This is a genomic window from Microbacterium sp. NPDC080220 (assembly GCF_040686395.1).
Classification (GTDB): Bacteria; Actinomycetota; Actinomycetes; order Actinomycetales; family Microbacteriaceae; genus Microbacterium; species Microbacterium gawkjiense.
Genome location: NZ_JBFBOP010000003.1, coordinates 56,902 through 113,666 on the forward strand (window position 1 = coordinate 56,902; position 56,765 = coordinate 113,666).

Sequence of the window (56,765 nt, forward strand, 5' to 3'; positions counted from 1 at the left end):
CTGCCGCGCCCCCGTCGTCCCTGGCTCGACGACCTGTCGGCGCTGGTCGACCTCGCGAACCTCGCGAACGAGGGCGACACCCGCATCCCCATCGCCCTCATGGACGTGCCCGAGAAGCAGCAGCAGGAGCCCGCGTTCTTCGTCCCCGATCGCGACGGATCGCTCGTCGTGTACGGCACGTCCGGGTCGGGCAAGTCGACTGTCCTCAAGACGATCGGCACGGCGGCGGGCATGCGACCGGACCGCGGCCGGGTCAACGTCTACTGCCTCGACTTCGCGACCGGCGCGCTCGGCGCGCTGTCGGCCCTCCCGCACGTCGGGTCGGTCGTCGACGGCTCGGACGTCGAGCGCATCCAGCGCCTGCTGCGCACCCTCGACGGCGAGATGGACCGCCGCGCGTCGGCATTCTCGGCGGCCAGCGCCGCGACGCTGCAGGAGTATCGCGAGATCGCGGACCCGAACCTCCCGCGCATCATCCTGCTGATCGACAACTTCCCCGAGTTCAAGAAGGACTGGGAGGTGGCGCCCGGTCGCGGCCCGTTCTACCGCACCTTCATGCGTATCCTCGGCGAGGGTCGCACGCTCGGGGTGCACACGGTCCTCACGGCCGACCGCGGCAACGCGGTCCCGAGCGCCGTCGCCTCGAACATCTCGCGCAAGGTCGTCCTGCGGATGGGCGACCCGTCGCAGTACATGCTGCTCGGCACTCCGCGCGACGTGCTCGACGAGCAGTCCGTCCCCGGCCGCGCCGTCATCGACGGTCACGAGGCGCAGATCGCCGTCCTCGGCGGGACCTCCAACGCCGTCGAGCAGACGAAGGCGCTCGGGGTCCTCGGCGACAAGCTCCGCGCGGAGGGCGTGCGCGATCTCCCCGAGATCGGTGCCCTTCCGACGGCGGTGCCGGCCACGGACATGCCGGCCCGGGTCGACGGGATGCCGGTGTTCGGCGTCGCCGACGACACCCTCTCGGCGCACGGTTTCGAGCCGATCGGTTCGTTCGTGATCTCGGGGCCGCCGGCATCCGGTCGCACCAACGCTCTCAAGTCGCTCGTCATCGCGATGGAACGCTTCGACCCGGGCGTCCAGCTCTACCACTTCGGCAGCCGGCGCGCCGAGCTCAAGGACTTCCGTCCGTGGGTGAAGAGCGCCACCCGTCCCGACGACGAGAAGGAGCTGGCCACCGAGCTGGCCGAGCTCATCACGCGGGATGTGTCGGAAGGCCGCATCCTCATCGTGATCGAGGACATGCCGCACCTGTCGGACGGCCCCGCCGACCGCCCGATGCGCACCCTGCTGCAGGCGATGAACGACAGTGAGCACATGCTGATCGGCGACGCCGAGATCTCGCGGGCGAGCGGCAGCATCGGTGTGCTGGGGGAGTGGAAGGCGGGCCGTCAGGGCATCGTCCTCAAGCCGGACACCTACGACGGCGAGGCGATCTTCAAGACGCCGTTCGGTCGGGTCAAGCGGTCGGACTTCCCCGTCGGTCGAGGCATCTTCGTGCAGGCGGGTCGCTCGGTCACCGTGCAGATGCCGCTCGTCGCCGATGTGGCACCCCCGCCGCAGCCGACGGTCGCGCCCCCGACGACACGGGCGGCCGCCCGCGAAGCGGTGACGGCGGATGCCGCGGGTACGACGTTCGGTGCCTGACCCCCGATGAGCCGGGGACTTCTCCCCATGTACCTCACGGCCGATCTTGCCTACTCTCGCTGGGGAGGTGATGCGCTGTGGGCATGATGCTGCCGAACGAACTGATCTGGGTGATGGAGAAGCTCGGATTCGAATGGCCCGACGTCGACGAGGACGAGCTCCGGCGCGGTGCGCAGATCATTTCGCATTTCCGGGACGACCTCGAGGACTCCCTGCAGGCCATCGACCGGAAGGTGAACGGCGACCTGGCCGCGGCGATGCGAGGCCAGGCGGGACCCGCGTTCGTCTCGGCGTGGAACACCAACCGTTCCCAGAATCTGCAGAAACTCGTCGACCTGCTCGGGCCCGTTCCGCCCGGGATGGACATCGCTGCCGGCGTCGTGCTGGGGCTCAAGATCAAGGTCATCGCCGATGTCACGACGACGATGATCGCGCTGGTCGGCATGCTCACGAACCCCGTCACCGCGGTCGGCGCCGGCCCTATGCTCATCATCAAGAAGAAGCTTCTGAACGCCGCCGTCGACGTCGCGATCGAGCAGGCGCTGAACCAGATCCTGCCGACGGTCATCGAGCCGCTCGCCGATGAATTGCCCGCTGTTGTCATGGCGGCGCTGAACGCTCCCGTCGTCGAGGCCGTGGCCGGCAACCCGGACGAGTTCTACGCCGACCTGCAGGCGCTCGAGCAGTCCGAGGAGGAGCTCGATCTGCGCGCTGCCGACATCGAATCGTTGATGGACCGGCTCATGACCGACCTCGCCGGACTGAACATCACGGGGGACTGACACATGGCTCGAGTCGGAGACGAACTCATCAAGCCGATGCTGCGGGCGCTGGACGACATCCCGGTCCACGGTCGGCAGCTCGGCGAGATGGTGCGAGGCTTGCGCGGCAAGCAGCGACGCAACCGCGACGGCGTCGAAGACATCGACACGTTCGATGTCACCTTGCGTCCGTTCAAGCGGAACAAGAAGCACGACCCGGTCGAGTATGACCGCCAGTACAACGAGCAGATGGACGCGCTGCAGCAAATGCCGCTGTCCGACTGGCTGCGCAACCGTGCGGAGTACCTGCAGAACGGCCGCACACCCGACTCGCTCCGGGCGCAGGAGTATGCGCGGGAGCTGTCGTTCGAAGAGAAGGTGACCGAGCTCGTGGAAGCCGGCCAGGACTACGACGATGCGTATGCCTCCGCTACCGACTGGATGCATACCCAAGCGGCGACGCACCGCCTGGATGGAATCGCCGGTGGGGACGTCACGGACATCTCCGGTGTGGGTGACTCACGGGTCAACTCGTCACTCGGATCGCAATGGCGCACGCGTGTGGGTGACATCGACCAAGCTGTCGTTCGGTATCTGGAGGCGAACCCGGGTGTCGACATCACCAGGGTCTATATGAACGTCGTCATTCGATAGGTTGTGGGAATGATCGAGATTGCTGACTTCGTCGAGCACGCGCCTGTCGCCCCCGACGTCATCGCCGCGTATCGCGATCGGGTACCCCCGGAACTGGTCGAGATCTGGGAACAGTACGGATACGGCACGTTCGGTGAGGGTTTCATCCGCGTCATCAATCCCGCCGTCTACGAGGCGGAGCTGGGGGACCGGCTCGGCAAGACCCAGGGCGACGGTATCGCGATCCCCGTCATGGTCACCGGTCTTGGCGATGTGATCACCTGGGAACCCAGTATGGGCGGCCTGATCGCGCTGATGTTCCGTAGCAATCGAGGCGCGGGTTTGGGCAAGGTGTCCAGCTTCCTGACCTTGACGCGTGCAGGCGGCGCACGTCACCTTGCGCGTGTTCTGGACTGGGGTGTATTCCCACAAGCGGTCGCGGCCCAGGGCGCGCCGGACTTCGACGAATCGTTCATCTTCGTTCCGCTGCCTTCCATGGGTGGTCCGGGCACAGTCGACACTTTGCAGAAGCGGCCGACGATCTCCGCCATCCAGGTCATGGTCGATCTCCAAGGGCCCATCGGTCACTGATCGACCACACCTGGGTTCTTCCCTAGGTTGGAAACCGTGGTAGAGATCGCAGATTTCGTCCCGCATGCTCCGGTGGAGCCGGAGGTGATCGCTGCGTACCGTGACCGGGTTCCCGCGGAGATCGTCGAGATCTGGGAGGAGTACGGTTACGGCACTTTCGGGGAAGGCTTCATCCGCGTCATCAACCCCGGCGTGTACGAGGCGGAGCTCGGCGACCGCATCGGTAAGACACAGGGTGACGGAATCGCGATCCCCGTCATGGTGACCGGGCTGGGAGATCTCATCACGTGGGAGCCGAGTCTCAACGGGCTCGTCGTACTCATGTTCAGGAGCAACCGCGGGACGGGGATGGGCAAAGCCGCTACTTTCCTCGGTCTGTTGAAGCTGGACGGCTCGGATTACTTGTCGGAGAAGTTCGGGTGGGATGTCTTCCCTGAGGCGGTCCAGCAGCAGGGGGCGCCCGCATTCGACGAGTCGTTCATCTTTGTTCCCCTTCCTTCCTTGGGTGGACCTGGCACGGTCGACACCCTGCAGAAGCGTCAGACGCTGTCGGCTATTCAGGTCATGGTCGACCTGCAGGGGCTCATCGGTCACTGATCGGCCGCACCTGGGTTTGTCCCTAGGTTGGAGACCATGGTTCAGATCGCAGATTTCGTCCCGCATGCTCCGGTGGAGCCGGAGGTGGTCGTGGGCCGCCCCCTTCATTCGGTCCGGACGGTCTGTGAGTCGTCGATTTCGATGTGATGGGTGCACTGCCGAGCGTACTCGGCCGGGGGTAGGTAGCCGAGCGATGAGTGCCGGCGGTGATGGTTGTACTCGTCCTTCCAATCGCCGATCACGACCTGTGCGTGCAGCAGCGAGTAGAAGCTGTTGATGTTGAGGCACTCGTCGCGGATCCGTCTGTTGAACGACTCGACGTATCCGTTGCGCCACGGCGAGCCTGGCGGGATGTAGGACAGGCCGGTGCGGGTGCCGGCCCAGTCGGCCATCGCGTCGCTGATGAACTCCGGCCCGTTGTCCGACCTGAGCACCGCGGGGGCGCCGCGGACAGCGACGAGGTCCTCGAGATGAGCGGTGAGCCGGTCTGCGGTGATCGACCGTTCGGTAAGCCCGCCGATGCACTCGCGGGTGTGTTCGTCGACGATCGAGCAGATCTTGATCGGCCGGCCCTGCTCATCGGCGTCGAACTGGAAGTCCACGGCCCACACCACGTTCGGCGCGTCTGCCGTGGCCGCATCGACCGTCGAGGATCCGACGCGTTTGCGGCGGCGTCGTTGCGGGACGCGCAGGCCCTCGTCACGCCAGAGGCGTTGGATCTTCTTGTGGTTCACGACCCACCCCTCGGCGCGGGCGTCGTGATACGCCCGCCGGTATCCGTAACGGGGATGGTTCTTCGCCCAGGCGCGCAGCCAGTCCCTGAGCGCCCGATCCGGGTCCGTGACCGTGTCGCCCTTGAGCGGGCGCCGGTACGCGGAGCGTGACAGCCCGACCAGGCGGCACGCCATACGTTCGCTCACCTGCAGTGCCCTGACCAGGTGAGCGACGGCGGCGCGGCGCCTGCCCGGGCCTAGAAGTTTCCCTCGGCCAGCTCCTTCAGCGCCGCCTTCTCCAGCTCCGCCTCAGCGAGCAGCCGCTTCAAAGTGGCGTTCTGCTTCTCGAGTTCCTTCAGGCGCTTCGCGTCGTCGGCCTTGAGACCGCCGAACTGGTTCCGCCACCGGTAGTACGTCTGCTCGGACACCCCGAGCTCCCGGCACACCGCCGCGACATCCTGCCCGTCGGCGAGCATCCTGTCGGCCTGACCGAGCTTGCGGACGACCTGCTCCGGGGTGTGACGCTTCCTGCTGTTCGTCATGATCTGACCAGTCTCCCTGCCCGCAGCCGCGGGCGACAGGACGACTCTCAGAACCACCGGACCTACGAAACGGGGTCAGCCCAGTCGCTGCGTACCGTGACCAGGTTCCCGCGGAGATCGTCGAGATCTGGGAGGAGTACGGTTACGGCACTTTCGGGGAAGGCTTCATCCGCGTCATCAACCCCGGCGTGTACGAGGCGGAGCTCGGCGACCGCATCGGTAAGACGCAGGGTGACGGGATCGCGATCCCCGTCATGGTCACCGGCCTCGGTGACCTGATCACCTGGGAGCCGAGCCTCAACGGGCTCGTCGCCGTCGTGTTCCGGGGGTTCCGCACCGTCGGACTCGGAAACGCCAACACATTCCTCACCCTCGCCCGGCTTGTGGGGACCAAGCACCTCACCGAACGTCTCCAGTGGGACCTCTACGACGAGGCGGTCGCGATGCACGGCGCGTTGGGCTTCGACGAGTCGTTCATCTTCGTCCCGCTGCCGTCGTTGGGTGGTCCGGGCACGGTCGACACTCTGCAGAAACGTCCCACGCTCTCGGCCATTCACGTAATGGTCGATCTGCAGGGTCCCATCGGCCACTGAAGTCGACCGCCCCCGGGGTCGAGACTGTTCGCTGGCTCGAGTCGGCGACGAAACCACCACCGTGATCGTCGATAGGTTGTGGGGATGATCGAGATCGCGGACTTCGTCGAGCATGCACCTGTCGAACCCGAAGTCGTGGCTGCCTATCGCGATCGGGTTCCCGCGGAGCTGGTCGAGGTCTGGGAGCAGTACGGATACGGCACGTTCGGTGAGGGTTTCATCCGCGTCATCAATCCCGCCGTCTACGAGGCGGAGCTGGGGGACCGGCTCGGCAAGACCCAGGGTGACGGTGTGGCGATCCCCGTCATGGTCACCGGGCTGGGAGATCTCATCACCTGGGAGCCGAGTCTGGGTGGACTTGTGGGCCTCATCTTCCGCGAGAACAGAGGCGTCGGCCTGGGGGATGTCGATTCATTCCTTCTTCTCACCGAGGCGTTGGGCGCGGACCATTTGGCCTCGGAGTTCAACTGGGGCGTCTTCCCCGAAGCGGTTGCGGCGCAGGGCGCGCCCGACTTCGATGAGTCGTTCATCTTCGTTCCGCTGCCGTCGTTGGGTGGGCCGGGCACGGTCGACACCCTGCAGAAGCGTCAGACGCTGTCGGCTATTCAGGTCATGGTCGACCTGCAGGGGCTCATCGGTCACTGATCGGCCGCACCTGGGTTTGTCCCTAGGTTGGAGACCATGGTTCAGATCGCAGATTTCGTCCCGCATGCTCCGGTGGAGCCGGAGGTGGTCGCTGCGTACCGTGACCGGGTTCCCGCGGAGATCGTCGAGATCTGGGAGGAGTACGGTTACGGCACGTTCGGTGAGGGGTTCATCCGCGTGATCAACCCTTCAGTGTTCGAGGCTGAGCTCGGTGATCGGATCGGGAAAACTCAGGGCGACGGCATCGCGATCCCCGTCATGGTGACCGCCCTGGGCGATCTCATCACCTGGGAGCCGAGCGTCGATTCACTCGTTGCGATTCTCTTCCGGAAGTTCGAAACGGTGGGTCTGGGTTCGCCCAAGACCTTCCTCGGCCTAACTCGCCTCGACGGGGCGGAGCACCTGGAAGAAGAATTCGCGTGGGACCCCTACCCGGAGGCAGTCGCCCGTCATGGGGCCGTGGAGTTCGACGAGTCATTCATCTTCGTCCCGCTGCCGTCGTTGGGCGGGCCTGGCACGGTCGACACCCTGCAGAAGCGCCCCACCCTCTCGGCGATCCAGGTCATGGTTGATCTGCAGGGCCCTGTCGGCCACTGAAGCGCCACTCGGTCATTCTCGAGGTGAGCGGTGCCCGGCGCCTGCCGGCATCCCGGTGCGCGCTGCGATCCGGGACGGCTCTCGTGCCCGCGGAATTCCGCCGCCGACACCAGCCCTTCGCCTCGGCGAGCGACCGGCCCGACGGAGGATTGTCAAGAGGGGACTTCTCCCCATGGGGCGGGGGAGACCTCTTCGCTAGCATCGTTCACGCGGGGGAGGAAAACGGTTCTCCGCACCACGACGACACGCTGGGAGGCGGGTTCATGGCTCACGATTTTGGTGCAACATACAGCGAGATGGAGAGCGCGGCGGCGCGGCTTCGCGACGGTCGCCAGACCGTCACCGACACGCTGAAGGAGCTCCAGGGCATCATCGACGACCTGGTGCAGGACGGCTTCAAGACCGAGAACGCGTCCGAGGCCTACTCGACCGCGTACTCGGAGCTCACGACGTCGCTCGACGACGCCGCTGAGGCCGTCAACGACATGGCGCAGGCGCTTGACCAGATGGCGGACCGCATCCGCGACACGGACGCGGAGATGGCCGCAAACTGATCCCCGGCTCGCTCACGGGCCGCGATGCGATCTCAGGATCCGCATCGCGGCCCGTTGCCCGTGTTCATGATGATTAGGATCAGGACGACGAACGGAGTGTCGCGACGATGACCACCTCGCAGACCTACTGGTACAACCTCTCCACCCAGTCCGTGGTGCGCGACGACGAGCGCCCGTCGGAGGACTGCCTGGGCCCGTTCGCCAGCGCAGCCGAGGCGGAGGACTCGCCCGCCGTGCTGCTCGAGTACGCGAAGAGCTGGCTCGAAAGCGAAGAGAGCGAGCCGTACCGGCAGATGGCCGAGGAGCTCGGCGACGACACCGACCGCATCTGATCAGCGGATGCGAGCTTCCCGCCGCACCGCGGTCGCTGCTGTCGCGGTCGCCGTCCTGGCGTTGAGCGCGTGCGCGCCGGCGCTCCCGCCGTCCGTCGTCCCCGACAGCACGGTCACCGTCGGCTGGGCCGGTCCGGTGACATCCTTGAACGCCCGGGTCGATCCGACGCCGGGCAACCGCGACATCGCGGCGGTGACCCGATCGTCCTTCGGTCGCGTCGTAGACGGTGAGGTCGTCCCGGACGAGTCGTTCGGCACGGTCCGCATCCTTCACGAAGACCCGTTCACGGTCCGCTACGACCTGGCGGAGCCGTCGTGGTCTGATGGCATCCCGCTCGACGCCGCCGACCTCGTCCTCGGATGGGCGGCATCTGTAGGTCTGCTGTCCGAGGACGGCCCGTCGGATGCTGCGCTGGCGGCGCCCCGTCCGAGGATCGACGAGTTCGCGCGGTCGATCGACGTCACGTTCGCAGCCCCGACCATCGCGTGGCAGACCGCGGTGTCGGCGGACGCCCCGGCGCACACGGTCGGCATGCGTGCCTTCGACCTCGACGACCCGATGGAGGCGAAGCAGGCGGTCATCCGGGCCGTCCTCGAGCGGGATGCCGGTGCCCTCGCCGCGATCGCGGAGGTCTGGAACACCGACTTCACCGTCTCGGGCGACACCGTCGACGCCGATCTCGCGCTCTCCAGCGGCCCCTACGTCGTCGCAGACATCGAGGACGAGGGCACGAGCGTCACGCTGGCGCCCAACCGGGCCTACACCGGTGCGGCCGCGCCGAAGATCGCCGACATCGAGCTCGTCCCGCGCGGCGACGATCCCGTTGCGGCGGTGGGGGAGTCGCTCGACATCGTCTCCCTGAGCCCGACCCCCGACGACCGGGAAGCCGTCCGTCAACGCGAGCGACGGGACTTCGTCGTGCAGACGACGCACGACGGCACCATCTGGACGCTGCTCCTCAGCCCCGACGGGATCTTCACGGAGCGCGCCGCGCGCGCGGCCTTCCTGCGTGTCGTCCCCGCCGACGAGATGGTCGCCGCCGGTGCGGGCGAGTGGGCGCAGGCGTACCCGAAGACCACGTCGATGGTCACGGCGCCGGGGTCCCGCGCCTTCGACGTCGTCACGGAGGATTCCGGATTCGCCGAGGCGCTCGGCACGCCGGCCGACGACGCCGCCCGGGACCGGACGGCGGCGGGTGTCCGCGACGACGCGCGCGTGTGCGTCCTCTACGACTCCCGCAACGGCTTCGCCAAGGGGGCGTTCGGTGCTCTGAAGACGGCGGCCGCCGAGGCGGGATGGGACGTCGTCGACTGCGCCACGGACGACCTCGACGCCGCCGTGAAGGCGTCCGGGTGGGATGCCGTCATCCGGCGCGTCCGCGTGCCGCAAACCCCTCGGGCCATCGCCCAGCAGTGGGGCACCGACGGACCGTCGAGCCTCGTCGGCCAGGCGGACCCCGCGCGGGACGAGCTGATCTCGACGCTCCAGCAGACCGTCGACGTCTACGCCGCGCGGGATCTGCTCGCCCGGATCGAGTCGACGATCGTGCAGGCCGCCGTCGCACGGCCGCTCGCCGCCGTCCCGCGCGTGACGATCGTCGCCCCCGATGTCACCGGGGTCACGGTGCGGGACGGTGACGACGCTCCGCTGCTTTCCGACGTCGCGGGGTGGACGCCGGCCGGCTGAACCGCGGCATCCGCTGTCGTGTCCGATTTCCGCGAGTCGGTGTCGGTGGCGCGTGTCAGGCTGGAGCCATGACGATCGCGCCGATGACCTTCGACGAGCGGTACCGCGCGATCGACGCACGGGACGCGCGGTTCGACGGACAGTTCGTCACCGCCGTCCACTCGACCGGCATCTACTGCCGACCGAGCTGCCCGGCCCGCACGCCGAAGGCCGCGAACGTCACCTTCTACCCGACGAGCGCCGCCGCGCACGAGGCCGGTTTCCGCGCGTGCAAACGCTGCCTCCCCGAGGCGACCCCGGGCTCGCCGCAGTGGAACCTCCGCGGCGACGTCGCCGGTCGCGCGATGCGCCTGATCGCCGACGGCGTCATCGACCGGGAAGGGGTGTCGGGGCTCGCACGGCGTCTCGGCTACTCGGAACGCCACCTCACGCGTCTGCTCGCCGCCGAGCTCGGGGCGGGCCCGCTCGCCCTCGCGCGGGCCCACCGGGCGCACACGGCCCGGACCCTGCTCGTCGACACCGAGCTGCCGATGGCCGACGTCGCGTTCGCGGCGGGCTTCGGCAGCATCCGTCAGTTCAACGACACGATGACCGAGGTCTTCGCGCTGTCGCCGACCGAGCTGCGCGCGAGGCGGCGGGGCGGGACCACGACCGCCGGCCGCATCGACCTCGTCCTGCCTGTCCGCGAGCCCTTCGACTCCGTCGGCCTGTTCGGGTGGATGCGCGCCCATGCGATCCCGGGTGTCGAGGTGGGTGAGACGGCCTCGTTCGCGCGCACGCTCCGGCTGGACGGCGGGCCGGCGTGGTTCGAGGTGCGGCAGGATGCCGCGGGACGAATGCGGCTGCGCGCCGACCTCGCCTCGTTGCGCGACCTCGCCCCGCTCCTGTCCCGCGTCCGTCGCCTGTTCGACCTCGACGCCGACCCCGCCGCCGTCGACGCGGCGCTCGCCGCGCACCCCGAGCTGCGGCCCCTCGTCGCGCGGGTGCCCGGCGTGCGTCTGCCCGCAGCGATCGACGCGGACGAGATGCTCATCCGCGCGATGATCGGCCAGCAGATCAGCGTCGCGTCGGCGCGGACGGTGATGGGCCGCCTCGCCGCCGCCCTCGGCGAGCCCGTCGAGACGCCGCTCGGACCCGCCGTCCTGTTCCCGACGCCGCAGGCCGTCGCCGAGCACGGTGCCGAGGTGCTGCGGGGACCGGGCGCGCGCATCCGCGCCATCGTCCACGCGGCGACGGCCCTCGCCGACGGCTCGCTCCGGCTCGGACCCGGCGACGACACCCACGAACAGCGCGCCGCCCTGCTCGCCCTCCCGGGGATCGGGCCGTGGACCGCCGACTACGTGCGCATGCGGGTGCTCGGCGACCCCGACGTCCTGCTGCCCGGCGACGTCGCGGCCCGGGCGGGAGCGGCGGCCGCCGGCATCCCGTCGGACGCGAAAGGCCTGACCGCCTGGGCGGCGCGGGTCGCGCCCTGGCGCAGCTACCTCATGGCGCACCTCTGGTGCGCCGCGCCCGTCACGCAGGCCTGGCGTGCCGTGGACCTCGATCCCTCTTCCCGGAAGGCCGCCTCATGACCGCGATCCTGCAGACCATCGACACCCCCGACGGCCCGTTCACGATCCTCGAGGACGACGGTCGGGTGCTGTCGTCCGGGTGGACGGACGACCCCGAGCGCATCCTCGGGCGCCTCCGCGCAGACCGCGTGCCGCCGCACGTCGCGCCGGGGCGGACGCAGGCGGCGGCGCGGACGCTCGCGTACTACGACGGCGACCTCACCGCGATCGACGACGTGCCCGTGATGCAGTACGGCACCGCCCTGCAGACCGCCGGGTGGGCGGCCCTGCGTCGCATCCCGGCCGGGGGGCCGCTCACGTACCGCGAGTTCGCGGCCCACCTCGGATCGCCGAACGCGGTCCGGGCCGCGGCATCCATCTGCGCGCGCAACGCGCCGGCGCTGTTCGTCCCGTGCCACCGGGTCCTCCGCACCGGGGGAGCGCTCGGCGGGTTCGCCTGGGGGCTGCACGTGAAGCAGAGCCTGCTGCAGCGCGAATCGGGGAAATGATCAATCCATCTGAGTAAGCGCTTGTTTACAGCGAATCCTCAGGGATATCCTGGAGGGCTCCCGCACGATGCGGGCGCCTCGTCCGGCCCCATCAAGGAGGAAGCCATGTCCCCGGAGATCGTCTACACGAAGTCCGCCGCCTTCCTCGTCGCCGGACGCCCCGTCCGTCGGGGATGACGACCGAGGTCTGACCTCGCGCGGAAGCTTCCCGCGCCTTTCATCGTTCTCCCTCGACGGGTCCCCGAGACCCCGATCGTCCGCGCCCCCGTGCGCTCCTCGCCGCTTCGGCATCCGCTCCTCACCTGTGCAGGATCATGACCTCCTCGACGCATCCCCGTCTGTCCACCGCCCGTTCCCTCGCCCGCCTGATCCCCTTCGCGAAGCCCGTGCTCCCGCGCCTGGGGCTCGGCGCCCTCAGCGCGCTCATCGCGAGTCTGCTGGGTCTCACCATCCCCCTCGTGCTCGAGCAGATCGTCGGCACGAACGGCCCCATCGCCTCGGGTGACCCGTGGCTGATCGCCCTCGGCGCCGGCGCCGTGCTGCTGCTCGGCCTCCTCGAGGCGCTCATGGTGTGGGCGCGCCGCTGGTTCGTGCTCGCCCCGGCCACCGCCGTCGAGTACGAGCTGCGCACCGACTTCTACGCGCGCCTGCAGCGGCTGCCGGTCGCTTTCCACGACCGCTGGCAGTCCGGCCAGCTGCTCAGCCGCATGATGCAGGACATCGGCCTCATCCGTCGATGGATGGCCTTCGGTGTCGTGCTGCTGGTCGTGAACATGATCACGATCGTTGTCGGCTCCGTCATCCTGTTCAGCTGGCACTGGCTGCTCGGCACGATCTTCGTCGTCGTCTCCGCACCGCTGTGGATCGCGGGCTTCGTGTTCGAGAACCGATACGGCATGCTCTCGCGGCAGAGCCAGGACCAGGCCGGCGACCTGGCGACCGCCGTCGAGGAGTCGGTCCACGGCATCCGTGTCCTCAAGGCCTTCGGCCGCGGCAGCCACGCCCTGCGCAAGTTCACGCGTCAGGCGGAGACGCTCCGCGAGACCGAGATCAGCAAGGCTAAGGCCGTCGGCTGGATCTGGTTCTGGCTGGTGCTGCTCCCCGACATCGCGTTCGCGCTGTGCCTGGGCGCGGGCATCTACCTCGTGTCGGTGGAGCAGATCGACACCGCGGCGCTCATCGCTTTCTTCGCGATGGCGACCATTCTGCGGTGGCCCGTCGAGTCCATCGGGTTCCTGTTCTCGTTCCTCGTCGACGCGCGCACCGCGACGGACCGCATCTTCGAGGTCTTCGACGAGCAGAACACGATCGTCGACCCCGAGAACCCCGTCTCGATCGCCGAACCCCGCGGCGAGCTGGTCTTCGAGGGGGCGCGGTTCCGCTATCAGGATGCCGCGGCCACCGAACGCGACCTGCTCGACGGCATCGACCTGTCACTGCGGCCGGGTGAGACCATGGCGCTCGTCGGTCTGACGGGCTCGGGGAAGACGACCCTCACCACGCTGCCCGGACGCCTGTACGACGTCACCGGCGGACGCGTGCTGCTCGACGGCGTCGACGTGCGCGCGCTGCCGCTGACCGAGCTGCGCCGTCACGTCGGCATGGCCTTCGAGGACGCCACGCTGTTCTCGCAGACCGTGCGCGAGAACGTCCTCCTTGGTCGTGAGGACCTCGACCCGCACAGCCCCGAGGGCGAGCGCGTGCTGCGCGAAGCCCTGCAGGTCGCGCAGGCGGCGTTCGTCGACGACCTGCCCGACGGCGTCGACACCGTCATCGGCGAGGAGGGGCTGAGCCTCTCGGGCGGTCAGCGTCAGCGTCTCGCACTGGCCCGCGCCGTCGCCGCCCGCCCGGCCGTCCTCGTACTCGACGACCCGCTGTCGGCTCTCGACGTCGACACCGAGGCGCTCGTCGAGGACGCCCTCCGCGTGGTGCTCGCCGAGACGACGGCCCTCGTGGTCGCCCACCGGCCGTCCACCGTCACGCTCGCCGACCGCGTCGCCCTCCTCGAAGAGGGGCGCATCACCGCTGTCGGCACGCACTCCGAGCTCCTGCGCACCAGCGAGCACTACCGGCACGTCATCTCGAGTCTCGAGGACGAGCAGGAACGTCAGCAGAAGAGGGAGGTGTCCCTGTGAGCACCGTCACGGGCACCAGCGGCGAAGACCGCTCCGACTACACCCGCGAGGAGAGCCGGCAGATCCGACGCCGCTCGCTGCGACTGCTCGGGTCGCTCGTCACGCCGCTGCGGATGCAGCTGGTGCTGGCGGGGATCGTGCTCGTCATCTCGACGATCCTCCGGGTCGCCGGTCCCGCCCTGGTCGGTTGGGGCATCGCGAACGCGCTGCCGGCCGTCCAGAAGGAAGCCGACTGGATGCCGACGATCGCCGTCGTGGCGGTGTTCCTCGTGTCCGCGGTCGGCGGTGCTGCCCTCATCGGCTGGTACGCCGTCGTGGTGGCCCGGCTGACGCAGGCCGTGATGCTCGACCTCCGCAAGCGGATCTTCCTGCACACGCAGAAGCTCAGCCTCGAGTTCCACGAGTCGTACACGTCCGGCCGCATCATCTCGCGTCAGACGAGCGACCTCGACACGATCCGCGAGCTGCTCGACGGAGGACTCAACGAGCTGGTCTCGGGTCTGCTCTACGGCGGGTTCACGCTCGTCGCGCTGATTCTGCTCGACTGGCAGTCCGGCCTCGTGCTCGCCTTCATGGGCATCCCGCTGTTCTTCCTCATGCGCTGGTTCTACCTGCGCTCGCAGGTCGTCTACCGCGAATCGCGCGTCGTGAGCGCGAAGGTGATCGTCAAGTTCGTCGAGACGATGACCGGCATCCGCGCCGTCAAGGCCTTCCGCAAGGAGCCGGCCAACGACGGCGAGTTCGGCGGGCTCGCGAGCGACTACCGCGACATCAACATGCGCTCGATCCGCCTGTTCGGCACGTTCGAGCCCGCCATGATGGCGCTCGCCTCGTTCGCCCTCGCCGCCGTCGTGCTGTGGGGCGGGCTGCGCGTGGTCAGCGGTGCGCTCGAGCTCGGCTTCCTGCTGTCGGCGGTGCTCTACGTGCGCAACTTCTTCGCGCCCATGCAGGAGGTCGCGTTCTTCCTGAACTCGTACCAGTCCGCCACGGCCGCGCTCGAGAAGGTGTCGGGTGTGCTCGAGGAGGACCCGACTGTCCCCGACCCCACGAAGCCGGTCGACCTGCGCCAGGCGACCGGCCACCTGCGCTTCGAGGACGTGACGTTCGGATACTCCGAGTCGAAGACGATCCTGCCGCACTTCCAGCTCGACATCCCGGCCGGGCAGACGATCGCCCTCGTCGGCACGACGGGCGCCGGCAAGTCGACGCTCGCCAAGCTCGTCGCGCGGTTCTACGACCCGACGAAGGGTGCCGTGACCCTCGACGGCGTCGACCTGCGGGAGCTCCACCCGAAGGATCTGCGTCGCGCGATCGTCATGGTCACGCAGGAGGCCTACCTGTTCAGCGGGACCGTCGCCGACAACATCGCGCTCGGCAAGCCCGATGCGACGATGGACGAGATCCGTGCGGCTGCCCGTGCGGTCGGTGCGGACGGCTTCATCGAGAAGCTGCCCGACGGGTACGACACCGACGTGAACAAGCGCGGTGGTCGGGTCTCGGCCGGTCAGCGTCAGTTGATCTCGTTCGCGCGCGCGTTCCTTGCCGACCCCGCGGTGCTGATCCTCGACGAGGCGACGGCGTCGCTCGACATCCCGAGCGAACGGCAGATCCAGGAGGCCCTCGGCACCCTGCTCGCCGACCGCACGGCGATCATCATCGCGCACCGTCTGTCGACGGTCGCGATCGCCGACCGCGTGCTCGTCATGGAGCACGGCCGGATCATCGAGGACGACACCCCCGACGCCCTCATCGCCGGCACGGGCAAGTTCGCGCAGCTGCACCGCGCCTGGCGCGAATCGCTCGTCTGAGCCGGCGCTGAGCTGCTGACGGATGCCGGGGCCCGAAGTCGGGGCCCCGGCATCCGTCGTTCGTGGTGCGGTGTGTCCCGGATTCGGATCGCGGCCTCGGATTCGGACGCGCAGGCGCGGTCCCGTCCGAATCCGAGGCGGATGTCCGAATCCGAGGCGTGCGGTGTCGGCGACGAGCGGCGCGGGGAGGGGTCTTCAGATGGAGAGGTGCGCGCCCTGGGCGATGGCGCGAGCGATCGCCCGCTCGACCACGTCCCAGCGGTGCAGGACTTCTGCGTAGGTGAACCGCAGCACGGTGAAGCCGCGGGCGATGAGTTCGCGATCATGCGCGACGTCGCGGGTGCGGTCGGCGGAGGTCGAGTGGAATGCGAAGCCGTCGAGTTGCACGACCAGTCGCTCGCCGATGAGCGCGTCCACGGGGTGGCCGGCCACGAACTGCTGGAAACGCACGGCGACTCCGGCGCTCCTCATCCTCACCGCGAAGATCGTCTCCAGACCGGAATCGTGCAGTCCGGTAATCTGTTCGCAGAGCTCCCGAGCGGATGCTGACCGCCACCGCACCCGCCGGAGATCGGCAGGCGTCAGTCTCTCGACACGGCAGGCCGACTCCCAGAGGACGGTCGCGGTTTCGCGGTCGACGCACGTGGAGATGTGGTCGAGAGCGTCGTGGACGGACTCCACGAGCGATGCGCGTCCCACGGGGGCGAGCGGCCGCGTCCAATGCGCGACGCGGTCGCCGCGCGGAGGCTCCGCGTGGGGGAGGACGTGCAGGTGCAGCCTCGCATCGACCTCGGGCGGCATCCACCACCCGCGGTGACGTGCGGCGGAGACGCAGGCGACGCGCGCGGTCGAGAGTGCTGCGGCGCGCAGATCCGCCGGCGCGGAGGGCGTGGCGAGCCAGTATCGGCGCACACGCTCGATCTCGCCACGCGCTGCCGCGCGTTGCAGCGCCCGCGGGGATGCGCAGGCAGCGAGGAGCACCGAGCGGTGCACGATGCCACCGCGAATGTCGACGAACGCGCGAAGTTCCATACGGTGAGCGTGGCGCGCTGGAGGCCGTGCACACCCGCAGGAGCCGGTTCTTGTGCGCGCGTGCCGCGCCGGCCTGTTCGTGGAGGAGACGAGGGCGTGCGTCGGATTCGGATCCCGGCCCTGGATTCGGACCTGTTCGCGCGATCACGTCCGAATCCAGGGCACATCTCCGAATCCGCGACAGAGGGTCGGATGCCGCTGGGCGGCACGCAGGCCGCCGCACGCCGGCCGCGGCGCGCCGACCGCGGGTCGGACCAGCCGGCCGCGGGTCAGATCGCGCCGGCGCGGTGGACGGCCGCACCCAGGGGGTGGGCCGTCGTGATCTCGGCCAGGGCGAGGGCGCCGTCGATCCCGACGCCCTGCGGGGCGACGAGCCGCAGCCCCGCGCCCTCGCCGAGCGCGGCCTCGAAGGCGTCGTGCAGCGTCCGCGAGGCGAACACCCCGCCGATCGCGCAGACGTCGAACACCGGCTCGTCGGTGCGCACGCGGCGGACGGCGGTCCGAGCGGACCACGCGAGCTGCTGCGCGGCACGGTGCGAGATCTCCCGCGCGACGGCGTCGCCCGCATCCGCCGCCCGCGCGACGTCCCGCGCGAGCGACGCGACCACCCGCACACGATCGTGATCGGCCTGCAGGGCCATGTACGCCTGCGAGAGGTCGGGCCACCGGGCGAGGGCGTCGTCGGTCAGCAGCGTCGCCGGTCCGCGGCCGTCGTATGCGCGCATGACGGCGTCGAGCGCCTCTCGACCGATCCAGTAGCCGCTACCGGCGTCGCCCATGATCCAGCCCCACCCGTCGACACGGGCCGTGTCCGTCGCACCGACGGCCAGGGTGACCACTCCCGTTCCGGCCGCGACGACGGCGCCGTGCCGGTCGCCGAGCGCGCCGAGGAACGACGTCGTCGAGTCGTGCGCGAGCATCGTGGCCCGCACGCCGTCGGCGTGGACGAGCGAGAGCAGCGCGTCGGCATCCGCGTCGCGGTCGGTGAGTCCCGAGATCCCCGCCGCGACGACGTCGGGTTCGGTGCCCGTGCGCTCGAGGGTCTCGTGGACGACGCGCGCCAGCTGGGGCAGGAGCGGTGCGCCGGTGTGGATGCCGCGGAACGCGAGGTCCTCCCGACGGGAGCCGTCATCGACCCTCACCTTGATGTCGCTCTGGCCGGCGTCGATGGCCAGCACGCGGCGCGCGCTCATCGTCCTCCTCCCGCGGCAGCCGTCGTCAGCGCACGATAGTGCGAGCGCAAGAACTCACCCGCCGGCTTCCCGTATGGACAGTAGTCGTCGTTGTCCTCCGCCGCGTCGGGGGCGTAGAGCTCCGCCGGCCAGTCCCAGAGGAAGAAGCCCGACACCCACTCCCGCTCGCCGCACGCGTCGAACATCGCGCGGTAGTAGTCGAGTTGCGCCTGGCCCGACGGAGCGCCCTCGAGAGCCCAGTCGTTCGGCCTCATCGGGGAGTTCTCCCGCGAGGGGCATCCCGCCTCGAGGAACACGAAGGGCGTGCCGGATGCCGCGACCACCGCCTCGATCCGGTCGAGGTTCTCCTGCCACGCATCGATCGGGTAGTAGCCGCTGGACGAGATGACGTCGACCGCGTCCCACCAGCTGATCCGGTCCTCCTGGTACTTGTCGCAGTTGTACGTGAGAAGTCCGGAGTACACCTCCCGCACTGCTCGGATGAGCTCGCGCCAGTGCGCCTCCTGCCCGTCGGCGCGCACCATCTCGCAGCCGATGCAGAGCATCGCGCACCCCTCGGCCTGCGCGATGCGGGCTGCATCGAGGATGAACGCGCGGTAGGACACGAACCACTCGGTCCAGCTCGGTTCGCCGGGGACGTCCCAGTCGAAGAAACCGATGAAGGCGCGCCAGGTCCCGTCGGCGACGTTGACGACCGGCTTCAGGCACACCTTCATCCCACGCTCGTGCGCGGCGCGGATCGCGTGCACGATCTCATCCTCGGTCACCGTCGGCTCGTCGCGGAACGGGATGTCGGTCGAGAACGCGGTCGCCTGCTCGGCGGCAAACGCGAGCGCCGTCCAGGTGACGCCGTGGTCGGCCATCGCGTCGAGGGATGCCGCTGCGGCGGGCGTCGTCCACGTTCCGCGGACGCCCGTCCACCCCCACGTCATGCCGCAGACGGGCCTCTCGAGGGCGATCATCCGGTCACCAGCTGGTTGGCGGAGCGGAGCACGCGCGGATCGGCGAGGGCGGCGGCATCGAGTGCGATGCCGGCGTCGTGGTGCACGACGATGCGCCCGGTCTCGCCGGGGAGCAGCGTGAGCAGGCCGTCCGCCGGCTGCGCGGAGGCGTGCACCTTGTCGGCGAGCAGCGAGACGTCGCGGGCGAAGCGCTCCGCCGTGACGCTCACCTCCGTGCCGCGCTCGACGGGGCGCGTCGCGACGGTCAGGCCGGGGTCGCCGAGCGTCGAGTCGCGCGGCTCGGCGAAGTACCAGACCCCGCGCGCGGAGTCGGCGTCGACGACGAGCGCTTCGGCGGCGGCATCCGTCGGCGTGGTCAGGTCGGTGTCGATCGGCACGACGAGCGTCCCCCGGGCCTCGACGGAGACGTCCACCGCGCCGTCGGCGAGCACGTCGCCGCCGAACGAGACGCGTCGGGTGCGCAGCGGAACGCTCCACGTCTCATCGGTGTCGTTGCCGAGGACGGCGACGAGCCGGCCGTCCCGCGGCTGCACCGTCACGACGCGCGGGGCGAAGGCGTTCTTCAGCGCGTGGAACAGCGGCTTGACCCGCTCGGCTCCGTCGATCGCCGCCCACGAGGTGACCGGCCAGCAGTCGTTGAGCTGCCACACGACGGCGCCCATCGTGTGCGGCGCCCACGAGCGGAAGTGGTCGAGCGCGGCGCCGACGGCGAGGGCCTGGTTCAGCTGCATGGCCCAGTGCCACGTCTCCATGTCGGCCGGCATCCGGAAGTGGGGGAGCAGCCCGTTCGTGAGCTTCGTGTTCCCCTCCATCGCCTTCTGGTGCACGATCATGCCCGGCGACTCGGGGGTGAGCGGACTGTCGTCGACGGAATCGACGAGCGTCGTCCACGCCGGCGGCGCCTGCCAGCCGAACTCGGCCACGAAGCGCGGCGTGTGCTCGCGGTAGGTCGACCAGTCGCGGCGGTTCCACTGCTCCCACAGGTGCATGCTGCCGTGCTTCTCGTCGTTGGGGTGCGGTCCGGTCTGGCGGCCGGATGCGGCATCCCACCCCGTCTCGGGACTGAACGGGCTGCCGGGGGCGTACGGCACGTGAGGGGCGAGTTCGGCGATGATCGCCGGGAACAGCTCGTAGTAGTACGTCGCGCCCCAGCTCTTGCCGTCCAGGCTCAGCTTCCACCCCCAGTCCTCGAAGCCCCACAGGTTCTCGTTGTTGCCGACGAGTTGGGCGAGCGAGGCGTGCGACGCCAGACGCACGACGTTCTCGCGCGCCTCGGCCTCGATCTCGGAGCGCAGGGGCTCCTCCTCGGGATAGGCGGCGCAGGCGAACAGGAAGTCCTGCCAGACGAGCAGTCCGAGTTCGTCGGCGAGGTCGTAGAAGTCGTCGGACTCGTAGAGGCCGCCGCCCCACACGCGGATGAGGTTCACGTTCGCGTCGATCGCCTGGCGCAGTCGGCGCTCGTAGCGGTCCCGATCGATGCGCACGGGGAGTGCGTCGTCGGGGATCCAGTTGACGCCTTTCACGAAGATCGGCCGGTCGTTGACGACGAGCGTGTAGGGGGTGCCCGCGGCATCCGGTTCGATGTCCCAGTGGACCGTACGGAACCCGACCCGTCGGGTGGTCGCGTCCAGCGTCCGACCCGCCGCGTGGAGGACGACCTCGACCGTGTAGAGCGGCTGCTCGCCGTGACCGACCGGCCACCAGCGTCGGACGGCCGAGAGGTCCACCTCGACGCGGCCCGTCTCGCCGACGACCGCGGCGCTCGCGGTCGCCTCGCCGTCCAGGCCGGGACCGCGGACGATCGCGTGCACCTCCAGGTTCGAGCCGGCGGCATCCGTCCGTTCGACGTCGACGTCGACGGTGACCCGTCCGCCGTCGCCCATCGGTGTCGCGACGACGCGTGTCCGCGACAGGCGCGCGGTGGACCACGACTCGAGGTGCACGGGCTTCCAGATGCCGCTCGTGTAGGTGGCGATGCCCCAGTCCCAGCCGAAGCTGCAGGCGGATTTGCGGATCGCCTCATAGGGCAGCGGGTAGGGGCGCGGGCGGGCACCGAGGTCGAGGCTGGCCTGATTCGCGTAGGGCACGGGCGCGCGGAAGGCGACCTCGAGCTCGTTGTCGCCGTCCTGCAGGTGCGCGGCGACGTCGTAGCGGTACGACCGGTGCTGGTTGGCGACATCGCCGACGGCGCGGCCGTTCAGGCGGATCGTCGCGACCGTGTCGAGGCCGTCGAAGACGAGGTCGTGGCGTTCGCTGCCGTCGGGGGTCCAGGCGAACGTGGTGCGGTAAGTCCAGTCCACGAGACCGATCCAGGCCAACAGCGACTCGTTGTCCCCGTGGAACGGGTCGGGGATGCGCCCCTCGGCGAGCAGGTCGACGTGGATGCTGCCGGGCACGACCGCGTCGACGTCGACACCCGCGAGGGCGTCGGGGACGGGCCCTGCGGCGGCGCGGACGGTCCACCCGTCGTGGAGGGGGCGGCGGGAGAGGTGGGTCACTTGACGGCTCCTGAGGTGAGGCCCTGATAGATCCAACGCTGCAGGAGCAGGAAGGCGATGAGCGTCGGGATGATCACGACGAGCGTCCCGGCGGCGATCACCTCCCACTGCGCGCCGAACGGCCCTTTGAATCGGAAGAGGGATGTGGAGATCATGCCCTCGGAGGGCAGGTAGAGGAAGGGGGCGTAGAACTCGTTGTACACGGCGATGCCCTTGATGATGACGACCGTCGCGATCGCGGGACGCAGCAACGGCAGCACCACACGCCAGTAGATGGTCCACCGGTTCGCCCCGTCGATCATGGCGGCTTCGTCGAGCGAGATCGGGATGGACTGCATGAACTGGATGAACAGGTAGATCGCGATGATGTCCGTGCCCATGAACAGCAGGATGAGCGCGGCCTTCGTGTCGTAGAGCCCGAGGCCGTTGACGAGCTGGAAGGTCGCGACCTGGCTCGTGACCCCCGGGATGAGGGTCGCGAGCAGGAAGAGTCCCATGACGACCTTCTTGCCGCGGAACTGGAAGCGGTCGAGGGCGTAGGCGGCCATCGTGCCGAGCGCGATCGTGCCGACGAGCGACACGGCGAGCACGATCGTCGTGTTGACGAAGCCCTCGAGCATCTTGCCGCTCGTGAACGCGGTCACGAAGTTGTCGACGTTGAACCAGTTCGAGGGCGGGTCGAAGGGGCCGGTGCTCGCGTACTCGCTCGAGCTCTTCATCGCCGCGAACAGCAGCACCGACAGCGGCAGCAGCGTCACGATCGCCGCGACCACGAGGCTCGTGTACTTCGCCGCCGTCGCGCTCAGGCTGCCGAGGCGCTGCAGCGGCGTCCGCGCGGACCGGCGCCGGGGGAGCGCCGTCGGCTTCGTGGGCGGCATCAGGGTCGCGGTCACGTCAGGTCCACCTTCTCGTCGGGGAACACGCGTCGTTGGATCACCGTGACGACCAGGACGATCACCAGCAGGACGACGGCCATCGCCGAGGCCAGGCCCACCTGTCGGAACGAGAACGCGGTCTGCAGGGTCTGGATGACGAACGTCGCGGATCCGTTGGCGCCGCCGGTCATGATGAAGGGCACCTCGAACACCGACAGGCTGCCGGCGATGGCGAGGATGAACGACAGGCCGATGATGCGACGGATGCCGGGGGCGATGATCGACCAGAACTGCTGCCACTTGTTGGCGCCGTCGAGCTCCGCGGCTTCGTAGAGCTCACGCGGGATCGACTGGATCGCGCCGAGGAACAGGACGAAGTTGAGGCCGGTGTAGCGCCAGACCGAGGTGCCCGCCAGCGACCAGTTGACGACGTCCGGGTCGCCGAGCCACTGCGGCGGGTCGGCGAGGCCGAACCAGCCGAGGACGGTGTCGAGGGTGCCGCCGGGCTGGAAGAGGTAGAGGAAGACGAACCCGATGGCGACGCCGTTGATCAGGTATGGGAAGAACAGGATGCCGCGGAAGAGGTTCGAGAACCGCGTCGAGAAGCTGAGGATCGTCGCGAAGTAGAGGGCGATCCCCATCTGCAGGAACGACGCCGCGAAGTAGTACAGACTCACCCAGAAGACGCTGAAGATGCGCGGGTCGGTGAACACCTGGATGTAGTTGTCGAGCCCGACGAGGTTCTTCTCGAGGTCGATGCCGTCCCAGTCGGTGACGGAGTAGTAGAAGAGGTTCAGCGCGGGCCAGTACGTGAACAGGAGGAGGAGGCCGACGGCCCCCGAGAGGAAGAGCCAGGGCGTCAGCCGCTGGACGATCCCGCGTCCCGCCCCGCGCGACCCGGCGCCGGGTGCGCCGGTCCCGCGGCGCGAGCCGCGAAGCCGGCGCACCCGGGCGGGTGCGGACAGGACCGCAGGGGCGTCCGCGGGAGCGGAGCCGGGAGTTGCGATCGCCATCGTGGATGCCTCTCTCAGCCGAGCTTCTCGACCGATGCGCCCCAGCGCTCGTTGAGTTCGGCGAAGTAGCTCTCCTTGTCGCCGTCGGCGGCGCCGCGGGCGATGTCGATGAGCTTCTGGCGGTAGAGGGGCCCGTAGAGGTCGATCTGCGAGTCGTCAGCGACGGCGTTGATGAGGCCCTCCTTGCCGGCGGGGGCGGGGTTGATCTCCATGAGCTCCACGCCGGAGTCCTCGAACCCGGCGAGGTTCTCGGGGAGCGGCTTGTCGAGCACGGGCGAGATCATGCCCTGCGCCTCGGTGTAGCCCGAGTCGGCCGCGACCCACTGGATCCATGCCCACGCGGCGGCCTTCGCCTTGGAGTGCTTGCTCACGGCGAGGTTGTAGTCGCCGCCGATGACGGCGTACTGCGTTCCGTCGACGTTGGCCGGGAAGGCCATGTAGCCGATGTCGTCGGCGGATCCGCCGTTGGCCTCGGCGGCCGCCTGCATCTGCGAGATGGCCCACGAGCCGAGCGGCATCGTCGCGATCTTGCCCGTGCCGAGGTCGACCTTCGACTGCTCCCAGTTGGTGGTGAGCGGGTCCTCCTCGGTGAGCCCCGCCTCGACGGTGTCGTAGAGGAAGGAGTCGACCGCGTAGGCGTCGGTGCCCTCTGTCCAGGGCGCCGGGTCCTCGGCCATCGTGATGGGCGCGTCCGGGTCGTGCGTGATCGCGCCGAGGTTGCCGAAGGCCTGCGTCAGCGGCCAGCCGTCCTTGTAGTTGGTGTACATCGGGATCGCATCGGTCCCGTCCTTCACCTTCTGCAGGGTCTCGAGCCAGCTCGCCTCGTCGGTGGGCAGCTCGGCGATGCCGGCCTCCTCGAAGACCTTCTTGTTGTAGACGATGCCGTTGGCGTTGCCGCCGAAGGCGATGCCGTACTGCGTGCCGTCGTAGCTGGCGGCCGGAAGGAAGCGGTAGGTGTCCTCGAACGAGGACGTGTCACCGAGCGGCTCGAGGAACTGCTCGTACTGGTCGGGTTTGATCGCCGGGATGCCGATGACGTCGCCGTAGTTGGTGGTCGACATGCGGGTGAGCATCTCGCCGGCGTAATCCGTGATCCCTTCGAAGGTCACGTTCACGTCGGGGTAGGTCTTCTGGAACTCCTTGGCGTACTCCGCGAACGTGCCGTCCTCCACGAGGTCAGTTCGCCATGTGATGACCTTGATGTCGCCGGCGACCTCGCCGTCGATCGTGTTGTCGCCGGCCGGCTGGGCGCCGCCGCCGGCGCAGCCGGCGAGGGCGATGCCGGCGACGGTGAGCGTCGCGAGTGCGACGCCGATCCGTGTGCGTGCCATGTGTGCGTCTCTTGTCAGGTTCGTCTTCGAAACCACTCGGGTGCGGGTCGGCGACTTCGCCGATGGCGCTCACGTTAGCCGCGCGGAGGACCCTCCACAAGGACGGAATGACAGCGCTGTCTCTGTCTGTCCGGTCTCTTTCAAAGTCGAGAAAAATGCAGCTGAACTGGATTTCATTAGCGGGAAGGGGACAGCTCGATGTCGCCTATGTCGCCGTGATGTCTATCGTCGTCATTGCCGCCCTGCTGCTATCCTCGGGGTCAGGAGGAACCATGACGGTGCAGCAGCGCGCCACCCTCGAGGACGTCGCACGTCTGGCGGGGGTCAGCTCGAAGACGGTGTCCCGGGTGTTCGCACAGCGCGAGCTGGTCTCGCCGCAGACGGTCGAGCGCGTGCTCACGGCGGCCAAGCGGTTGCGGTTCCGACCGAACAGCCTCGCCCAGGGGCTCCGACGCGGAGGCAGCCGCACGGTCGGCTTCATCATCGGCGAGCTGAGCAACCCGTTCTACTACAAGGTCGCCGCGGGGATCGAGAAGGAGCTCTCGTCCCACGGGTTCAGTCTCGTCGTGGCGACCACCGACGACACCGAGGAGGGCGAGGGGCGTGTCGCCGATGCGCTCCTGGCGCAGCGCGTCGGGGCTCTGCTGCTCATCCCCGTCGGCGAGGACCAGTCCTACCTCGAGGGTGAGCGACAGTTGGGCACACCCGTGATCGCGATCGACCGTCCCGCCCGCAACCTCGCGGCGGACGCGATCGTGCTCGACAATCGCACCGCCGTCCTCGACGCGACACGCAGGCTGACCGCGCTCGGCCATCGCCGCATCGCGTACGTCTGCAACCCAGCATCCGTCTGGACGCAATCGGAGCGACTCGCCGGTTACCGGCAGGCCATGGCCGAGGCGGGTGTCGATCCGACCCCGTGGGAGATGCTCGGCGACGACCTCGAGATCTCTCCCGTCGACCTGGTGCAACGGCTCTGGCGGGGCGACGCCGCGCCGACCGCCATCATCGCGGGGAACAACCGCGTGACGGTCGGCGCCCTCCGCGCGCTGCGCGCACGGGACGACCAGCGGACAGCCCTGATCGGCTTCGACGACTTCGACACCGCCGACGTCCTGGGGGTGTCCGTCATCTCCTACGACCCGCTCGAGCTGGGGCGTCGCGCGGCGACGCTCGCGATGGAGCGCATCGGCGACCCGTCGGGGTTCGTCCGCCAGATCACCCTGCCGACGTGGATCATCGAGCGGGGGACCGGCGAGCGGCCTCCGTTCGACTGATCCCGGTCAGACCCGCGCGGCGAGGAACTCGGCCTGCCGCAGCCACTGGTGCGCCTGACCGCCCTCGTGCTCGTTGAAGGGGAACACCTCGATCTCCTTGTCCGCCCCCGCCCATGCGTTGAACGCGGCGAACACCGTCGACGGCGGGCAGATCGGGTCGAGGAGCGCGACGGAGAAGAGGGATGCCGCATCCGCCCGGGCGGCGAAGCTCACCCCGTCGAAGTACGACAGGGTCTCGAAGACGCGTTCCTCGGCGCCGCGGTGCACGGCGAGGTACCGCGCGACCTCCTCGTACGGGTCGCGCCCGGTCATGCCCACGGCGCGCTCGAAGTGGCAGAGGAACGGCACGTCGGGCATGGCGGCGACGAGCCCGTCGCTCAGTGCGGCCGCGGCGATCGCGATGCCGCCGCCTTGGCTGCCCCCGGTCACGGCGACGCGGGAGGCATCCACCTCGGGAAGGGTGCGGACCGCGTCGATCGCACGCACCGCGTCGGTGAATACGCGCCGGTAGTAGTAGGTCTCGGGGTCGTCGATGCCCCGCGTCATGAAGCCGGGGAAGGCGGGGCCCGAGCCGTGCGGATCGGGCGTCGCGCCGCCCGCCCCCCACGCGCTGCCCTGGCCGCGCGTGTCCATGAAGAAGTGCGCGTACCCGGATGCCGCCCACCCGAGCCGCTCGACGGGGAGCCCGCGTCCGCCGCCGTAGCCGTTGAACTCGACGACGGCGGGCAGCGCCCCGTCACGGTGCGCGGGCAGGAGCAGCCAGCCCTTGACCGGGTCGCCCGCGAACCCGGGGAACGTGACGTCGAACGCCTCGATGCCGCGCAGCGGCGTCGTCACGGGCGTGACGACGGGCGCTCCGCCCGCCTCGCGAGCACCCGCGATCGTCGTCGACCAGAAGTCGTCGAAGTCCGCGGGGACGCGGACCTCGGGACGGTAGTCGCGGAGGTCGGACAGAGGCAGATCGAAGCGCGGCACGCGCTCACCCTAGCGGTCATCCGGCCGCGCACGCAGGTGTCGTCCGCTCCGGCCGAGATATCTCGACATCGAGAGAAACGGGGGTGGTGCGATACGCTGAGACCGATCCGCGACGCCCTTTTCTTGGAGACGACACGTGCCCGATTCCACCATCATCTACACCTACACCGACGAGGCTCCCGCGCTGGCGACGGCGTCCTTCCTGCCGATCGTCGAAGCGTTCGCCGGAAAGGCGGGCGTCGGCATCGAGACGCGCGACATCTCGCTCGCGGGGCGTATCCTCGCCGCCTTCCCCCAGAACCTCACCCCCGAGCAGCAGGTCGGCGACGCGCTCGCCGAGCTCGGCGGTCTCGCGACGCTCCCCGAGGCCAACATCATCAAGCTGCCGAACATCTCGGCATCCATCCCGCAGTTGAAGGCGGCCATCGCCGAGCTCCAGTCCCAGGGCTACGACATCCCGGACTGCCCGGACGAGCCCAAGGACGTCGCCGAGAAGGACGTCCGCGCGCGCTACGACCGCATCAAGGGCTCCGCGGTGAACCCGGTCCTGCGCGAGGGCAACAGCGACCGCCGTGCGCCGCTGTCGGTCAAGAACTACGCGCGCAAGCACCCGCACCGCAATAAGCCGTTCGCGGAGGGTTCGAAGACGCGCGTCGCGACGCTCGGCCACGACGACTTCAAGTCCAACGAGACCTCGACGGTCATCGAGAACGACGACGTCCTCACGATCCGTTTCACGGGGGAGGACGGCTCCGTCACCGAGCTGAAGTCGGGTCTGAAGGTCCTGCCCGGTGAGGTCGTCGACGCGACGTTCCTCTCGGCGAAGGCCCTCGACGCCTTCCTCGCCGACACGATCGCCCAGGCGGCGGCCGACGACGTGCTGTACTCCGTACACCTGAAGGCCACGATGATGAAGGTCAGCGACCCGATCATCTTCGGCCACGTCGTGCGCGCGTTCTTCGCCGACGTCTTCTCGCGCTTCGGCGACACGCTGGCGGCTGCCGGACTCACCCCGAACGACGGCCTCGGCGCGATCCTCGCCGGTCTCGGTGGCGTCGAGGGCGGCGACGAGATCCGCGCGGCATTCGAGGCGGCCATCGCCGACGGCCCGCGCCTGTCGTACGTCAACTCCGACAAGGGCATCACGAACCTGCACGTCCCCTCCGACGTGATCGTGGATGCCTCGATGCCGGCGCTCATCCGCAACGGCGGCAAGCTGTGGGGCGCCGACGGCGGCGAGGATGACACCATCGCCGTCATCCCCGACTCCTCGTACGCCGGCGTCTACCAGGCGACGATCGACGACGTCATCGCCAACGGTCCGCTCGACCCGGCCACGATCGGCTCCGTGCCGAACGTCGGCCTCATGGCGCAGGCCGCCGAAGAGTACGGCTCGCACGACAAGACGTTCGAGATCGCCGCGGCCGGCACCGTCGAGGTCGTCAACGCGGCGGGCGAGGTCCTCCTCTCCCACGCCGTCCAGCCCGGTGACATCTGGCGCGCGACGCAGACCAAGGACGTCGCCATCCGCGACTGGGTGAAGCTCGCCGTCACCCGTGCGCGTGCGACGGGTGCGCCCGCCGTCTTCTGGCTCGACGAGAACCGCGCCCACGACGCGAACCTCATCGCGAAGGTGAAGACCTACCTCGCCGAGCACGACACCGACGGACTCACGATCGAGATCCTCGCCCCGGCCGATGCGACCCGCTACTCGCTCGAGCGCATCCGCCGCGGCGAGGACACGATCTCGGTCACGGGCAACGTCCTGCGCGACTACCTCACCGACCTCTTCCCGATCCTCGAGGTCGGCACGAGCGCCAAGATGCTCTCGATCGTCCCGCTGCTGGCCGGCGGCGGACTGTTCGAGACCGGCGCGGGCGGCTCCGCCCCCAAGCACGTGCAGCAGCTGGTCTCGGAGAACTACCTGCGCTGGGACTCGCTCGGCGAGTTCTTCGCGCTGGCGGCATCCTTCGAGCACCTCGCCGACTACACCGGCAACCCGCACGCGAAGGTCCTCGCCGACACGCTCGACGCCGCGACCGGGACCTTCCTCGAAGAGGACAAGTCGCCCGGCCGTGCCCTCGGCACGATCGACAACCGCGGCAGCCACTACTACCTCGCGACCTACTGGGCGCAGGAGCTGGCGCGCCAGACCGTCGACGCCGAGCTCGCGGCGGCGTTCGCCCCGGTCGCCGAGGCGCTGACCGCCGGCGAGGAGACCATCGTCGCCGAGCTGGTCGCCGTGCAGGGCTCGCCCGCCGAGATCGGCGGCTACTACCGTCCCGACCCGGCGCGGGTGGAGAAGGTCATGCGGCCCTCCGCGACGCTGAACAGCATCATCGACGGACTCTGATCCGCGCAGACGGATGCCCCGGCCGCGAGTGCGGGCCGGGGCATCCGTGCGTTCGGGGGAGCGTCAGAGCCGGATCTGCGCGACGACCTCGCCGTACTCGGTCTCGTCGACGGGGGTGAAGCCGACGCGGCGGAAGAACGCGTCGGGCCCGCCCTCACCGGCTTCATAGATGACGTTCACGTGATCGAACCCGCGCGCGCGGGCCTCGTTCATGAGCTGCTCGACGGCGTAGCGCCCGACGCCGCGACCCTGGTCGTCGGCATCCACGTTGATCCGCCACAGCACCGAGCGGAAGTGCTCGTGCGGGGCGTCGGCGTCGAAGCCGGCGCTCACGAAGCCGACCACCTCGTCACCGTCGAGGATCACACGCTGCCACGAGGTGGCGGGGTCGACCACCGTTGCGGCGATCGCGTAGCTCTCGGGCGCGATGAAGCGTTCCTGGCCCGGCTTGAGCGAGAGGGTGTTCACGGCGACGATCGTCGACGCCGACAGTTCTTCCACGCGGAGGTCAGCCATGAGCACAGGCTAACCGTGATCGCAGCCCGTCGCACGGGGACGACGGATGCGGGTCGTCAGATGACGCTCAGGAGTGGATCCAGACGTCGCCGCCGTCGGGCATCCAGTAGTACAGCTGCTTGGCCAAGGCGGGCGGCATGTTCACGCAGCCGGCGCTCATGACGTTCCCGAAGTTGGTGTGCCAGTCCGCACCGTGGAAGGCCTGGTTGCCGTTGAAGTACATCACCCATGGGACACCTTCTCGGGTGTACGGCTCACCGGTGTCGCGAGCCGTTCCAGACATGTCCTGGCTCTTTAGCCGCCAGCCGATTGAGTATCGACCGGTGTGAGTCTCTGCCCCCACGCGACCACTCGAGATGAGCCAGGTGTCGACGACCTTGCCGTTCTCCTTCAGGTACAGGCGCTGCTCGCCCAGGTCGACCTCGGCCAGGCGCACCGTGCTCACGGTCTCCCGCGGCGTGACGTCGACCGGCAGCGCGTACGACGCATCGCCCGTCGCGAGCTGGTCGGCGAAATCACGCGCGACGCCGGACGTGTCGCCCAGCACGCGCCCGTCCTGGCCTTCGACGATCGCGGTCAGGACCTCACCGGCCTCGTTCGCGAGCACCTGAGCCGTGATCGGGTCCTGGTTGACGACCTCGGGGAGCTTGTCGACGGCGAGCTGGATCGCGGCGGCGTCGGCGGTGATCGTGAAGGCGCCGGAGGCGTCGGTCTCGACGTTCAGCCACGAGGCGAGCTCCGCGGCGGAGACGGGGACCGCACGGCCGTCGCCCGCGTAGAAACCGGCCTCGGCGATCATGCCGTTGAGGCGCTCGACGGCGGACTCGGCGGCGGCGGTCGTCACGGTGGCGGGGACGGCTTCGGGAGTCGCGTCGACCGTCGCCGTGGAGGCGCCCGACGCGAGCGCGGATCCGAGGGCGTCGCTGACGGCGGCGAGCGAGATGCCCGTGCCGTCGACGGCGGGCGTGCTGACGTAGGCGCCGTCCTGGAAGGACACCGCGGCGGGAGTGGGATCCACGTACGCGTCGGGGAGCGCGGCGCGCAGCGTCGTCGCGGCGCGCTCGGCGTTCAGGGTGACCGTCGGCGTGCCGTACTCGGCGAACCACGCCGAGACGTTCCAGAGGGGGCTGCCCGCGAAGGCCTCGTCGGCGAGGGCGGATGCGTCGACGGTCGCGCCGAGGTCGGCGGCGGACACCGTCGGGCCGCCGTCGCCCAGGGAGACCTGGATCGAGGAGAGCCGAGACGAGATGGAGTCGGCGGCCATGCCCACCGTCTGCCCGCCGACGGGGACGCCGGCGGCGGTCGTGCCGGGAGCGATCAGCACGAGGGAGCAGACCGTCGCGGCCGCCACGACCGCGGCGGCGGGCAGGCCGATCTTCAGCCAGAGGCGACGGGGGCGCGGCGCGGGCTCGGCGGGAGCCCAGCGCACGTCGAGGTGCTCGCCCGAGGCGGGCGTGTCGCCGGTGTCCTGGCGTGTGATGATCTCCGACATCGGTCTCCCCCGAGCTGCGGCCCGGCGTTCCGGACGCCGCGGGGATCCGGGGTCTCGTCGTCAGGCGAATGTCGCTTCAGGAAATGGTACGTGACGAGGGCGGATCACCGATCATCCGCTGCACAGATCGTGATATTCGGCGAGGCCGGTGCGGATGCGATCGGTGGCGTCGGCGAGACCCGTCGCGCCGGCGATGTCGCCCGCCGAGGCCGCGGCAGTCGCCTCGGCGAGGACGTCGAACCCCGCCCGCAGATCGGCCGCGACGGCCTCGACGCGTGCGTTGCCGATCGACGTCACCGCGGCGGCGAGGTCGTCGCGCACCTCGGCGGTCGCCTGCGCCGCGGCGGCCGGGTCGGCGGCATCCGCCTCGGTGAACGCCGTCATCGCCTGCTCGACCGTGTCGGCGAGGGTCGCGCACGCGGCGGCGACGCTCTGGCCGTCCGCCTCGGGATGCGACGACGACGTGCACGCGGCGCCGCCCAGCGCGACGAGGCCGGCCACGACCAGCGCACCGGTCGTGCGGACGGAGCGGGATGCGGGCACGGCGGACCTCCTCGAGGACGGGACCGTTCGAGACTGCCACGATCGCCCTGAGGGAACGGTGGACCGGGGGCGGGCGGACCCGTCGGGGTGCTGCCCGCGACCATCCCGGGTGTCGTCGGCATCGTCTCCATGGTGCTGGTGGTGACGACGAGTCCCGCCGCGCCGCGCGAGACGACCGCGGCGGCCGGCGCGACCGCGCGTCACGGCTGAGCGGCGAACACCTTGCCCGGATTGAGGATGCCGGCCGGATCGAACACGGCCTTGATGCCGCGCTGCAACGCCCACTGATCGTCGCCGATCTCGTCGGCGAGCCACCGGCTCTTGAGGACGCCGATCCCGTGCTCCCCGGTGAGGGTGCCCCCGAGGGCGAGCGCGGCGCGGAAGAGCGCGTCGGCGGCTTGCCAGACGCGCTCGGGGACCTCGTCGCCGTCGAAGATGAAGTTGGGGTGCAGATTGCCGTCGCCGGCGTGGCAGACGGTCGGGATCGTGAGGCCGAACTCCGCCTCGATGCGCGCGATCTCGTCGAACATCGCCGGAAGGGCGCTGCGCGGCACCGACACGTCTTCGATGAGCGCCGTCCCGAGGCTCTCCATCGCGGGGTGCATCGCCCGGCGCACCGCCCACAGCTGCGCCGCTTCGGCGTCGTCGGTGGCCAGGCGCACCGCGCCGCCCGCGGCGGTGAGGATCTCGGCGATCTCCGCCTGATCCGCGGCGGCGGCGACGCCGTCGGTCTGGACCGTGAGCTGCGTCGCACCCGGTGTGGGGCTCGGCAGCCCGAGCAGCGCGTGCGCGGCCGCCAGGCTCACGGCATCCATCAGCTCCATGATCGCGGGCTGCACCCCGGCGGCGGTCACGGCGGCAGCACCCGCGGCGGCGGAGCGCACATCGGCGAACTGCGCGGTCAGGGTGCGGGACTGCCCCGGTACGAGCCGTCGGAGCTTGAGCGTCGCACCCACGACGACCCCGAGCGTGCCCTCCGAGCCGATCATCAGCGCGGTCAGGTCGTAGCCGGTCACACCCTTCACGCTGCGGTGACCGGTCGAGATGAGGCGCCCGTCGGCGAGGACCACGTCGAGCGCGAGCACCGCGTCGCGGACGACGCCGTATTTCGCGCAGAGCAGTCCGCCCGCCCCCGTGGCGATGTTCCCGCCGACCGTGGAGATCTCGCGGCTGGCGGGGTCGGGCGCCCACCACAGGCCGTGGGGAGCGAGGGCGCGGCCGAGATCCGCATTGAGGATGCCGGGTTCGACGACGGCGAGGAGGTCGTCGGGCCGCACCTCGAGGATGCGGTCCATGCCGCGCAGCGACAGGGCGATCTCGCCCGAGCCGGTGTTCGCGCCGCCGGCGAGGCCCGTGCCGGCGCCGCGGGTGACGACCGGCGTGCCCGTGGCGGATGCGATCCGCATCGTGGTCTGCACGTCCGCGACGGATGCCGCCCGCACGAGCGCGAGCGGTCGTCCCGACGCGCGGTGTCCCGACTTATCGGCGCGGGCGTCTTCGAGGGCGGCCTCGCTCATGTCGACGCGCTCGCCGAGCGCGTCGCGGAGGCGGTCGACGACGTCGGTCACGACAGTCGTCGACGACCCGCCAGGACGCCGACGACGACGGCGACGAGCGCGAAGCCCAGGCCGATCCAGGCCTGACCGGCGCTCCACCACGCGATCGTCGCCGACAGGTAGATGAGCAGTTCGACGAGCCCGCGCACGAACGGGTGGACCCGGACCACGGCGCGCGGTGAGGCGAACAGGCCCCAGACGATGAGGGTGGCGAGCGGGGTGGCGATGCCGAGGACGACGTTCCACGGAGCATCCCACGCCGTGAAACCCCAGATGGCGAGCGACACGACGGCGAACATCGCGCACAGGAAGCTGAGGAGGTCGAGTCCGGACAGACGTGCCGGGGCGGTCGCGGCGGGGGCGGGCTCCGCGGGTCGTTCGGGCCGGACGTGGGGGAGCTCGGACATGGTTCGATCCTACGCGGGCGGGGAAGTGTAACGAGTTTGTTAAGACTGCTCGCAAACAGGGTCGGGCATCTTGTGGCAGCCCTATTCGTAAGGTCTACTAACAAACATGTCGACCCCGACGCGACCCGCCCCCGCGACCCGCAGCCGCCGCACCGCCGGCAAGATCCTGCCCGAGCACGCCCGCGCCCACAACCGCGCGCTCGTGCTCCAGGCGCTCTTCACGCAGGGCGCCATGAGCCGCGCCGACCTCGCCCGCGAGACCGGCCTCACCCGCGTCACGATCTCGGACCTCGTCGCCGGCCTCATCGACGACGGCTACGTGATCGAGCAGGGGGTGCGCGAGGCATCCGGTCCCGGAAAACCGGCGATCCTCGTCGACATCGACCGCGACGGCCACCGCATCGCCGGGCTCGACCTGTCGGGCAGCGAGCAGTTCGCGGGCGCCGTGCTCACCCTCGACGGCGAGATCGTCGCCCGGCACGCCGTCGACGTACCCGCCGACCGCAGCGACGTCTTCGCCGCGATCGTCCGCCTCGCGCGCGACGTCATCGCCGACGCGCACGCGCCGGTGCTCGGCCTCGGCGTCGGCACGCCCGGTGTCGTCGACGACCGCGGCGTCGTGCTCGCGGCGCCCGGATTCGGGTGGACGGACGTCGATCTCGCCGGGCAGCTCGAGGCCGAGCTCGGTCTCCCCGTCCTCGTCGCCAACGACGCGAACGCGGCCGTCCTCGCCGAGCACACGTTCGGGGGAGCGGGCGACGACGTCATCCTCGTCCGGGTCGGCCGCGGTGTCGGTGCGGGGCTCCTCACCGGCGGCGAGCCGCTTGCCGGCGCCCGCTTCGCCGCGGGCGAGATCGGCCACGTGACGGTCGGCACCGACGGCGGCCCCGCGTGCGCCTGCGGCAAGATCGGATGCCTCGAGGCCTGGCTCGCGGTCCCCGCCCTCACCGAGCGGCTCGCCGCCGCGGACGACCCGCAGGGGGTGCTCCGCGACGCCGGCGAGCGCCTCGGCATCGCCCTCGCGCCGATCGTCGGCGCCCTCGATCTGTCGGAGATCGCCCTCTCCGGCCCCGCCGACCTGCTCGGCGGCACCCTCGCCGAGGCTGCCGCCGAGACGGTACGCACCCGGACCCTCGCCACGTTCCACGACGGGCTCCAGGTGCGCATGTCGACCCATAGCGAGGACATCGTCCTGCGCGGTGCGGCCGTCATGGTCCTGTCCGGCCGTCTCGGCGTGTCCTGAAAGCGCCGAATTCGCCGACCTGACCGTCTGGCTCCTCAGCACCGATACCCCCCAGGACGCGCGCGACGACCTTGAGGAGACCTTCGAGGAGCAGAACGACGGGTGGACCCTCACGATCCGAGGAGAAGACCTGGGCCGACACGGCTGAAGGGTACGACGCCGCGCTGTCGTCCAGCGATGCGCCCGACATCGTCGAGGTGGGCAACACCCCGGCGCCCGGCGCTCCTGGCGGGCGCGACCGCGGTGACCGGGGTCTGAGGCGGGCCGCGGTACCGAATTCAGTCCCCGCGCGCCGCTCACGGTCCAAACGGCCCACGGGTGCCTGATCCGGGACGACGATGCGAACCCCGCGGACTGCGTACGGAACGCGCTGAGCGGATGCCGCGTCAGACCGTGCCGGCGAACACCCGCCGCACCTGCAGATCGGCGTCGAGCAGCACCGCGTCGGCGACGGCGCCGACGGCGAGCGAGCCGAGCTCCGGCCGGCCGATCGTGCGCGCCGGCGTCGAGGTCAGGGCCGTGACCGCGTCCGGCAGCGCGACCCCCGCCGCGACGGCGGTGCGGAGAGCGGCGTCCTGCGTGAGCGTCGACCCCGCGATCGTGCCGTCCGGGAGCCGCGCGACGCCCGCCTGCACCGTGACGGACAGCGATCCCAGGCGGTAGGTCCCGTCGGTCGCCCCGGCGGCGGCCATCGCGTCGGTCACGAGCGCGATGCGGGCGGGGGCGGCGGCGAAGAGGATGCGGATGACGTCGGGGTGCACGTGCACGCCGTCCGCGATGACCTCGATCGTCACGCGCGGGTCACCGGTCGCCGCGCCCACCGGCCCGGGGGCGCGGTGGTGCAGGCCGGGCATCGCGTTGAAGGCATGTGTGACCAGCGTGGCCCCCGCCTCGAACGCGTCGCGGGTGAGGTCGGCGTCGGCGGAGGTGTGACCCACCGCGACGACAACGCCCGCGGCGGTAAGGCGTGCGATCGCGTCGAGCCCGCCGGGCAGCTCGGGGGCGAGGGTCACCTGCACGAGCGAGCCGCGCGCGGCGGCGATCAGCGCCTCGATCGCGTCGGGTGTCGGGTGAACGAGAAGTGCGGGGTCGTGCGCGCCGTGGTGACCCGGGTCGAGGAACGGTCCCTCCAGGTGCGCGCCGAGGACCGAGGCATCCGTCTCCGCCAGATCCGCGATGACTCCGAGGCGGGTCTGCAGATCCGCCGGCGAGCCGGCGACGAGGGAGACGACGGCGCGGGTCGTGCCGTGGGCGAGGTGCAGCGCGCGGGCCGCGAGGATCGCGTCGCGCCCCTCCTCGTGCGCCCGGCCGCCGCCGCCGTGGCCGTGCAGGTCGACGAAGCCGGGCGTGAGCAGCGCCGCGTCGCCGGCGACCTCCCGCGCGTCGACGACCTCGTCCGCGTCGAGCCCGCGCCAGGCGTCACCTGTGCCGGATGCCGCGACCCGGCCGGCCACGACGCGGATCCACGCGTCCGGGGTCTCGGTGCCGCCGTCGACGAGTCGGACCGAGTGGACGATGCGGCTCAGGTCGTCCACGGGACCTCCTCCAGAGCGGGGAAGCGGATGCCGAGGGTCGTCCACAGCGGTCCGAGACCGCCGACCCGGCTGCGGAAGGACGCCCACGAGCGCTCCGCGCCCGACGCGGGCGACCAGGCGATCTCCGCCGCGGCCGCGATGCGGGGGAACGCGAGGGCGTCGATGTCCTCGAGGGTCGCGACGGTCTCGGTCCACAGGGGCGCCTCGACGCCGAGGATCGCCGCCTCGTCGACACCGTCCACGACACGGGTCGGCTCCCAGTCGTACGCACGGGCGAGGCTCGTCGGACCGTTCGCCCAGGTGAACCCCAGCGGGGAGTCTGCGATGGGCTTCATGTCGAGGTAGACCGCGTCGGCGGGCGACAGGATGAGCCGGCCGCCCCGCTCGGCGAACGCGCGCGCGTGCCGGGCCGCGGCATCCGTCGGCGAGACGAAGCCCCAGAACTGGCCGACCGTGCCGGGCGCGAGACCCGCCGCGGCGCCGGCCTCGTGCCAGGCGACCGGGGTCTTGCCGAGCGCCGTGATCGCGGCGCTGGCGGACGCGACGAAACGCGCGAAGTCCTCGGGCGTCGTGCCGAGCGACTCGTCGCCGCCGAAGTGCAGCCACGGGCCGGGGGTGAGCTCGGCGAGCTCGGCGAACACGTCGCGCACGAAGGCATCCGTCGCCTCCTCGCCGATGCGCAGCGACGAGAACCCGACGCCGATCCCGGTGTAGGGCGCGCCGGCGACCGGCGTCGACCCCTCGGTGATGACCTCGACGGCCGGGGCCTCTGCGAGTTCGGGGTACGCGAGCCCGACGGCGTGCGTGTGGCCGGGCATGTCGAACTCGGGCACGACCGTCATGTGCCGGGATGCTGCATACGCGACGATCGCGCGGTAGTCGTCCTGCGTGTAGTACCCGCCGGGGGCGCCGCCGACGGCGGTGGCCGACGCCTTCGCGGTGAGCTCGGGGCGCGAGCGCAGCTCGAGCCGCCAGCCCTGATCGTCCGACAGGTGCAGGTGCAGGACGTTGAGCTTGAGGGATGCCGCACGGTCGATGTACGCCCGCACGGTGTCGAGGTCGTGGAAGTGCCGTGCGACGTCGAGCATGACGCCCCGGTACGCGAACCGCGGGCCGTCGACGATCCGCACGGCGGGGACGACCCACGCGCCGCCGTCGCGTCCGACCAGCTGGACGAGGGTCTGCACGCCGTAGAAGAGGCCCGCGGCATCCGCTCCGGTGATCCGGATGCCGGTGGTCGACGCCTCGAGTCGGTACGACTCCGCCGGGCCCGACCCGTCGACCGCCAGTGCGATGCCGTCGCCCGTGCCGAGGTCGAGTCCCGTGCGGGTCCGGACGAGCGCACGCAGGTGCGCGGCGGCATCCGGATCGCCCGTCACCGCCGCCCCCGTCAGCGCGAATGGGGCGCCGTCCGCGACGGCGACGTCTGCGGGAAGGGGCACGAGGGGGAGGGGGAGCACCGCCACCGCCGTTCTGTAAGGTGTCCTAACAAAACCGATCGGGCCAGCCTAGCAGCGGCGGCATCCGTTATGCTCGCAGTGTCGCGACTGGCGTTGAGGTGGGCTACCACCGGGGAGCGATTGACACGGCATTCGACCGCGCGCCTGGGCCGATGCGAGATTCCTCATCCCGAAAGCCGTCGTCAGGAGATCGTCATGACCGATTCGCTGTTCAACGCCCCCCTCTCCGAGGTCGATCCTGAGATCGCCGATGTGCTCGAGCGCGAGCTCGACCGCCAGCGCGGGTTTCTCGAGATGATCGCCTCCGAGAACTTCGTTCCCGTCTCGGTGCTGCAGTCGCAGGGCTCCGTCCTCACCAACAAGTACGCCGAGGGCTACCCCGGTCGCCGCTACTACGGCGGCTGCGAGGTCGTCGACGTCGCCGAGGAGCTCGCCATCGAGCGCGCCAAGGCGCTGTTCGGCGCCGAGTTCGCGAACGTCCAGCCGCACTCGGGCGCCTCGGCCAACGCCGCCGTCCTGCACGCGATCGCTCGCCCCGGCGACACGCTGCTCGGCCTCTCGCTCGACCACGGCGGCCACCTGACCCACGGCATGAAGATCAACTTCTCGGGCCGTCTCTACAACATCGTCGCGTACGGCGTCGACGCCGAGACCTCGCTCGTCGACATGGACGAGGTGCGGCGTCTCGCCCTCGAGCACAAGCCGAAGGTCATCATCGCTGGCTGGTCCGCCTACCCGCGTCAGCTCGACTTCGCCGCGTTCCGCGCGGTCGCCGACGAGGTCGGGGCACTCCTCTGGGTCGACATGGCGCACTTCGCCGGTCTCGTCGCGGCCGGCCTGCACCCCTCGCCCGTGCCGCACGCGCACGTCGTCTCGTCGACCGTGCACAAGACGATCGGCGGCCCCCGGTCGGGCTTCATCCTCACGAACGACGCCGACATCGCGAAGAAGATCAACTCGGCCGTCTTCCCGGGCCAGCAGGGCGGGCCGCTCATGCACGTCATCGCCGCCAAGGCGACCGCGTTCAAGCTCGCGGCATCCGACGCCTTCAAGGAGCGCCAGCAGCGCACCGTCTCGGGCGCGGCGATCCTCGCCGACCGGCTCTCGCAGCAGGACGTGAAGGATGCCGGCATCTCGGTCCGCTCCGGCGGCACCGACGTGCACCTCGTCCTCGTGGACCTCCGCGACGCGGCGATCGACGGCAAGCAGGCCGAGGACCTGCTCCACGAGATCCGGATCACCGTCAACCGCAACGCGGTCCCGAACGACCCGCGCCCGCCGATGGTCACGTCGGGGCTCCGCATCGGTACGCCGGCGCTCGCGACCCGCGGCTTCGGCGACGCCGAGTTCACCGAGGTCGCCGACGTCATCGCGCTCGCGCTGCAGCCGGGCGCGGACCTCGAGGCGCTGCGCGCGCGCGTCGCAACGCTCGCCGACGCCTTCCCGCTGTACCCCGGCCTCCAGCATTGACCCCCGGCATCCGGCCCCTCCTCCGCCCGCGAGACTGCACGCACGCCTCGAGACAGCGGTCTTGGACCGCAGTCTCGAGCTTTCCGTGCAGTCTCGCGGTCGAGGGGCGACGACAGGAGACACGATGACCGCGCAGATCCTCGACGGCAAGGCGGCCTCGGCCGCGATCAAGACCGAGCTGGCGGAGCGAGTGGCCGTGCTCAAGGAGCACGGTGTGACGCCCGGGATCGCCACCGTGCTCGTGGGGGCGGACCCGGCATCCCAGCTCTACGTGGGGATGAAGCACCGGCAGTCCGAAGCGATCGGGATGAACTCGATCCAGCGGGAGCTTCCCGCCGACGCGACGCAGGAGCAGGTCGAGGCGCTGATCGACGAGCTCAACGCCGACCCGGCGTGCCACGGCTACATCGTGCAGCTGCCCCTGCCGAAGCACCTCGACACCGACCGGATCCTCGAGCGCATCGACCCGGAGAAGGATGCCGACGGCCTCCACCCGACGAACCTCGGCCGCCTGGTGCTCAACGTCAACACCCCGATCACCTCGCCGCTGCCGTGCACGCCGCGGGGCGTCATCGAGCTGCTGGTGCGCAACGGTTACGACCTGGCGGGCAAGCACGTCGTCGTCGTCGGCCGCGGTGTCACGATCGGGCGGTCGATCGGTCTGCTGCTCACGCGCCGCGAGTACAACGCGACCGTGACGCTCACCCACACCGGCACGACCGACCTCGGCGCGCACCTGCGCGAGGCCGACGTCATCGTGGCCGCAACCGGTGTGAAGCACATCGTCACCGCCGAGCACGTGAAGCCCGGCGCGGCGGTGCTCGACGTGGGCGTCACCCGCGAGGACGATCCCGAGACCGGCAAGAGCCGCGTCTACGGCGACGTGCACCCGGACGTCGCTGAGGTCGCCGGCTGGCTCTCGCCGAACCCCGGCGGCGTCGGCCCCATGACCGTCGCGCTCCTCATGACGAACGTCGTCGAGGTCGCCGAGCGCGCGGCGGGCCTGCGCGCCTGACGCGACGGCTGTGAACGAGGGATGCCGGGTGTCGCCCGGCATCCCTCGTTCACGTCTCGGAAGCCGCTCCCCTGTCGCAATCTGCGGAGGCGCGCGGCGTGTTGTGACAGGGGAGCCCTGGGGGTGGTGCCCGACGCCGCTCGCCTGTCGCAAACTGCGGGGGTGCGCGGCGTGTCGTGACAGGGGAGTGACCCGCGCGGGGCCTCAGGCGGTGAAGCGGGCGAGGAAGGCGCGGGTGCGCTCCTCGCGAGGATGCCGCAGCACCTCCGACGGCGGGCCCTGCTCCACGATCGTGCCGGCGTCGAGGAAGACGACGTGGTCGGCGACATCGCGGGCGAACGCCATCTCGTGCGTCGCCATGAGGATCGTCGCGCCCTCGGAGGCCAGATCGCGGACGAGCTCCAGGACCTCTCCGACGAGCTCGGGGTCGAGCGCGGACGTGATCTCGTCGAGCAGCAGCACCTCGGGGTCGGTGGCGATCGCGCGGGCGATCGCCACGCGCTGCTGCTGACCTCCCGACAGCCGGTCGGGGTGGTCCTTCGCCTTGTCGGCGAGGCCGACGCGGGCGAGCAGGTCGCGGGCGCGGCTCTCGGCCTCGCGCCGCGGCACCCGGTGCACGACGCGCGAGGCGAGCGTCACGTTGTCGAGCACGGACAGGTGCGGGAAGAGGTTGAAGCTCTGGAACACCGCGCCGAGCCGTGACCGCACGCGGTTGCCGTCTACGCGCGGGTCGGAGATGTCCTCGTCGCCGAGGAAGATCTGCCCGTCGTCGATGGGTTCGAGCAGTCCGAGGCAGCGCAGCAGCGTCGACTTGCCCGAGCCGCTCGCGCCGATGAGGGCGACGACCTCGTGCGCGGCGAGTGACACGTCGACGCCCTTCAGCACCTCGCGATCGCCGAAGGACTTGTGGATGCCGGTGGCTCGCAGGACCGCGCTCACAGCACCGATCCCGTCTGCTCGCGCTCGCGCAGCCGCGCCGTGTACCAGTCCGCGAGGCGGATCGTGGGGATCGCGAGCAGGATGAACAGGATGCCGGCGACGACGTACGGCGTGAAGTTGTACGTCGTCGCGGTCACCGATCGCGCCCCGGCGATCGCGTCGATCCCCGCGATGATCGAGATGAGTCCCACGTCCTTCTGCATCGAGATGAAGTCGTTCATGAGCGCCGGCGTCATCTTGCGCAGGGCCTGCGGCAGGACGACCCGGCGCAGGGTCTGCACGTGGCTGAGACCGAGGGCGCGGGCGGCGAGGCGCTGCGACGGGTGCACCGACTCGATTCCCGCGCGGATCACCTCGGCGACGTACGACGAGTAGGTGAGGGTCACCGCGAGCACACCGAGGAACAGCTCGTCGATCCGCTCGCCGACGATCGTCGGCAGACCGAACCCGACCAGGTAGAGGACGATGATGAACGGCAGGCCGCGGAACAGGTCGGTGTAGCCGGCCGCCAGCATCCTGACCGGGAAGAACACCGGGCCGCGAAGCGTCCGCAGCAACGCGATCACCAGCGCGACGCCGCCGACCGTGAAGAGCGAGATGCCGAGGACGGTGAGGTTGACGAGGAACCCGTCCCACACCTTGGGCAGCGCCTGCAGCGCGACGGCGGGGTCGAAGAAGCTCTGCTGGACCTTCGACCAGCCCTCGGTGTTGATCACCGTCGCCCAGACGACGACGGCGAAGACGAGGGTCGACGCGATGGCGATCAGCACGGATCGCCGTTCGCGGCCGCGCCGGTAGGCGCGACGGTCGAGCTCGAGCTCGCTCGGGATGCGGGTGGTCACGGATCGACGCTAGCGCGCCCTCACTGGAGCTCGGTGACGCCCTCGGTCAGACCCGAGAGCCATTTCTCCTCGAGGTCGGCGAGGGTGCCGTCCTCGCGGAGCTCGTCGACCGCGGCGCTGACGGCGGGGGTCAGCGGCGAGTCCTTCGCGAGGAGGAGGCCCCACTGGTCCTCGATGCCCGACTTCGGCAGCTCGCCGACGAAGAACGAGTTCTCGATGTAGAAGTTCACTGCGACGTAGGCGGTCGGGGTGTCGAGGACGACGGCGTCGACCTGGCCGGCGCTGAGGGCGGCGGTGGCGTCCTCGTTCGAGTTGTAGAGCTTCGGCTTCAGTCCGAGGTCGAGCGCGTCGAGGGTGAGGGCGCTCGTGGAGTTCGCCATTGCGCCGATCGTGATGTCCTTGAGCCCCGCGAGGTCGGTGACGCCCTCGGCCTTCCCGCCCTTGAGGGCGATCAGCGACTGGCTGGCGGAGTAGTAGGGCGAGGAGAAATCGACACCCTGCTTGCGCTCGTCGGTGATCGTGTACTGCTGGACGTTGAAGTCGAAGCTCTTCGGCCCCGGAGCGATCGCCGCGTCGAAGCTCGTCCGCACCCACTCGACGTCGTCCTTCGCGAAGCCGAGCTTGTCGGCGACGGCGTAGGCGACGGCGGCTTCGAAGCCTTCGCCGGACTCCGGGTCGTCGTCGATGACGTACGGCTCGTACGCGGTCTCGCCGGTCGCGATCGTGAGCTTGCCGGGGGTGACGTAGTCGTCGGGGGAGGGGCCTGCATCCGACGAGGACGAGGCGCTCGGCGCGGCGCTCGACGCGCAACCTCCGAGGAGCAGGGCGAGGGCGGCAGCGGATGCCGCGAGTGCGGTGCGCAGGGCGGGACGACGGGACATGAGGGCCTCCGGAGGCGCCGAGCAGGCTCGGTCGAGGGGGTTCGGGTGGCGACGCCGCGCGATCGGGCGGGTGCCGACCCTCATTCTCGCGCGGGGAGGGATGCCGCGGGCCCCGGAGCGTCGCTTTGTTACACGCCCGTCATCGCCGGGGGCCGGTGCGCGCTTGAGAGGATGACGGGGTGACTCCTTCTCGCACTCTCATCGTCGGGTCCGGTCGGATCGGCTCGCGTGTCGCGGCCGCGCTGCGCGACGCGGGCGGCGAGGTCTGGACACTGCGGCGGTCGGCGGCATCCGAGCCCGACCATCATCACATCGCGGCCGACCTCTCGCGTCCGCTGGAACGCCCGCTGCCGGCCGTCGACGCCGTCGTCGTGACACTGCCGCCCGGGGACGACGACTTCCTCGCTATGGCGGCGAGCCATCTCGCGGCGGCGCTCCCCGCGGCGCCGGGGCGGACGGTGTGGGTCTCGTCGACGCGCGTCTTCGAGGGGTACGGCGACGACCGCCCCCTGACCGAGACCGACGAGCCGCGCCCGGCGGGTCCGCGCGCGCAGCAGCTCGTCGACGGAGAGGTGCGCGCCGTCGACCTGCTGGACGCGGTCATCCTGCGGCCGGCCGGGATCTACGGGCCCGGGCGCGACCGCCTCATCCGCCAGGTGCAGGGCGGCGTGCCCGTCGACCACGAGCGCCGGACCAACCGCATCCACGAGACCGACGTCGTGCGGACGATCCTCGCCCTGCTCGCCGCGGACACCCCGCCGCGGGTGGTGCACGGCACGGACGAGCGCCCCGCCACGCTCGGCGAGGTCGTGACGTTCCTCGCCGGACGCCTCGGGGTACCGGTGCCGCCGCGCGGCGCACCGGGTGATCGGCGCGGCACCGTGCTCGACGGTGCGCTGCTGCGCTCGGTCGTCGGACCGCTCGCCTACCCGACGTTCGAGGACGGCTACGGCGAGATGCTCGCCGAGCGCTGACCGCCGCGGGAGCCCTGGGCGTCGACCCCTGGCCGGTGTCGGAGGCGCGCGGGAGGATGAGCGCATGAGCGTCGACCCCCGGATCGTGGACTGGCTGCGCGACTCCGACCCGTCGCTGCGATGGCAGGTCGAGCGCGACCTCGCGGGGGAGCCCGCCGAGGTGTGGCGGGCGACGCGCGCCCGCGTCGCGACGGAGGGCTACGGCGCGGCCCTGCTCGCGCAGCAGGGTGAGGACGGACAGTGGGAGGGCGGCGCGTACTTCCCGGCCGGGTTCTTCGGCAGCCCCGAATCGGAGATGCCGGGGCAGCCGTGGACGGCGACGACCTGGACGCTGAAGGATCTGCGCGAGTGGGGAGTCCCGGCATCCGCCCTCGGGGACACCGCTGACCAGCTCGACTCAGCTCGCCGACGGCGGGTGGAACTGCGAGGCCGAGGAGGGTGATTCCGTCCGCAGCTCGTTCCACTCGACCCTCAACGCCCTGCGGGGCATGCTCGCCTACGAGGAGTTCACGGGCGACACCGCCCTGCGCGACAGTCGCCGACGCGGTCAGGAGTATCTGCTCGAGCGCCGCTTGCTGTACCGGCTGTCGACCGGCGACCTCGTCGGACCCTTCGTGACGCAGTTCGTCTACCCGAACCGGCACCGTTACAGCGCACTCGCCGCCCTCGACCACCTCCGCGAGGCATCCCTGCACGACGGCGTCGCCCCCGACGAGCGACTCTCGGACGCCGTCGACCTGGTGCGGGCCGCGCAGCAGCCCGACGGGACGTGGCACCAGGGTCGCGTCCTCGAAGGGCGCCGCTGGTTCGATGTCGACGCTCCCGAGGGGCAGCCCTCGCGCTGGCTCACCTTCCTCGCGCTCCGCGCCCTGCAGTGGTGGGATGCCGCGCGGTGAGCGGACCGCGTAGGGTCGGGGACGTGATCGTCAACCCGCTGCTCCCGTCCGGCTACGACGTGGTCTGGTCGCTCGTCGCGGTGATCGTGGTCGCGCTGGCCGTCGTCGCGCTCGTGTCGCTCACGCGCGCAGGGCGAGGCTTCACGTCGGTGCAGGCGCTCGCCTGGGTCCTCGTGGTGCTGTTCATCCCGGTCCTCGGCCCCGTCGCCTGGCTCGCGGTCGGTCGGCGGGCCGGCCTCGAGGGCCGCCCCGACTCCCGCACCTGACGGTTCGCGCCTCAGCGCCGCAGGTTCACCTGCAGGATCTCCTCCTGGTACGGCGCGCGGACGGCGCCGGACACGCGCAGGTCCAGCAGGAGGAACGGGCGCTCGTCCGCGGGCAGCTCCCGCCAGTGTGCGAGCGCGTCGAGGTCGTCGAGGGTGCGCACGACGACGCCCTCGGCACCGACCGCGCGGGCAAGGCCGGCGAAGTCGACCTCGGGGATCTGCATCGGCCCGCGCGCCAGTCCCATCACCCCGTACAGGTGCACCTCGGCGCCGTACGCGCCGTCGTTCCACACGACCGCGAGGCCTCGGCCGCGGGCGACCCGGACGGCGGACTCGAGGTCGGCGATCGCCATGAGTCCGCCGCCGTCACCGGTCGTGAGAACGATCGTCGACTCGGGACGCGCCGTCGCCGCACCGGGGACCGATGGGAAGCCGAGCCCGATCGACTGATACGCGGTGCCGACCATCATCATCCGGTCGGGTGAGGCGACCGGCCAGAACATGTTGGCCCAGCCGATGAAGTGACCCCCGTCCGAGACGACGACGCGGTCCTCGGGCAGCAGCTCCGCGATGGCCGCCGCCGCGCTGCGGGGATCGAGCCGGCCGTCGGGGGCGATGCCGTCGCCGTGCTCCCGCGCGCGCAGTGCGGCGACGTCGACGCCTTCCCGCCAGCGCGACGCGCCGCCGCCGAGACGCTCGAGCTCGTCGGCGATCGCCCGCGCGGCGAGGGCGGCATCCGCCCGCAGGTACCGGCCGACCTGCGGATGCGTCGCCGCGGGTGCGACGTCGACCTGAACGATCGTCGCGTCGGGGGCGAACAGTTCGCCGAAGCGCATCGTGAACTGATTGAGCGAGGCGCCGAAGACGACGACGACGTCGGCCTCACGGACCGTCGCCATGGCCCCCTCGGCCCCGAAGCCACCCGTGACCCCCAGGTCGAACTCCGCGCGCGGGAAGATTCCCCGGCCGAGGGCGGTGGATGCCGTGAGCGCCCCGGCCGCGTCGGCGAGACGTCCGAGCTCGTCGCCGGCCCCCGCGGTCCACGCGCCCCGACCGGCGAGCAGCAGGGGGCGCTCCGCCGTGGCGAGCAGACGCGCGATCGCCGCGACGGTCGCCTCGGCGTGCGCACCGGTGGGTACGAGCGGGGCCGGCAGCACCGGATCGGGTGTCGCGGGGATCTCGCCCGCCTCGCGGCCGCCGACGTCGTAGGGGATCGCGAGGACGACGGGGATGCGGAACGACAGGGCGTGCTCGATGGCGATGACCGTCGTGGCCGCGGCATCCGTCCGTCCGACGGTGTAGGTCCGGACGCCGACCGCCGACGCGAGCGAGAGCTGGTCGACGTCCCACGGCCGCGGACCCGAGGTCGGTTCGTCGCCGACCACGAGCACGAGCGGCACACGCGCCTGCGCCGCCTCGGCGAGCGGGGTGAGCGTGTTCGTGAACCCGGCGCCGTAGGTGGCGGTCGCGGCGGCGAGCCCGCCCCCGGCCCGATGGTGCGCGTCGGCGGCGACGACCCCGCCCGCCTCGTGGCGGACGGCGGTGAAGGTGACGTCGTCGCGACGCTCGAGGGCATCGAGGACGAGGGCGTTGCCGTTGCCCATCACGCCGAAGACATGGTCGATGTGGGCGGCGAGGGCGGAGGCGACGTGGGCGGCGACGGTGGGCATGGATGCTCCTGGAGACGATGACGACGGATGCCGTATGTGTCTCGCTCCCCGCGGCGTCGCGGGTGGCTGCGTGCCCCTTTTCCGAGCACCAGGGTCGGTCGCGGCCCTGGACGGCATTCAGTGTAGCCACGACGCGTGCAGGAATCACGCCCGCGTGCCACACTGCGGTCATGCTGCAGACGATGGAGATCAGCCTCACCCCGTTCGACGCGGCACGCATCGTCCTCGACCACGTGCAGTCGTCGGGCATGACGGTCGAGTGCGTGGGGCAGCACGCCACGGCGACGGAGTCCGGTCATCAGATGGCGCTGCTGATCTTCGAGAAGTACTACATGCGCACGAGCAGTCGCGCGTCCCTCACGGTCGTGATCGAGAACCTCGCCGGCCCGACGAAGGCCGTCTTCCGCGGATCCGGCGGCGGCGAGGGGGCGCTGTTCCGCTTCGACTGGGGCGCGAGCGCCGACTTCGCCTCCAGCGTGATCGACGCACTCGAGCCGTACGCGACGTCGGCCTGAGCGGGCGGATGCCGAGATGACGGATGCCGCGACGGTCCGCGCGCACCGGCTCCGCTCGCACCTGCTCGCCTCGCCCGCGGCGAGCGTCGTGGAGGTCGCCGAGCAGCAACGCTCGAACGGGACGGTGTCGTCACCTCCGCGCGCCAGGCCGGCAGCATCCTGCTCGCGCTCTCCTTCCGGGGCGTCCTGGGTCTCGGCCCGTCGTCCCGAGCGGTGACGGTGTCGCCCGCGAGCAGTTCCTCGTAGCGCTGCCCGCCGCTCAGGACATCGCCGGCAAGGCGAAGGAAGCGATTGGCAAGGCCACCGACAACGACAAGCTCGTTGCGGAGGGCAAGGCCGACCAGACCACGGCCGACGCGAAGAAGGCCGGAGAGAACGTGAAGGACGCCTTCAACAAGGACTGACCTTCACGACCTCGCGCAATTTGGGCAGCGCGAGGATGCGGGGAGCACGTGGGGGCGTGCTCCCCGCCCTTCCGTGTGCGGAGCTGTTCTCCCTGATCAGGAGAACAGCTCCGCACCGATGTATGAGCCGGGGCGCGCACCGCGCGGAATCGCCCAGATCCCCGACGCCACATGACGCACGTACTCGTTCATCAGGTCCGTCGAGAGCGCTCGCTGCAGGGTGATGAACTGCTCGGGGGAGCGCTGGTAGGACAGGAAGAACAGCCCCGCGTCCAGTCGGCCGAGCGCGGTGTTGCCGTCCACGTAGTTGTAGCCGCGCCGCAGGATGCGGATCCCGTCGTTGAGGTCGGGATGCGCCAGGCGCACGTGCGAGGCCGCATCGATGGCGGGGGTGCCGGCGGCATCCTTCTTCGCGAAATCGGGCGCCGTCGTCTCGCGGCCGCCCGACAGGGGAGCGCCCTCGGACTTGTCGCGTCCGATGATGCGCTGCTGCTCCGAGAGGCGGACGCGGTCCCACGTCTCGATGAGCATGGCGACCTTGCGCGCCACGAGGTAGGAGCCGCCCGCCAGCCACGCGGGCTCGTCGTCCTCCGCGACCCAGACGTGGTCGGCGAGGGCGGTGGCGTCGTCCGCGAGGATGTTGGCGGTGCCGTCCTTGAACCCGAAGAGGTTCCGCGGCGTCGCCTGGGCGGCGGTCGTCTTGGATGTCTTGCCGAAGCCGAGCTGCGACCACCGGAGCCTGGCGCGACCGAACGCGATGCGACTGAGGTTGCGCACCGCATGGACGGCGACCTGCGGGTCGTCGGCGCACGCCTGGATGCACAAGTCGCCGTTGGACAGTGCCGGGTCCAGATCGTCGCCGAGGAAGGCGGGAAGCTTCGCGAGGCCCGCCGGGCGGAGCGCGGCGAGGCCGAACCGGTCCGTCCCGTCCGCAGCCTGGAAGAGGGTGGGGCCGAATCCGAACGTGATGGTGAGAGCGGATGCCGGGAGCCCGAGGGCCTCGCCCGTGTCGTCGGGCGGCGCCTCGGGCGACCCACCGACCGCACCCGTCGCGCTCACCTCGAGCCCCTGGGTCATCCGTGCCGCCGCATAGCTCCAGTCCTGCAGCAGCGATTGCAGGTCGGCGCGATCTGTCCCCTCCATCATGTCGAAGGACGCGAAGTGCAGGTGATCCTGCATGGGGGTCGTGATCCCGGCCTGGTGGTCGCCGGAGAAGGGGTGGACGGATGCCGCATCCGTGCCGGAGCGGCTGAGCGCGCCCGCGGCCCACGCGCCGCCGCCGGCTCCCAGGGCGATGCCCGCGGCGCCGACGCCGGCGGCGAGGCCGAACAGGCCCCGGCGGCTGAGCCCCGGACGCGGCGCGTCCTCAGGGCCCGGCGCCGCGGCGGTCGCCTCCTCGCCGGTCACTGCAGGACGGTCGCGGTCAGCTGCGACAGCGGTTCGGCGAGCGCGTTGAGGAGATCGGTCAGCGCGCGCTTGTCGTCGTCCGTCAGGGTCCCGTAGGCGACGAACCCGTCCTCCAGCGAGCCGTACGTCGCGAGTGCAGTCTCGAGGTCGTCGTAGCGCCCGGCGATCTCCGTCGTCAGTGCCTCCCCGTCGGATCCGGTGGCGGCGGCGAAATCCTGAACGAGCGAGAACGCCATCTTCGACCCGTCGACATTGGCGGCGAAGTCCGAGAGGTCGGTGCCCGACCACCAGTCCTCCTCGCCGGTGATCTTGCCGGTCGCGACCTCGTCCAGCAGAGCGATGGCCCCGTTGGAGATCCCGGCGACCCCCTGGGCGTCGAGAGCCTGCTGGAAGGCGTCCGAGTGGACGTAGTCGTTGAGCTCGGCCACGTCGGCGATGAGCTGATCGCCGAAGGCGGCGCGCTCCGCGGTCGTCGAGGGCGCCCAGTCCTGCCAGGCGGGGGTCTCGCCGTCCGCGTTCAGCGCATCCTTCGCCGGCACCCAGAGATCCTTCTCGATGCGGTGGAAGCCGGTCCAGTCGAGGCCCTCCGCGACGGCGTCGACCTCGCGGTAGTCGATCCGCGGGTCGAGGTCGCCGAGAGACTCCGCGACGGGCTCGATGCGCTCGTAGTACGCGCGGACCTTCGGGAACTGCGCGCGGGCCTCGTCGTCCTTCCCGGACTCGTAAGCGGTCACGAAGGTCTCGACGGCCGGCACGAGCTGCTCGACCTGATCCTTCACGAAGGCCGCGTAGAGAGCGACGGCCTTCTCCTTCTGCTCGGCGTCATCGCCGGTGGCCGCGACCGTGTCGCCTGTCACCGTGAAATCCGCACGGCCGATGCCCTCGCCCACCATCCCGGGCTTGCAGAGCGTCTTGTAGGCGCCCGGCTGGGCGACGACGGTCAGGGTGCGTTCCGCGCCGGGGGCGATGTTCTCCACTTCGCCGATGATCCGCAGGCCATCCTCGGCGAGGAGGTAGAACTCGCTCACCTGGGAGCTCTCGTTCGAGACCGCGAACGTCAGCGTCCCGCTGGCGGCCGTGGCAGCCGAGACCTCGCACGAGGTGTCGGTCGAGGTGACGGTCAGCGCGTCGGCCGACGCCGTCTCGGTCTTGGCGACGCAGCCCGAGAGGGCAACGGCGCCGACGGCGGCGAGGGCGACGACAGCGTGGGCGCGGATGCGGGTCATGATGCTCCTTGAGGTGCGGGGCGGGAGGTCACGGGGCGAGCGGATGCCGCTGCGTCGGGACGACGGCGACCCTTCAGGCCGCCGACGAAGAACGCGCCGACGACGGCCAGGTACAGAGCCCACGCGATCACCTGCAGCCAGGTCATCTCTGGCATGAAGCCGACGGTCGCCTGCAGGATCGCGGCGAGGGTGCCGCCGGGGGCGATCTGGGCGCTGAGGTCGAACGCCCAGCCGAAGGGGAACCCCGCCCAGCCGACGCCGACGGCGCCGGTCGCGGGATCGATCGTCGCGGCGGTGCCGAAGGGGCCGGGGAGGGCGCCCGCCTCCTGCAGGTCGTGGAACGCGTAGGCGAGCACGCCGGCAGCGACGATCACGAGGAAGCCGCCCGTCCAGGCGAAGAACCGGCGGAGGTTCAGGCGCACCATGCCGCGGGCGAGCAGCCAGCCGAGCACGGCGGCGACGGCGAGGCCGAGGAGGGCGCCGAGGAGGGCGGACGGCGCGTCGCCGAAGGACTGCACCATCGACCACAGCAGGAGCGTCGTCTCGATCCCCTCGCGGGCGACCGAGACGAAGCCGATCGCGACGACGCCCCAGAACCCGCCGAGGGCGAGGGCGCGGTCGACACCGCCCTCGAGGTGCGACTTCAGGGTGCGCGCGGTGCGCTGCATCCAGAAGATCATCCAGGTGACCATCGCGACGGCGAGGAGCGACAGGCTGCCCCCGATGAGCTCCAGCGCCTCGAACGTGAGGGCGTAGGCGCCGAAGGTGAGGACGGCGCCGATCCCGAGAGCGAGCACGATCGCCAGACCGACGCCCGCCCACAGGCGAGGGAGCACGTCACGACGGTCGATCCGGGTGAGGTAGGCGACGAGGATGCCGACCACGAGGGCGGCTTCGAGGCCTTCGCGGAGGCCCATCAGGAAGGTGGCGAGCACGGGATCTCTTCGGGTGTGCGGACGTGAGGCCGGTGCCGCTGCCCCGTCGCAGCCCTGGTCGAACGAACCGTTCAGGCCCGATGTCTATTTAGGTTAGGCGAACCTCACCGCGTGAGCGTACACCCGCGACGCTCGGCGATCAACACGACGCTCACGCGTGTCGGTCGAGGAACGCGTACACCTCGCCGTCGTCGACTCCGGGGAACATCCCGCGCGGCAGCGGCGAGAACATCTGCATGTGCACGCGGGCGCTCGGCCACGCCTTGCCCTGCCAGCGTTCGGTGAGGTCGGCGTCCGGCCGCCGGCAGCAGGCCTCGTCGGGGCACGTCGACGTGGCGCGCTTCTGCGTCTCGCGCCCCCGGAACCAGCGGGCGTCGTCGAAGGGAACGCCGACGGTGATCGAGAACTCGCCCTCGGCGGTCGTGCCGGTCTGACTCGAGCACCAGAAGGTGCCGCCGGGGGTGTCGGTGTACTGGTAGTGCTCGGTCGTGCGGTTCTGCTCGGCGAACGCCGAGCGCGCCGCGAACTTGCGACAGACGACCTGACCCTCGACCGAGCCGGTGACGTCCATGGGCAGCGGAAGTCCGTCATTCTCGTAGACGCGGTTGATGGCACCCGCCCCGTCGACGCGCAGGAAGTGCAGCGCGATGTCGAGGTGCTGCGTCAGGAGGTTCGTCAGTCGCATCCCGGCCGCCTCGTGCGTGACGCCGAACGCGTCGCGGAAATCCTCGACGGCCAGGTTGCGGTCCTTCTTCGCCTGCGACAGGAACGCGACGGATGCCGTCTCGGGCATGAGGCAGCACGCGGCGTAGTAGTTGATCTCGAGGCGCTGCTGCAGGAAGTCGGCGTAGTCCGTGGGCGGGGCGTGCCCGAGCAGGCGGTGCGCCATCGCCTGCAGGGCCATCGAGCGCAGGCCGTGTCCGCCGGGGATGGATGCCGGGGGCAGATAGATCCGGCCGTTCTCCAGGTCGGTGACCGAGCGAGCGGAGTGGGGGAGGTCGTTCGCATAGATCAGCTCGAAGCCCAGCTGTTCCGCCATGATGCTGACGGTGCGGTGGGTGAGCGCACCAGTCGTGTGGCCGGCTGCCTTCAGCTTCTTCTCCGCGAGCTTCTCGATGTCGGGCAGATAGTTGTTCTGCTCTCGCATCCGCAGTCGCAGTTCCGTGTTGGCGCGACGTGCCTCCTCCGGGGTCGCGATCGACTCGCGCTCCCGGCGCTCGAGTTCGCGGTGGAGCGCCAGGACCCCCTCGATCGTCTCGTCCGTCATCGTCTTGGTGACCTTGACCGGAGCCACGCCCAAGCGGCGGAAGACCGGGCTCTGCTGCGCGCGCTCGAGCTCGAGCTCGAGTGCGGCCCGCCGGTTCGGTGGCTCGTTCGAGAGCAGGTCGGTGACATCGGTCCCGGTCGCCGTCGCGATCGCCTGCAGGACCGACAGTTTCGGCTCGCGCTTGCCGTTCTCGATCAGGCTGAGCTGGCTGCCGGCGATGCCGACGATCGCCCCGAGCTCATCGAGTGTGTACCCGTGGGCCTGGCGCTGATGACGGATGCGGTGGCCGAGGGTCGAGAGCTGGAGGGGCGTCGCCATGATCTTGAGCTTAGCGAAAGATTCCAGATTCTTTACGTCAGACGTCCTGGAAAGCGCCGCGATCCATCCCTCACAGTGGAACCACGACCACCCCGACCGAGGAGCGCCGAATGGCCATCGCAGACCTGTTCACTCGCCCCACCCACACCGCCCCCACGCCCGCTGTGCACACAGCCGCGGCGGCGCCCACCGGCATCCGCCCCACCGTCACGGGTGAGGGCATGGCGGCCCTGCACGCCTGGGTCGACGAGATCGCCGCCCTCACGCAGCCCGCCCGCATCCACTGGGTCGACGGCTCCGCCGCCGAGAACGAGGCGCTCCTGCGCCAGCAGGTCGACGAGGGCAAGCTCATCAAGCTCAACCCCGAGTGGCGGCCCGGTTCGTACCTCGCCCGCTCGCACCCGAGCGACGTCGCCCGCACCGAGGCGCGCACCTTCATCGCGTCGGAGCGTGAAGAGGATGCCGGGCCCACCAACAACTGGATCGCGCCCGACGAGATCCGCGCCACCATCACGCCCCTGTTCGAGGGCAGCATGCGCGGTCGCACGATGTACGTCGTCCCGTTCTCGATGGGAGCCGTCGGCGGGCCGCTCTCGCACATCGGTGTGCAGGTCACCGACAGCGCCTACGCGGTCACCTCGATCGGGATCATGACGCGGGTCGGCGCGTCGGTGCTGGAGCAGATCGCCGACGGCAAGCCCTGGGTGAAGACGGTGCACTCCGTCGGCGCTCCGCTCGCGCCCGGCGAGCAGGACGCCGCCTGGCCCTGCAACGACGAGAAGTACATCGTGCACTTCCCCGAGACGCTCGAGGTGTGGTCCTTCGGCTCGGGCTACGGCGGCAACGCGATCCTCGCGAAGAAGTGCTTCGCGCTGCGCATCGCCTCGGTCCTCGGACGGGACGAGGGCTGGCTCGCCGAGCACATGCTACTCATCCGCGTCATCGACCCGGCGGGCAAGGCCTACCACGTCGCCGCCGCGTTCCCCTCGGCCTGCGGCAAGACGAACCTCGCCATGCTCCGCCCGACGATCCCGGGCTGGCGCGTCGAGACCCTCGGCGACGACATCGCGTGGCTGCGCCCGGGCGACGACGGACGCCTCTGGGCGATCAACCCCGAGGCCGGCTTCTTCGGCGTCGCGCCCGGCACCGGTGAGTCCACCAATGTGACGGCGGTCGACACGCTCTGGGGCAACACGATCTTCACGAACGTCGCGCTGCGCCCCGACGGCGACGTCTGGTGGGAGGGTCTCACCGACGAGGCGCCGGCCGAGCTCACCGACTGGGAGGGCAAGCCCTGGACCCCGGCATCCGGTCGTCCTGCGGCCCACCCGAATTCGCGCTTCACGGTCAGCGCGGACCAGTGCCCCCAGATCGCCGAGGACTGGGATGCCCCCGAGGGGGTGCCGCTCGACGCGATCCTCTTCGGCGGACGCCGCGCGACCAACGTGCCGCTCGTGGTCGAGGCGACCGACTGGACCCACGGCGTGTTCATGGGCTCGAACATCTCGTCGGAGCGCACCGCGGCCGCCGAGGGACTCGTCGGCGAGCTGCGCCGCGACCCGTTCGCCATGCTGCCGTTCTGCGGCTACAACATGGCCGACTACTTCGCCCACTGGCTGAAGGTCGGGCAGCAGCTGCGCTTCGACCGCGCTCCGCGCATCTTCCAGGTCAACTGGTTCCGCAAGGGATCCGACGGACGCTTCCTGTGGCCGGGCTTCGGCGACAACGCGCGCGTCATCGACTGGATCATCCGCCGGATCGACGGGTCCGTCGGCGCCGTCGACAGCCCCGTCGGACGCCTGCCGCGCACCGAGGACCTCAACCTCGCGGGTATCGAGGTGCCGCAGGCGGATCTCGACGAGCTGTTCGCGGTGGACCCGGCATCCTGGCTCGCCGAAGCCGACCTCACCGAGGAGTTCTACCGCACCTTCGGCGGCAAGGTCCCCGCGGCCCTGTACGCCGAGCTCGCCGCCCTCCGCTACCGCCTGCAGCGCACCCAGCCGCGCGCCTGACGCGCGACGTTTCGGCCGCCGACCCGACGCGAACGGCTGTTCCCGGATGCCGGGAGCCGCCGTTCGCGTCGGGTCGCGGTGCGTTCGGGTCAGACGATCAGCTGGCGGGCGGCGAGGTCGCGGTAGAGCGGCACGTCGCGGATGAGCTCGTCGTGCGTGCCCTGGCCGACGACGCGGCCGTGGTCGAGGACCACGATGAGGTCGCTGTCGACGACGGTCGAGAGCCGGTGGGCGATCACGACGAGCGTGCGGCCGGTTGCAACGGCGTCGATCGCCTCCCGCATCCGTTGCTCATTAAGCCCGTCGAGCGACGACGTCGACTCGTCGAGCAGCAGGATCGGAGGAGCGGCAAGCAGCGCCCGCGCGATCGCGAGGCGCTGGCGCTCGCCGCCCGAGAGCATGACGCCCGCTTCGCCGACCGGCGCCTGCAGCCGCAGCGGCGACCGCTCGAGCACGTCCGTCAGGTTGACGGCGGCGAGGACCCGTTCGCAGTCCGCATCGGAGGCGTCGGGTGACGCGAGCCGCAGGTTGTCGGCGATCGTGCCGGCGAGGGTCGGGGCGTCCTGCTCGACGTAGCCGAGGCGGGCGCGCAGCGAGAGCCGGTCGAGCGCGCGGGCGTCGACCCCGTCGATGAGCACGGCGCCGGCCGTCGGGTCGTAGAACCGCTCGATGAGGGCGAGGGTCGTCGACTTCCCGGCGCCGGACGGGCCGACGAGGGCCACGCGGGAGCCGCGCGGGACCCGGAACGAGACGCCCCGCAGCACCGTGGCCTCGGGCTCCGGCTCGGCGTCCTCGGGCAGGGGGGCGCGCGCGTCCGCGAGGGTCTTCAGCGCCTCGTCCTGCGCGCTGCGGCGGGCGCGGACGACCGCGTCAGGGTAGGAGAAGTGCACGTCGCGGAACTCGATGGCGGCCGCGCCGTCGGGGGAGGGGGCGACGGCGGATGTGGCAATCGCGGCATCCTCTGCCGTCTCGTCCGGCAGGTCGAGGACCTCCTGGATGCGGCCGAGCGCGCCGAGGGCCTGGTTCACCGACGTGATGGCTCCGAAGAACGAGGCGAGCGGCTGGACGAGGAAGAAGAGGAACATGACGAACACGACCAGCTGGGCGATCTCGATCGCGCCCGACGCGACGCGGAAGCCACCCACGCCGAGGACCACGAGGAGCGACACCTGCAGCGCGATGCCCGCGACGGGGACGACGACCGCCGACGCCTTCGCGACCGACACGCCGGCGTCGTACGCCTCGCTCGCGGTGGCCGAGATGGCCGCCTGCTCACGGGATTCGGCGCCGGATGCCCGGATCGTGCGGATCGAGCCGATCGCGCGTTCCACACCCGAGGCGAGGGCGCCGACCTTCTCCTGCTGCACGGACGTCGCCCGCCGGATGCGTCCGCTCAGGACGCCGACGACGGCGGCTGAGGCGCCGATCACGACCACGATGAGCAGCAGCAGCACCGGGTCGATCACGAGCATCGCGACGATCGCGCCGACGAAGATGAGCGCGTTGCCGATCGAGTCCGCGAAGCCCTGCGTGAGGACGGCGTAGAGCAGTGTCGTGTCGGTGCCCA

51 protein-coding genes, 2 pseudogenes and 1 riboswitch (2 of these 54 only partly in view) are annotated in these 56,765 nt (G+C 70.6%); of the genes and pseudogenes, 28 read left to right on the plus strand and 25 right to left on the minus strand.

Annotated elements, in window-relative coordinates:
* The 5 genes from AB0P29_RS06150 to AB0P29_RS06170 form a co-directional block, all read left to right on the plus strand.
* A protein-coding gene (locus tag AB0P29_RS06150) for an FtsK/SpoIIIE domain-containing protein (RefSeq protein WP_363379083.1) crosses the window boundary here: on the plus strand, window positions 1-1,650 show its final stretch. The gene continues 2,949 nt to the left of window position 1, outside the view; the window shows 1,650 of its 4,599 coding nt (coding positions 2,950-4,599); its start codon lies beyond the left edge, outside the window; its stop codon occupies window positions 1,648-1,650.
* Between the two features lie 83 nt (window positions 1,651-1,733).
* Window positions 1,734-2,432 carry a WXG100 family type VII secretion target gene (locus AB0P29_RS06155; RefSeq protein ID WP_363379084.1) on the plus strand — a complete coding sequence of 233 codons (699 nt, stop codon included), beginning with the start codon at window positions 1,734-1,736 and terminating at the stop codon, window positions 2,430-2,432.
* Window positions 2,433-2,435: 3 nt separating this feature from the next.
* Window positions 2,436-3,065 (plus strand): polymorphic toxin type 15 domain-containing protein, encoded by a 630-nt coding sequence (locus tag AB0P29_RS06160; RefSeq protein WP_363379085.1) that lies wholly within the window; start codon window positions 2,436-2,438, stop codon window positions 3,063-3,065.
* A gap of 9 nt (window positions 3,066-3,074) precedes the next feature.
* On the plus strand, window positions 3,075-3,635 hold the full coding sequence (locus tag AB0P29_RS06165) for a GAD-like domain-containing protein (protein ID WP_253036057.1): 561 nt from the start codon (window positions 3,075-3,077) through the stop codon (window positions 3,633-3,635).
* 36 nt (window positions 3,636-3,671) lie between these two features.
* Complete coding sequence (locus AB0P29_RS06170; protein ID WP_363379086.1) at window positions 3,672-4,232, plus strand: GAD-like domain-containing protein; 561 nt, start codon at window positions 3,672-3,674, stop codon at window positions 4,230-4,232.
* Between the two features lie 104 nt (window positions 4,233-4,336).
* On the opposite strand, the gene AB0P29_RS06175 is transcribed toward AB0P29_RS06170, so the two are convergent.
* Window positions 4,337-5,487 (minus strand): IS3 family transposase gene (locus tag AB0P29_RS06175; protein ID WP_363379087.1). Its coding sequence is split into 2 segments (ribosomal slippage): window positions 4,337-5,217 and window positions 5,217-5,487, totalling 1,152 coding nucleotides; the frame shifts between segments, so codons are not numbered across the junction.
* 89 nt (window positions 5,488-5,576) lie between these two features.
* On the opposite strand from AB0P29_RS06175, the pseudogene AB0P29_RS06180 reads away from it, so the two are divergent.
* From AB0P29_RS06180 to AB0P29_RS06230, 11 genes and pseudogenes are all read left to right on the plus strand, one after another.
* Window positions 5,577-5,774 (plus strand): annotated as a pseudogene (locus AB0P29_RS06180) (GAD-like domain-containing protein); the annotation flags it as partial.
* Between the two features lie 96 nt (window positions 5,775-5,870).
* Window positions 5,871-6,080, plus strand: a complete 210-nt coding sequence (locus AB0P29_RS06185) for a T6SS immunity protein Tdi1 domain-containing protein (RefSeq protein ID WP_363379289.1) — start codon at window positions 5,871-5,873, stop codon at window positions 6,078-6,080.
* 84 nt (window positions 6,081-6,164) lie between these two features.
* Window positions 6,165-6,725, plus strand: coding sequence for a GAD-like domain-containing protein (locus AB0P29_RS06190; RefSeq protein ID WP_363379088.1), 561 nt, complete (start codon window positions 6,165-6,167; stop codon window positions 6,723-6,725).
* A 36-nt stretch (window positions 6,726-6,761) separates the two neighbouring features.
* Window positions 6,762-7,322, plus strand: a complete 561-nt coding sequence (locus tag AB0P29_RS06195; RefSeq protein WP_363379089.1) for a GAD-like domain-containing protein — start codon at window positions 6,762-6,764, stop codon at window positions 7,320-7,322.
* Window positions 7,323-7,585: 263 nt separating this feature from the next.
* Window positions 7,586-7,876, plus strand: a complete 291-nt coding sequence (locus AB0P29_RS06200) for a WXG100 family type VII secretion target (RefSeq protein WP_363379090.1) — start codon at window positions 7,586-7,588, stop codon at window positions 7,874-7,876.
* Between the two features lie 107 nt (window positions 7,877-7,983).
* Window positions 7,984-8,208 (plus strand): hypothetical protein, encoded by a 225-nt coding sequence (locus AB0P29_RS06205; RefSeq protein ID WP_064001283.1) that lies wholly within the window; start codon window positions 7,984-7,986, stop codon window positions 8,206-8,208.
* 7 nt (window positions 8,209-8,215) lie between these two features.
* Window positions 8,216-9,895: an ABC transporter substrate-binding protein gene (locus AB0P29_RS06210; RefSeq protein ID WP_363379091.1), complete on the plus strand. Its 1,680-nt coding sequence runs from the start codon at window positions 8,216-8,218 to the stop codon at window positions 9,893-9,895.
* Between the two features lie 68 nt (window positions 9,896-9,963).
* On the plus strand, window positions 9,964-11,469 hold the full coding sequence (locus AB0P29_RS06215) for an AlkA N-terminal domain-containing protein (protein ID WP_363379092.1): 1,506 nt from the start codon (window positions 9,964-9,966) through the stop codon (window positions 11,467-11,469).
* Entirely contained in the window at window positions 11,466-11,957 is a 492-nt protein-coding gene (locus AB0P29_RS06220) for a methylated-DNA--[protein]-cysteine S-methyltransferase (protein ID WP_253034753.1), read from the plus strand. Before AB0P29_RS06215 ends, AB0P29_RS06220 begins: the two co-directional genes overlap by 4 nt.
* 314 nt (window positions 11,958-12,271) lie before the next feature.
* On the plus strand, window positions 12,272-14,092 hold the full coding sequence (locus tag AB0P29_RS06225; RefSeq protein WP_363379093.1) for an ABC transporter ATP-binding protein: 1,821 nt from the start codon (window positions 12,272-12,274) through the stop codon (window positions 14,090-14,092).
* Window positions 14,089-15,900, plus strand: coding sequence for an ABC transporter ATP-binding protein (locus AB0P29_RS06230; RefSeq protein ID WP_363379094.1), 1,812 nt, complete (start codon window positions 14,089-14,091; stop codon window positions 15,898-15,900). The genes AB0P29_RS06225 and AB0P29_RS06230 overlap by 4 nt, the downstream gene beginning before the upstream one ends.
* A 195-nt stretch (window positions 15,901-16,095) precedes the next feature.
* On the opposite strand, the gene AB0P29_RS06235 is transcribed toward AB0P29_RS06230, so the two are convergent.
* The 7 genes from AB0P29_RS06235 to AB0P29_RS06265 form a co-directional block, all read right to left on the minus strand.
* Window positions 16,096-16,932 (minus strand): DUF559 domain-containing protein, encoded by an 837-nt coding sequence (locus tag AB0P29_RS06235; RefSeq protein WP_363379095.1) that lies wholly within the window; start codon window positions 16,930-16,932, stop codon window positions 16,096-16,098.
* Between the two features lie 269 nt (window positions 16,933-17,201).
* Window positions 17,202-18,125 carry a BadF/BadG/BcrA/BcrD ATPase family protein gene (locus AB0P29_RS06240; protein WP_363379096.1) on the minus strand — a complete coding sequence of 308 codons (924 nt, stop codon included), beginning with the start codon at window positions 18,123-18,125 and terminating at the stop codon, window positions 17,202-17,204.
* The gene (locus AB0P29_RS06245; RefSeq protein ID WP_363379290.1) at window positions 18,122-19,057 is read right to left on the minus strand and encodes a 1,4-beta-xylanase; all 936 of its coding nucleotides are present in this window, start codon (window positions 19,055-19,057) and stop codon (window positions 18,122-18,124) included. Before AB0P29_RS06245 ends, AB0P29_RS06240 begins: the two co-directional genes overlap by 4 nt.
* A 26-nt stretch (window positions 19,058-19,083) precedes the next feature.
* Window positions 19,084-21,585, minus strand: coding sequence for a glycoside hydrolase family 2 protein (locus tag AB0P29_RS06250; RefSeq protein ID WP_363379097.1), 2,502 nt, complete (start codon window positions 21,583-21,585; stop codon window positions 19,084-19,086).
* On the minus strand, window positions 21,582-22,478 hold the full coding sequence (locus tag AB0P29_RS06255; RefSeq protein WP_363379098.1) for a carbohydrate ABC transporter permease: 897 nt from the start codon (window positions 22,476-22,478) through the stop codon (window positions 21,582-21,584). The genes AB0P29_RS06250 and AB0P29_RS06255 overlap by 4 nt, the downstream gene beginning before the upstream one ends.
* Window positions 22,475-23,473 carry a sugar ABC transporter permease gene (locus AB0P29_RS06260; protein ID WP_217531606.1) on the minus strand — a complete coding sequence of 333 codons (999 nt, stop codon included), beginning with the start codon at window positions 23,471-23,473 and terminating at the stop codon, window positions 22,475-22,477. The genes AB0P29_RS06255 and AB0P29_RS06260 overlap by 4 nt, the downstream gene beginning before the upstream one ends.
* Before the next feature lie 14 nt (window positions 23,474-23,487).
* Window positions 23,488-24,804 (minus strand): ABC transporter substrate-binding protein, encoded by a 1,317-nt coding sequence (locus AB0P29_RS06265; protein ID WP_363379099.1) that lies wholly within the window; start codon window positions 24,802-24,804, stop codon window positions 23,488-23,490.
* A 272-nt stretch (window positions 24,805-25,076) separates the two neighbouring features.
* Here AB0P29_RS06265 and AB0P29_RS06270 point away from each other — a divergent pair, with 272 nt between their 5' ends.
* A complete protein-coding gene (locus tag AB0P29_RS06270; protein ID WP_311863078.1) occupies window positions 25,077-26,081 on the plus strand; it encodes a LacI family DNA-binding transcriptional regulator in 1,005 nt (334 codons plus the stop codon).
* A gap of 6 nt (window positions 26,082-26,087) precedes the next feature.
* Here AB0P29_RS06270 and AB0P29_RS06275 read toward each other — a convergent pair whose 3' ends face one another.
* Window positions 26,088-27,056, minus strand: coding sequence for an acetylxylan esterase (locus tag AB0P29_RS06275; RefSeq protein WP_363379100.1), 969 nt, complete (start codon window positions 27,054-27,056; stop codon window positions 26,088-26,090).
* Between the two features lie 136 nt (window positions 27,057-27,192).
* On the opposite strand from AB0P29_RS06275, the gene AB0P29_RS06280 reads away from it, so the two are divergent.
* A complete protein-coding gene (locus tag AB0P29_RS06280; protein WP_363379101.1) occupies window positions 27,193-29,409 on the plus strand; it encodes an NADP-dependent isocitrate dehydrogenase in 2,217 nt (738 codons plus the stop codon).
* Between the two features lie 63 nt (window positions 29,410-29,472).
* Here AB0P29_RS06280 and AB0P29_RS06285 read toward each other — a convergent pair whose 3' ends face one another.
* From AB0P29_RS06285 to AB0P29_RS06295, 3 genes are all read right to left on the minus strand, one after another.
* Complete coding sequence (locus tag AB0P29_RS06285; protein ID WP_217531611.1) at window positions 29,473-29,925, minus strand: GNAT family N-acetyltransferase; 453 nt, start codon at window positions 29,923-29,925, stop codon at window positions 29,473-29,475.
* 67 nt (window positions 29,926-29,992) lie between these two features.
* Window positions 29,993-31,417, minus strand: a complete 1,425-nt coding sequence (locus tag AB0P29_RS06290) for a L,D-transpeptidase family protein (RefSeq protein ID WP_363379102.1) — start codon at window positions 31,415-31,417, stop codon at window positions 29,993-29,995.
* A 111-nt stretch (window positions 31,418-31,528) separates the two neighbouring features.
* On the minus strand, window positions 31,529-31,960 hold the full coding sequence (locus AB0P29_RS06295; RefSeq protein ID WP_363379103.1) for a hypothetical protein: 432 nt from the start codon (window positions 31,958-31,960) through the stop codon (window positions 31,529-31,531).
* A gap of 87 nt (window positions 31,961-32,047) precedes the next feature.
* On the opposite strand from AB0P29_RS06295, the gene AB0P29_RS06300 reads away from it, so the two are divergent.
* Window positions 32,048-32,170: a hypothetical protein gene (locus tag AB0P29_RS06300; RefSeq protein ID WP_363379104.1), complete on the plus strand. Its 123-nt coding sequence runs from the start codon at window positions 32,048-32,050 to the stop codon at window positions 32,168-32,170.
* On the opposite strand, the gene AB0P29_RS06305 is transcribed toward AB0P29_RS06300, so the two are convergent.
* Window positions 32,161-33,528, minus strand: a complete 1,368-nt coding sequence (locus AB0P29_RS06305; protein WP_363379105.1) for an FAD-linked oxidase C-terminal domain-containing protein — start codon at window positions 33,526-33,528, stop codon at window positions 32,161-32,163. The two genes, AB0P29_RS06300 and AB0P29_RS06305, sit on opposite strands and share 10 nt — an antisense overlap.
* Window positions 33,525-33,923 carry a YrdB family protein gene (locus tag AB0P29_RS06310; RefSeq protein ID WP_064001298.1) on the minus strand — a complete coding sequence of 133 codons (399 nt, stop codon included), beginning with the start codon at window positions 33,921-33,923 and terminating at the stop codon, window positions 33,525-33,527. The genes AB0P29_RS06305 and AB0P29_RS06310 overlap by 4 nt, the downstream gene beginning before the upstream one ends.
* Window positions 33,924-34,029: 106 nt before the next feature.
* Between AB0P29_RS06310 and AB0P29_RS06315 the strand changes: the two genes are divergently transcribed.
* On the plus strand, window positions 34,030-35,166 hold the full coding sequence (locus AB0P29_RS06315; RefSeq protein ID WP_064001299.1) for an ROK family transcriptional regulator: 1,137 nt from the start codon (window positions 34,030-34,032) through the stop codon (window positions 35,164-35,166).
* Window positions 35,167-35,552: 386 nt separating this feature from the next.
* Here the strand turns inward: AB0P29_RS06315 and nagA are convergent, their stop codons facing one another.
* Together nagA and AB0P29_RS06325 are read right to left on the minus strand one after the other, a co-directional pair.
* Window positions 35,553-36,701 (minus strand): N-acetylglucosamine-6-phosphate deacetylase, encoded by a 1,149-nt coding sequence (gene nagA / locus AB0P29_RS06320; protein ID WP_363379106.1) that lies wholly within the window; start codon window positions 36,699-36,701, stop codon window positions 35,553-35,555.
* A complete protein-coding gene (locus AB0P29_RS06325) occupies window positions 36,689-38,167 on the minus strand; it encodes a family 20 glycosylhydrolase (RefSeq protein ID WP_363379107.1) in 1,479 nt (492 codons plus the stop codon). Before AB0P29_RS06325 ends, nagA begins: the two co-directional genes overlap by 13 nt.
* A 67-nt stretch (window positions 38,168-38,234) precedes the next feature.
* Window positions 38,235-38,318: riboswitch (ZMP/ZTP riboswitch) on the plus strand.
* A gap of 38 nt (window positions 38,319-38,356) precedes the next feature.
* Here AB0P29_RS06325 and glyA point away from each other — a divergent pair.
* Together glyA and AB0P29_RS06335 are read left to right on the plus strand one after the other, a co-directional pair.
* A complete protein-coding gene (gene glyA / locus AB0P29_RS06330) occupies window positions 38,357-39,631 on the plus strand; it encodes a serine hydroxymethyltransferase (protein WP_363379108.1) in 1,275 nt (424 codons plus the stop codon).
* A 124-nt stretch (window positions 39,632-39,755) separates the two neighbouring features.
* A complete protein-coding gene (locus tag AB0P29_RS06335) occupies window positions 39,756-40,646 on the plus strand; it encodes a bifunctional methylenetetrahydrofolate dehydrogenase/methenyltetrahydrofolate cyclohydrolase (protein WP_363379109.1) in 891 nt (296 codons plus the stop codon).
* A gap of 204 nt (window positions 40,647-40,850) precedes the next feature.
* On the opposite strand, the gene AB0P29_RS06340 is transcribed toward AB0P29_RS06335, so the two are convergent.
* From AB0P29_RS06340 to AB0P29_RS06350, 3 genes are read right to left on the minus strand one after another with little or no spacing between them, the layout of a single operon-like run.
* Window positions 40,851-41,585 carry an amino acid ABC transporter ATP-binding protein gene (locus AB0P29_RS06340; RefSeq protein ID WP_363379110.1) on the minus strand — a complete coding sequence of 245 codons (735 nt, stop codon included), beginning with the start codon at window positions 41,583-41,585 and terminating at the stop codon, window positions 40,851-40,853.
* A complete protein-coding gene (locus AB0P29_RS06345) occupies window positions 41,582-42,427 on the minus strand; it encodes an amino acid ABC transporter permease (RefSeq protein ID WP_363379111.1) in 846 nt (281 codons plus the stop codon). The genes AB0P29_RS06340 and AB0P29_RS06345 overlap by 4 nt, the downstream gene beginning before the upstream one ends.
* 20 nt (window positions 42,428-42,447) lie before the next feature.
* Entirely contained in the window at window positions 42,448-43,308 is an 861-nt protein-coding gene (locus AB0P29_RS06350; protein ID WP_217531640.1) for an ABC transporter substrate-binding protein, read from the minus strand.
* Between the two features lie 179 nt (window positions 43,309-43,487).
* Here AB0P29_RS06350 and AB0P29_RS06355 point away from each other — a divergent pair, with 179 nt between their 5' ends.
* The 3 genes and pseudogenes from AB0P29_RS06355 (at window position 43,488) to AB0P29_RS06365 (ending at window position 45,444) form a co-directional block, all read left to right on the plus strand.
* Window positions 43,488-44,282: an NAD(P)H-binding protein gene (locus tag AB0P29_RS06355; protein ID WP_363379112.1), complete on the plus strand. Its 795-nt coding sequence runs from the start codon at window positions 43,488-43,490 to the stop codon at window positions 44,280-44,282.
* Between the two features lie 64 nt (window positions 44,283-44,346).
* Window positions 44,347-45,178 (plus strand): annotated as a pseudogene (locus AB0P29_RS06360) (squalene cyclase).
* Between the two features lie 23 nt (window positions 45,179-45,201).
* Window positions 45,202-45,444 (plus strand): PLD nuclease N-terminal domain-containing protein, encoded by a 243-nt coding sequence (locus tag AB0P29_RS06365; RefSeq protein ID WP_363379113.1) that lies wholly within the window; start codon window positions 45,202-45,204, stop codon window positions 45,442-45,444.
* Between the two features lie 11 nt (window positions 45,445-45,455).
* On the opposite strand, the gene AB0P29_RS06370 is transcribed toward AB0P29_RS06365, so the two are convergent.
* Window positions 45,456-47,114 carry a thiamine pyrophosphate-binding protein gene (locus AB0P29_RS06370; RefSeq protein ID WP_363379114.1) on the minus strand — a complete coding sequence of 553 codons (1,659 nt, stop codon included), beginning with the start codon at window positions 47,112-47,114 and terminating at the stop codon, window positions 45,456-45,458.
* 170 nt (window positions 47,115-47,284) lie between these two features.
* On the opposite strand from AB0P29_RS06370, the gene AB0P29_RS06375 reads away from it, so the two are divergent.
* Together AB0P29_RS06375 and AB0P29_RS06380 are read left to right on the plus strand one after the other, a co-directional pair.
* A complete protein-coding gene (locus AB0P29_RS06375) occupies window positions 47,285-47,629 on the plus strand; it encodes a DUF6054 family protein (protein WP_064001314.1) in 345 nt (114 codons plus the stop codon).
* Between the two features lie 248 nt (window positions 47,630-47,877).
* Window positions 47,878-48,033, plus strand: a complete 156-nt coding sequence (locus tag AB0P29_RS06380; protein ID WP_363379291.1) for a CsbD family protein — start codon at window positions 47,878-47,880, stop codon at window positions 48,031-48,033.
* A gap of 96 nt (window positions 48,034-48,129) precedes the next feature.
* On the opposite strand, the gene efeB is transcribed toward AB0P29_RS06380, so the two are convergent.
* From efeB to AB0P29_RS06400, 4 genes are all read right to left on the minus strand, one after another.
* On the minus strand, window positions 48,130-49,440 hold the full coding sequence (gene efeB, locus AB0P29_RS06385; protein WP_363379115.1) for an iron uptake transporter deferrochelatase/peroxidase subunit: 1,311 nt from the start codon (window positions 49,438-49,440) through the stop codon (window positions 48,130-48,132).
* The gene (efeO, locus tag AB0P29_RS06390) at window positions 49,437-50,666 is read right to left on the minus strand and encodes an iron uptake system protein EfeO (protein WP_363379116.1); all 1,230 of its coding nucleotides are present in this window, start codon (window positions 50,664-50,666) and stop codon (window positions 49,437-49,439) included. Before efeO ends, efeB begins: the two co-directional genes overlap by 4 nt.
* Window positions 50,663-51,601, minus strand: a complete 939-nt coding sequence (gene efeU / locus AB0P29_RS06395; RefSeq protein WP_363379117.1) for an iron uptake transporter permease EfeU — start codon at window positions 51,599-51,601, stop codon at window positions 50,663-50,665. Before efeU ends, efeO begins: the two co-directional genes overlap by 4 nt.
* 151 nt (window positions 51,602-51,752) lie before the next feature.
* Window positions 51,753-53,186 carry a helix-turn-helix domain-containing protein gene (locus AB0P29_RS06400; RefSeq protein WP_363379118.1) on the minus strand — a complete coding sequence of 478 codons (1,434 nt, stop codon included), beginning with the start codon at window positions 53,184-53,186 and terminating at the stop codon, window positions 51,753-51,755.
* A gap of 110 nt (window positions 53,187-53,296) precedes the next feature.
* Here AB0P29_RS06400 and AB0P29_RS06405 point away from each other — a divergent pair, with 110 nt between their 5' ends.
* A complete protein-coding gene (locus tag AB0P29_RS06405; RefSeq protein WP_363379119.1) occupies window positions 53,297-55,198 on the plus strand; it encodes a phosphoenolpyruvate carboxykinase (GTP) in 1,902 nt (633 codons plus the stop codon).
* A gap of 89 nt (window positions 55,199-55,287) precedes the next feature.
* Here AB0P29_RS06405 and AB0P29_RS06410 read toward each other — a convergent pair whose 3' ends face one another.
* Window positions 55,288-56,765 carry the 3' portion of an ABC transporter ATP-binding protein gene (locus tag AB0P29_RS06410; protein ID WP_363379120.1) on the minus strand. It continues 397 nt past the right edge of the window, so 1,478 of the gene's 1,875 nt are visible here — the last part of the coding sequence; its start codon lies off the right edge, out of view; its stop codon occupies window positions 55,288-55,290.

Bases quoted from the DNA above. Each gene is read 5' to 3' on its own strand.
- AB0P29_RS06155 (WP_363379084.1), top strand. From the start codon at position 1,734: ATGATGCTGCCGAACGAACTGATCTGGGTGATGGAGAAGCTCGGATTC.
- AB0P29_RS06160 (WP_363379085.1), top strand. From the start codon at position 2,436: ATGGCTCGAGTCGGAGACGAACTCATCAAGCCGATGCTGCGGGCGCTG.
- AB0P29_RS06165 (WP_253036057.1), top strand. From the start codon at position 3,075: ATGATCGAGATTGCTGACTTCGTCGAGCACGCGCCTGTCGCCCCCGAC.
- AB0P29_RS06190 (WP_363379088.1), top strand. From the start codon at position 6,165: ATGATCGAGATCGCGGACTTCGTCGAGCATGCACCTGTCGAACCCGAA.
- AB0P29_RS06195 (WP_363379089.1), top strand. From the start codon at position 6,762: ATGGTTCAGATCGCAGATTTCGTCCCGCATGCTCCGGTGGAGCCGGAG.
- AB0P29_RS06200 (WP_363379090.1), top strand. From the start codon at position 7,586: ATGGCTCACGATTTTGGTGCAACATACAGCGAGATGGAGAGCGCGGCG.
- AB0P29_RS06205 (WP_064001283.1), top strand. From the start codon at position 7,984: ATGACCACCTCGCAGACCTACTGGTACAACCTCTCCACCCAGTCCGTG.
- AB0P29_RS06210 (WP_363379091.1), top strand. From the start codon at position 8,216: ATGCGAGCTTCCCGCCGCACCGCGGTCGCTGCTGTCGCGGTCGCCGTC.
- AB0P29_RS06215 (WP_363379092.1), top strand. From the start codon at position 9,964: ATGACGATCGCGCCGATGACCTTCGACGAGCGGTACCGCGCGATCGAC.
- AB0P29_RS06220 (WP_253034753.1), top strand. From the start codon at position 11,466: ATGACCGCGATCCTGCAGACCATCGACACCCCCGACGGCCCGTTCACG.
- AB0P29_RS06225 (WP_363379093.1), top strand. From the start codon at position 12,272: ATGACCTCCTCGACGCATCCCCGTCTGTCCACCGCCCGTTCCCTCGCC.
- AB0P29_RS06235 (WP_363379095.1), bottom strand. From the start codon at position 16,932: ATGGAACTTCGCGCGTTCGTCGACATTCGCGGTGGCATCGTGCACCGC.
- AB0P29_RS06240 (WP_363379096.1), bottom strand. From the start codon at position 18,125: ATGAGCGCGCGCCGCGTGCTGGCCATCGACGCCGGCCAGAGCGACATC.
- AB0P29_RS06245 (WP_363379290.1), bottom strand. From the start codon at position 19,057: ATGACGTGGGGGTGGACGGGCGTCCGCGGAACGTGGACGACGCCCGCC.
- AB0P29_RS06260 (WP_217531606.1), bottom strand. From the start codon at position 23,473: ATGGCGATCGCAACTCCCGGCTCCGCTCCCGCGGACGCCCCTGCGGTC.
- AB0P29_RS06265 (WP_363379099.1), bottom strand. From the start codon at position 24,804: ATGGCACGCACACGGATCGGCGTCGCACTCGCGACGCTCACCGTCGCC.
- AB0P29_RS06270 (WP_311863078.1), top strand. From the start codon at position 25,077: ATGACGGTGCAGCAGCGCGCCACCCTCGAGGACGTCGCACGTCTGGCG.
- AB0P29_RS06285 (WP_217531611.1), bottom strand. From the start codon at position 29,925: ATGGCTGACCTCCGCGTGGAAGAACTGTCGGCGTCGACGATCGTCGCC.
- AB0P29_RS06290 (WP_363379102.1), bottom strand. From the start codon at position 31,417: ATGTCGGAGATCATCACACGCCAGGACACCGGCGACACGCCCGCCTCG.
- AB0P29_RS06310 (WP_064001298.1), bottom strand. From the start codon at position 33,923: ATGTCCGAGCTCCCCCACGTCCGGCCCGAACGACCCGCGGAGCCCGCC.
- AB0P29_RS06315 (WP_064001299.1), top strand. From the start codon at position 34,030: ATGTCGACCCCGACGCGACCCGCCCCCGCGACCCGCAGCCGCCGCACC.
- glyA (WP_363379108.1), top strand. From the start codon at position 38,357: ATGACCGATTCGCTGTTCAACGCCCCCCTCTCCGAGGTCGATCCTGAG.
- AB0P29_RS06335 (WP_363379109.1), top strand. From the start codon at position 39,756: ATGACCGCGCAGATCCTCGACGGCAAGGCGGCCTCGGCCGCGATCAAG.
- AB0P29_RS06350 (WP_217531640.1), bottom strand. From the start codon at position 43,308: ATGTCCCGTCGTCCCGCCCTGCGCACCGCACTCGCGGCATCCGCTGCC.
- AB0P29_RS06370 (WP_363379114.1), bottom strand. From the start codon at position 47,114: ATGCCCACCGTCGCCGCCCACGTCGCCTCCGCCCTCGCCGCCCACATC.
- AB0P29_RS06375 (WP_064001314.1), top strand. From the start codon at position 47,285: ATGCTGCAGACGATGGAGATCAGCCTCACCCCGTTCGACGCGGCACGC.
- efeO (WP_363379116.1), bottom strand. From the start codon at position 50,666: ATGACCCGCATCCGCGCCCACGCTGTCGTCGCCCTCGCCGCCGTCGGC.
- AB0P29_RS06400 (WP_363379118.1), bottom strand. From the start codon at position 53,186: ATGGCGACGCCCCTCCAGCTCTCGACCCTCGGCCACCGCATCCGTCAT.
- AB0P29_RS06405 (WP_363379119.1), top strand. From the start codon at position 53,297: ATGGCCATCGCAGACCTGTTCACTCGCCCCACCCACACCGCCCCCACG.